We start from the raw sequence: 42,584 nt of genomic DNA, 5'->3' as shown, positions 1-42,584 counted from the left end.
CGCCCGGTCCACGGCACCCCCGCGCCCCCCACGAATAACGGCGCGGGATCCGCCGATCCGCCCTTGTTGGGGCTCCACCATCTGGTGCGCGCCCGTTTTCGCACGATTGACGCATATGTCGGGATAGCTGATCGGAACGGGGATACATCAGCCCCTGCCGGTGGCCGGGTGTTGGGGAAGCGGCTGACTTCGGATCACCAACCGCTCATTTCGTGTTGCCAAGGTCTGCCCAGCCGCGGACCACCGCGGTGTCGATCGACGGGCAGGGACTGCGGAGTGCGGGAATGTCATCGGTAACGTCCGTGCGGGTGGCGCCACCGCCACCGACCGTACCCAAGCCGGCCCCGGCGCCGCGACGCCGTTTCGGAGCCCGTGAGCGCCACGACTTCCTCGTGTTCCTCGCCCTCGCCGCCCCGAACATCCTTTTGATCGTCGCCTTCAGCTACCGCCCGCTGCTGAGCAACATCTACTACTCCACCCTCAACTGGACCCTGGGCGCGGCCACGGCCGTGCCCGTCGGCCTGGGCAACTACGTACGGTTCTTCACTTCACCGGACACCCTCGAGATCGCGCGGGTGACCGCGATCTTCACCGTCGCCACGGTCGGCGGGTCGATGCTGCTGGGCCTGCTGATCGCGCTGGCGCTGAACCGCAGCGTCCGGGGCGTCGGCTTCGCCCGCGCCGCGGTGTTCTCACCGTTCGTGCTCTCCGGGGTCGGCGTGGGGCTGATCTGGTCGTTCATGTTCGACCCCACGCTCGGCCTGATCGCCCAGGTGCTGAACACCGTGGGGCTGCCGAGCCCGCAGTGGTTCAACGACCCGTCGTTGAGCCTCGTGATGGTGATCGTCGTCTACGTCTGGAAGAACATGGGCTACGCGGCGGTGATCTACCTCGCCGGGCTCCAGTCCGTGCCGCGCGACCTGCTCGAGGCAGCGTCCATCGACGGGGCGGGCCCGCTGCGGACGTTCCGGTCGATCGTCCTGCCGATCCTCTCCCCCACCACGTTCTTCCTGCTGGTCACGAGCGTTCTCAACTCGCTGCAGGCCTTCGACATCATCCGGATCATGACCCCGCTCGGCCAGGGCACGACCACGCTGATCTACGACGCCTACCTGCAGGCCTTCGGCGGCTACAACCGCGCCGGCTACTCCGCCACCGTGTCGACGGTCCTGTTCGGCCTGCTGGTGCTGTTCACCGCCGTCCAGATGCTGGTCCTCGAGCGACGGGTGCACTACCGATGACCCTCACGGCGACGGGACCCGAGCCCGTCACCCGCGCGCACCCGCTGGCCCCGCGCAACCTCCTCTCCGCGGCGGTGGGGTCCTACCTCCCGATCGTGCTGGCCGTCGCGGTCGTCGTGCTGCCGCTGGTGTGGATGATGCTCTCGTCCTTCAAGACGCCGACCGAACTGCTGAGCCGGGACCTGTCCTCGCTCCTGCCCGGCAGCCTCGCCCCCACCAACTACGTGCAGGCCGCCCGCGACGTCCCCTTCGTGCGGCTGTTCCTCAACTCGGCGCTCGTGACCGTGGTCGGAGCCGGGCTCAAGGTGCTGCTGGCGATCTCCACGGCCTACGCGCTGGTCTTCGTGCGGTTCCCCGCCAAGAAGCTGATCTTCGCCGGGATCCTGGTGACGCTCATGGTGCCGCCGCAGGTGTCGCTGCTGCCGAACTACATCCTGGTCACCGGCCTCGGCGGCGCCGACACCTACTGGGGGATCATCCTGCCCGGCCTCGGCACCGGGTTCGGCACGTTCCTGCTCCGCCAGCACTTCATGACGCTGCCGATGTCGATCCTGGAGGCGGCCGAGATCGACGGCGCCGGCCACTGGCGCAGGCTCACCCGCATCGTCGTGCCGATCTCCGCGCCCAGCATCGTGACGGTCGCGCTGGTCAGCATCGTGTTCGAGTGGAACGACTACCTGTGGCCGCTGGTCATCGTCAGCAACCCGTCGATGATGACCCTGCCGGTCGGCCTCACGCTGCTGACCAACAACGAGAACGGCATCGCCGCGTACGGGGTGCTCATGGCCGGTTCCGTCGCCGTCATCGTGCCGGTCCTCATCGTGTTCGCCGCGCTCCAGCGCTACGTCATCTCCGGGCTCACCCAGGGCGCCGTGAAGGACTGAGCGAGCACCGCACCACCGTTTTTCTCTCCCCACCCATCAAAAGGACCTTCCATGCCCTCCGGTACCTCCCCCCGCGCTGCACTGACCCCGGCCATGGACCGGCGCGGTTTCCTGCGCCTCGCCTCGGCCGTCGGGCTCACCGCGGCCGTGGCCGCGTGCGGCGGCCCCGCGACGACCTCCGGTGCCGCCCCGGCAGCGACGACGACCGAGATCGACTACTCGGGGGTGAAGCCGGCTGCCCAGATCACCTGGTGGTCGAGCAACCCGGGCTCGTCCCAGGCGGTGTCGCAGCAGATCGTCGACGCGTTCCACGCCGCCCAGCCCGACATCAAGGTCACCCTCGTGACGGCGGGCAAGGACTACGAGGAGATCGCGCAGAAGTTCCAGACCGCCCAGACCGGCGGGACGCTCCCCGACCTCATCGTGCTGTCCGACGTCTGGTGGTTCCGGTACTACATGCTGGGGTCCATCGTCCCGCTCGACTCGCTGATCAGGACCGTCGGCATCGAGACCCCCGACTACCGCGACCAGCTGCTGGCCGACTACCAGTACGCGGGCGGGCAGTGGGCGATCCCGTGGGCCCGTTCGACGCCGCTGTTCTACTACAACAAGGCGCACTGGGCGGCGGCCGGGCTGCCCGACCGGACCCCGACGACGTGGACCGAGTTCGCGGAGTGGGCGCCCCGGCTGCAGGCCTCCGGCACCGGTGTCCAGCACGCGTTCCAGCTGCCGGCACTCGCGGGGTACGCCGGGTGGACCTTCCAGAACAACCTGTGGGGCTGGGGCGGCGGGTGGAGCAAGGACTGGGACGTCACCAGTGACTCCGCGGAGTCCGTCGCCGCGATGCAGTTCCTGCAGGACTCGGTGTACAAGAACGGGTGGGCCGGGGTGTCGAGCAAGGACTCCAGCAACGACCTGTCCGCCGGGGCCGTCAGCGCAACCGTGGCCTCCACGGGCAACCTGGTCGGCATCCTCAAGGCCGCCACGTTCGACGTCGGCGCGGGTCCCCTCCCCGGTGGTCCCGTCGTCACCTCCCCGGTGTGCCCGACCGGCGGCGCCGGCCTCGGGATCCCGAAGGACATCCCGAAGGAGAACCAGCTGGCCGCGGCCACGTTCCTGAAGTTCCTCACCTCGCCGGAGAACACCGTCGCCTTCGCCGACGCCACCGGATACCTGCCGGTGCGCAAGTCCGCCGACATCTCCGGCCTCGTGACGAAGACCCCGCAGAGCAAGGTCGCGATCGACCAGCTCGAGGTCACCCGCGTGCAGGACCGGGCGCGCGTGTTCTTCCCCGGCGGCGACCAGGAGATGGCCAAGACCTGCGCGAACATCCTGACCCAGCAGGCCGACCCCCAGGCGGAGCTGACGGCGCTGAAGAAGACCCTGACCGGCATCTACGACCAGGACGTCAAGCCGAACCTGTAGCCCGACCGCTGGTCCGCCGCCGGCAGTCCGCCGGCGGCGGCCCGGCTCACTCCGTGGTCGCCCGCTGTTCCTGACCGACACCGCCGCGGGCGTCGACCGCGCGCCGCAGGCGCAGCGCCCACACGACCAGGATCACGCCGAAGACGATGGAGAAGATCCCCACCACCCACAGGAGCGTGACGAGCCCGGCACCCGGCCAGGCGAGCAGCACGATGCCGAAGAGCACGCTGACGACGCCTCCCGCCAGCATCCAGCCCCACGTCGCCGCACCCATCTTGCGCATCGTGAACGACTCGACGAGCTGGCCCACGCCGTTCACGATGCTCCAGAAAGCGATCACGAAAAGGATCGCCAGCACCGTGACGCCGGGCCACGCGAAAGCGATGATGCCGGCGATGAGCGACACGACACCCTGGAAGACGTGCCAGCCCCAATGTGATTCTTCCTTGCGGTGCCGGATCCCGGCAATGATCGCCGTGATGCCGTCGATGATCGCGTAGGCCCCGAAGACGAACACCAGGGCGAGCAGTGCGGTACCCGGTGCGAAGAGCGCGAACAGGCCGAAGAGGATCGCCAGTATCCCGCGGATCAGCACCAGCCACCAGACTCCGCGAATTGCTGACGCCGGTTCCGACGTAGTCATGATCCGCTCCTGTCTGCAGCGCATGTCGGGCATTAATGAATGTGTCACGGTACCGTTCGAACGGCTGCCGTCGAGCCCCTGAACGGGGCAGTCGGCAATCCGCGCCCGTTACGGGAGCGTCCAGAAGTGGTCGGTCACCAGGAAGAAGACCACCGCCCAGACGACGTTGACCGCAATCGCCACGACGAACCCGATCAGGTTGGTACGCGGTTGCGGAGCATCACCGGCGGGCCGCAGCCACCAGCGCAACAACGGGTTCCCGTAGCGCGGCATCGTCAGGTACGTCATCACGAAGCTCGACAGGAGGTTGCCGATCAGCAGGGACTGCCACAGGGCCAGACCGGGCACCAGCACCGCCAGACCGAGCGTCAGCACCATCGCCGTCGGGTAGAGGCCGACCCACACGACGACCGCCGACTTCACGTTCGACGGCGGCGCCGCCTCCCGCCCACGCTCGTCGAACGCGAACCAGTTGCCGAAAGAGCTGTCGATGGTGCGTAGCTGGAAGTCATGGAACCGGTCGCCCTCGTCGAGCAGCTCCCGTCTGCGGCCCGACGTCAGCCACCGGTCGAGCGTCGCCGCGGAGTCGAACCGATACAGCGTGGTCCACTCGTCCTGCACACCCTCGATCGGCCGGAAGATCTCGGATCCCCGAAAGCCGGGGAACTCGCCCTCCGCCGCGGTGACATGGCTCTGCCACTGGAGGAACGCGGCGGTGTCCTCCGTCCTGACGCGATGCGTCACCACGACCGTGACGAGCGCATCGCCGGAATCCTCACCGCGGGTGAGCACCTGCTGTGTCGGCGGGCCGGCGAAGTACGCGGCGCCCCGGTCGAGAAAGCTCTGGCGGGTCGCGCTGTTCAACCAGCTCCGGAGATGGTCCAGGGAGTCGAACCGGTAGACCACGACCCAGTCCGGCTGCACCGGGGTGGGCGGCGTGATCGTGGCGCCGAGGAACCCGGGATACGTGCCCGCTGCAGCGTTCAGGTCGTTCTGCCACATCTCGAACGCTTCCGAACAACCGTCCCGGACCTGTTGCCCGATGATCACCGTCGCCCGTTCCTCGAGGGCCTTGTCACTGGCTGTCGCCATTCACATCACCCCCTCGGGGCAGTCATTCGCTTCCGGCGCCCCGGCCAGCGACGAGAACGCGGCGGAAAGCGCCTCGTCGAGCCGACGGGCGTACCCGTCTACTCGGAGACCTGGGCAGGCCGTTACCAGCCGCGAAAAGCACCGATCGCGGCACGGAGCACCGCTTTTCCCGAGCGGCCGCGAGGATCAGGGGGCCTCGCGGTCCTCATCGGGGTGCTCGGCGTCCTCGGCGAGCGCCTCGTCGATGAGCCGCTCCAGATCGGCGAGGTTGTGCCGGGGCCCGTCGGTGCGCAGCACGACGACGCCGTCGTCGTCCACACCTGCCTCGGCGAGCGCCTCGGTGATGTCGTGGGCGGCGAGCAGCGCCTCCTTGCCGAACCGGTCGTACGCGAGGTGCTTCGGGTGGACCTCGGGCTGCTCCGGGGTGTCGTCGTTCATTCGCGAGGCCTCCAGGTCACCCACGCCGGGTGACCCGCGCGCCGGTGTGGCGCACGGGTCGCCCGTTCTTCAGGCGGCGGCGTTCACGACGTCATCGCGCACTGCCCGCGGTCCTGCATCACGGGTCCGCTCGCCGACGGCCTCAGGTCGAAGTCGAAGATGGCGGTGGGCAGGTAGAGCGAGCAGCAGGCGTTCGGGATGTCGACGACGCCGCTGATGCGTCCCTCGATCGGCGCCGAGCCCAGCAGCAGGTAGGCCTGCTCGCCCGAGTAGCCGAACTTCGTCAGGTACTCGACCGCGTTGAGACACGCCCGCCGGTAGGCGACGGTGGCGTCGAGGTAGTAGTTCTCGTCGGTCTCGCGGTCGACCGACAGCCCGATGAAGGTCAGGAACTCCGAGTACCGCGGCTCCACGTTGCCGGGCATGAACACCGGGTTCGTCGTGACCCCGTAGGTCTCCATGCCGCCCTTGAGCAGGTCGACGTGGAAGTCGATGAAGCCGCCCATCTCGATCGCGCCGCAGAACGTGATCTCGCCGTCGCCCTGGCTGAAGTGCAGGTCGCCGCCGGAGAGCTTCGCCCCGGGGACGTGCACCGGGTAGAAGACCCGGGAGCCGCGGGTGAAGTTCTTGATGTCGTGGTTGCCGCCGTTCTCCCGGGCGGGCACGGTCCGCGCGCCGTCGCGGGCGATGGCCTGGGCCACCTCGCCGTCCGCGGTACCGCCCAGCGAGTTCTCCATGAGCGGCGGGAGCGCGAGCGGCGGAACGCGGTCCGGCTCGCGATCGATCAGTGCGCGCTCCCGGCGGTTCCACCGATCGAGCAGTTCGGCCGACGGCGCGGTGCCGAACAGGCCCGGGTGGGTGATACCGGTGTAGCGCACCCCGGGAATGTGCCGCGATGTCGCCACCTGCCCGGCGAAGTCCCAGATCGCCTTGTACGCGTCGGGGAAGTAGTCGGTCAGGAAGCCGCCACCGTTCGCCTTGGCGAAGATCCCGGTGTAGCCCCACCCCTGGCCGGGGGCGTCCCCGTACTCCTGGGGTGCCGGCACCGGGCCCAGGTCGAGGATGTCCACGATGAGCAGGTCACCGGGCTCCGCGCCCTCCACGGCGATCGGGCCGCTCAGCATGTGGCATGCGGTCAGGTCGACGTCGCGTACGTCGTTCGCCGAGTCGTTGTTGCCGATCTGGGCGTCGGTCCACTCCTTGCACTCGACGCGGATCTGCTGCCCCGGCCGGACCGTCACCGCGGCAGGCACATCCGGGTGCCAGCGGTTGTGCCCCGGGACCGCCTGGTCGTGCATGGACTTGGACTGGTCGACGGTGAACACCACATCGGGCATGGCGGATCTCCTTCCGGTGTGAACGGGTCACCCCGTCGCCGCGGGGACGGACGGGGCGGGCTTGGTCGGGACAGGCGCGCGAGGCGCGCGACGGCGGTCCCACACGAACAGCGCGCCGAACACGACGACGCCGCCGATGGCGAGACCGAGCGCAACGGCGTCCGGGTACCGCCACAGGTTCGTGAGCAGCAGGTACGCCGGGATCGCGGCCGTCACCCAGCCCTGGATGATCGTCACCCAGCCCGTGTAGCGCGTGAGGGACTCCCGTTTGAGGCCGAGCACCACGAAGAACAGTGCCCACAGGAACGCCCAGTACAGCCAGATGACGCCGAAGGGCCGGTCCCCGAGTATCTGGAAGTTCGCGTAGGAGTACCCGACCGCCGCGACGGCCACGAACAGCGAGAACCAGCCGACGCCGGTCGTGTCGAGCCCTGCCAGGAGCCCGATGCCGACGTAGAGGTAGGTGAAGCCGAAGAGGTACAGGCCCGACGCCGCCAGGATCACCTGCGGATCGCCCGCGGCGGTGAAGATCAGGTACGTCGGGGTGAGGACCTGCAGCCCACCGACGAAGAGGTTGATCGGCGCAGCCGCTCTACCGTCGACGGCCCCGATGAGGAGCAGCCCGTTGATGAACAGCACCGCTCCGACGTACAGCAGACCGACAATCGCCATCTCGTCCTCCTTGCTGCGCCCACGACCCGGCGGCGTGGCGGCCGGGCGTCTGTCAGGGCAGCGGTAGCGCGGTGGGTCGGAGGGCGGTGCCGGGGCGACGACGGGCGGCCTGCGCATTCACCACGACCACCTCGGGGACGTCCCGGCCGGCCTCCTCGCGCAGCCGGTGCCGGACGAGGCCCTGGCCGGTGAAGGTGGATGACAGCGGATGCCGGCGCCGTCGTGGCCACCGGCCGGTGGTGCGCGCCGCTCCGGCCGAGCTCATCGGTAGTGCGGCGACCCATGGGCCGCACTCCGGGCAGCGGTACTGGTACGTCGCCATCATGTCTCGCAGCTGTCCGGGGCCTCCCGAACCAGCTCAGATTAGGACGGCGCCCGCGGCTCGGGATAGCGCCGAACGGCCGTGGGGAAGGTGGCATTTGCCCTGTTGGGACGCGAGATGCTGCGTGCAGGCGGCGGAAGGGAGGACGATGATGGCCACGAGAACGTTCCGTTGTGCAGAGTCCCGCCTCCGGGACTGCCAGGAGGCAGCCGCGATGTCCACCACGCCGCCGGTCATCACCGACGCCGCCCCGTCCTTCCACGACGAGCAGGCCCGGCGCCGCCGCACCTACGTGATTCTCATGGTCGTCCACATCGTCGGCTTCGCCGCGTCGTACCCGCTGTACCTCTGGACGCCGGTTGCCGGGGTCGTGGCCGTCGTGCTCACCGGCGTCCTGCCGTGGGTCGCGGTTCTGCTGGCCAACGACGCCGGCCGCCGCGGTGGCGGACGCCGGGGTGTCGGTGGGACGAAGCGCACTCTGCCGTCGACGGCGGGCGCCACCCCGAGCGTCGTCGTGGTCCCGCGGCACGACGCCCCCTGACCCCGGCGCCGGGCACACGACGACGGCGGCACCGATACCGGCGCCGCCGTCGTGGTCGTGCGGGACCCGCGTCAGGCGGCGACGGCCGACGGTCCGCTGGCCGGTGCCGCGGGAGCCAGGGGAACCACCGGGGCGGCGACGGCCGGAGCCTCGGGCCGGCGCTCCGTGGCCGGGTTGCCGCCCCACCGGGTGAACGGCGCCGTCTCCTCGCCCTTGATGAGGAACGCGTCGGCGTCCAGCGTCGTGCCGTCGCCCATCGTGACCCCGTAGTGGACGAAGGACGCCACGCCGAGGACCACACCGGCGCCGAGGGCGGTGCGGTCGGACTTGAAGGTGCCGTCCTCCAGCGAGTGGCACTGGATCACGCTGAGGTTGTTGAGCACGGCGTCGTCCCCGATGCTGACCAGGGTCTTCTCCGGGATGCCGCAGCCGTCGTCGAAGACCCGGCGGCCGACGCGCACACCCAGCAGGCGCCACTGGAGGTTGCGGAACGGGGTGCCGGGGAAAAGGGGCGCCGCCAGCACCTTCCAGAGCCGCTCGTGGCGCCAGAAGTACGGGTCGTAGATCGACACGAACCGCGGGACGAGCGACCGGAACCCCGTGGCCGCGCGCTCCGCCACCGTCACGAAGAGGATGTTGAAGACCACGGCCGCGATGAGACCGACGGCGGTGGCGACCTCACCGAACCGGGAGTAGAAGGTCGCGGCCACGGTGGTGATCACGATCAGTGCGAAGAACTGCAGCCACCGGACCAGCAGGTACGTGGCCATGCTGGCGACGTTGTGCCGGTTCTTGGCGGCGAGGCGACGGCGCAGGACGCCCGGAGCCTTCAGGTGGTCGAACTCGCTGTCGCGGGCGACGCTGCGCGGGATCTCGAAGGGCGGCGAGCCGAGCAGGCCCACGTTCTCCCGCACCGGGCCGTCGATCGGCACCATGACCTTCGTGCCGAGCAGGACGTTCGTGCCGATCTTGGCGCCGGCCGGGTAGACGATGTTGTTGCCCATGAAGTTGCGCTCGCCGATCGCGATCCGCGACATCCGGAAGGAGCTGCTCGAGTAGTCGACGTTCCTGATCGCCAGACCGTCGGCGATCATCGTGCCGGTCCCGATGGTGGTCATCAGCGGCGAGTCCTGCTGGAGCTCGGTGCCGAAGTTCGAGCCGGTCTGCTCCACCACGGACAGGTCGTAGCCGAGGCCACGGGCGTAGCCGACCGCACCGGAGCTGTCCCCGAACATCCTCGTGAAGAACTGGGAGTTGCTCAGCCGGGTGATCACCGACGCGACGATGTGGTGGAAGCCGTAGAGCCGGTAGGTCCGGTCCGGCCGGACCAGCGGGCTGAGCAGCCGGGGGACGACGACCATCACGACGAGGAGCAGCGCCAGCACACCGAAGAACACGATCGCCGAGAGCGCCGCCATCGACAGGTAGAACGAGACGCCGGCGAGCGACGCCGTGGTGGGCTGGAAGAGGGTGTCGACCCCGGGAACCGCGGTGAGCAGGGTGATCACCGCGCCGAGGACGGCCGGCACCAGCAGCAGGGCGCCCACCATCTGAGCCGCGCCGTAGCCGAACCGGCGCAGGGTTGCGCGCGGGTGCGGCTCGACGGTCCGGTAGTTGGTGGTGGTGGGCTCGGCCGGGACGCCGTGCCACCGCTCCCCCGCGGGCACGGCCTGCCCGGAGTGCAGCGACGAGGAGTGCCCGAGCTGTGCGGCGTCGCCCATCGTCGTGCCGATCTCGAGCACGCTCGACTCGCCGACGAAGATGTCACGCCCGAGGGTGACCTTCCCGGTGCGCAGGACGCCGCTGGTGGCGTGGTAGCCGCTGAACGAGACGCCGCGACGGACCAACGTGTCCGGGCCGATGCTGATCAGGTCCGTGGCCACGGGGACGGTGCGCGACATGATGGTGGTGCCGCGGCCGATCTTCGCGCCCAGCGCCCGCAGGTACAGGTTGTAGACCGGGGACCCGGCGAACAGCACCAGCGGGTCGATCTGGATCAGGGTCTTGACGAGCCAGAAGCGAACGTGGCCGAGGCTCCACAGCCGGATCTCACGCTCTTTCCAGCGTCCCATCAACGTCCACTTGGCCAGGATCGGCAGCAGGCAGACCGCCACGAGCAGCCCTCCGGTGAAGAGGGCGGACCGGCCGAAGACGTCCAGCTGGGTGGCGCCCGACGACGACCACGAGAACCCGCGGTCCACGACGAGACCACCGAGGTAGGTGAACACCAGGAACGCCAGCAGCTGCAGCGCACCGGTCATCACGTAGCCGGCGGTGCTGGTCCGCACGACCGTACCGGTCGACGGGGCGGCAGCCGCCGGTGCCACGTCACCGAGGGTTGCGGCCAGCTTCCGGACGGTGGGGTGGCCGTAGATCTCGCGCATCGACAGCCCGGGAATCGCCGACTCCTTGCGCACCCGCGCCGAGAACTGGGCCATCAGCAGGGAGTTGGTGCCCAGGTCGTCGAAGAAGTCGTCCTCGACCGAGACCTGCTCGACGCCCAGCGTCCGCGCCAGCGCGGCGGCCAGGATCTCCTCGGCCCGGGTGGCCGGGGCCACGTGCTCGGTCCCCGTGGAGGCGGAGCGCCGCGTGGTGGGCGCGGGCAGGGCGCGGCGGTCCACCTTGTCCTGCGGCGTCATCGGGATGGCCGCGAGCTGCTCCAGGTACGCCGGCACCATGTAGGCGGGCAGGCGCTCCTTGAGGTGCGCGATGATCTCGTCCGGGTCGAGCGTGGCGGTGTCCGTGCGCAGGCTGTAGTAGCCGACCAGCTCCTTGGCGCCCGGCGTCGGTTCGAAGGTGTCCACCACGGCCGCGGCCACGCCGGGCACCTGCAGCAGCACCGACTCGATCTCGGTGAGCTCGATGCGGTAGCCGCGGATCTTGACCTGCAGGTCGATCCGGCCCATGTACTCGATCTCGCGCTCGGCGTTGACCCGGCCCAGGTCGCCGGTGCGGTAGATGCGGTGGGAGGGGTTGCCGGGGATGTCGAGGAAGTCGGGGATGAACGCCTTCGCCGTCAGGTCGTCGCGGTTGAGGTAGCCGGCGGCCAGGCCGACCCCGGCGATGCCGATCTCACCGATCTCGCCGTACGGGAGGGCGCGCGAGGGGTCGTCCCGGTCCAGGATCACGGTCGTGTAGGTGGGCAGGGGCTGCCCGATCGTGACCGGCCGGTCGGGGTGCAGCGTGGTCCAGGTGGCGGTCACGGTGGCCTCGGTCGGGCCGTAGACGTTCAGGAACCGCCGCCCCGGCTTGTGCCAGCGCGCGATCAGGTCCTGCGGGCACGCCTCCCCCGACACCAGCAGGAAACGCAGCAGCGGCAGGTCCTCCTCCAGCGTCGCCAGCAGCGTCGGCACCACACACATCGCCGTGACCCGCCGCTCGGTCAGGAACTCGTGCAGATCCAGCCCCAGCAGGCTCGAACCCGCCGGCTTGGGCACCAACGTCGCGCCCGCCACCCACGGCACCCAGATCTCCTCCACCGAGAAGTCGAACGCGATGGTCATGCCCTGGTAGACGCGGTCCTGCGTCCGGATGCCGTAGACCTCCGCGGCCACCCGCACGAAGTTGCAGATGCTCGCGTGCTCGATCGCCACGCCCTTGGGCCGGCCAGTGGTGCCCGAGGTGTAGATCAGGTAGGCCAGATCCTCCACCGGCTCACCCCGCTCACCCACCGAGAGCCGGGCCGCACTCTGCTCCGCAACGGCACCGGCCACCCGGTCGACATAGACCAGGCCGGGCGCGAAGTCCTCGAGACCCTCGACCCGGTCCCGAACGTGCGACAACGACAGCACCATCCGCACACCGGCATCGGAAAGGATGTAGGCGATGCGATCGGGCGGGAACGCCACATCCAAAGGCACGTACGCAGCATTGATCTTCAACACCGCCAGCATCCCGATATAGGAATGCACCGCCTGGTCGAACAACAACCCGATCCGGTCACCCGGCCGCGCCCCGTTCGCCAGCAGGTACCGGGCGAGGCGGTTGGCCCGCTCATCGAGCTCGGTGAAGGTCAGGGTGGTCTCACCGGCGTCGACGGCCAGGTGGCCGGCGTGCCCGGCGGCCCGCATCCCGTCGACCCGCTCCTCGAAGACCTGGTCGAGACGCTCGCCTCGATGGGTCCGGGATTCCTGCGCGTAGTCGGCAGCCACCAGCACAAGACCCGGACGCGGCCCCGGGCCGGGCATCGAACCGGGTTCCTGCAGCAGCGTGCTCACGATGTCTCCTCGACTTCCTGGCTACCGACCTGAACGGAAAAGGGCGCGCTGATACCCCACGGGTATCACCCGGCGACTCCACATGTGGAGGAGCTGAGAAAACTGGGACCGGCGATATGTGTGCCGACCCACACTGGTCGGGCCGCCGGTGAAAGTTACGCCCACTTACTACTACGCATCCAACGGCCGACCGGTTCGGCGAATTCCCGATTAAGTCGGAGCCGGCGCCGACAGGGGATTCACAAGATTCCCCGGGCGGCAGCGGGCCCGGCTGCGCCCGCGCGGGCAGGACGGCCACGCCCGGGCCCATCGGCCGGGCGTGGCCGGCACGAGCACGCGCCGCGCCGCGTCAGCGCGGTCGCGATCCGTCCGCCGCGTGCGGCGTCACCCGCGGCGGCGGCGCGCCGATCGTCATCCCGCGGTGGCGCTCTCCCGCGGCTCGGCCCCGGAGAGCACGTCGAACAGCCGCTTCACCGGACGGCTGGCCCCGGCGAGGTGCAGCGGGGGAAGCTCGTTGCGGGCGCGGCGCCGAGCGCTGGCGGCCAGCGGCTCCATCCCGTCACTGTCGGCGTAGGTGACGGCGGACAGGTCGACGTGCGAGGTGAGCGGGAAGATCTCCAGCAGCCGCAGCGCCTCGTCGAGCAGATCGGCGCTCGACATGTCGAGCTCCCCACCGACCAGCAGATGCACGCCGTCGCGGCGGTCGACCATTCGCCACCAGCTGGGCAGCATGCCCGGGTCGCTCGCGAGGTAGGCAGACGAAGAAGTTTCGATCACTGCTAGTCCTTTCCCCAGATTCGACCAGCGGGAGCACCACGGCGCAGCGGGACGGCCGCCCCCGCGACCGGCCCCGTCGGCACGCGGGTCCAGCCGCACAGCCGCACCCCCGACCGGCCCGGCCCGAATCTCGGCCCTGCCACTGCCCCCACCCCCCAAAACGGATATTGGTGACGGTTCCGTACCCGCCTGCAATACATGTTGTTTCAAGAGTACGACGATGGAACGTCGGCGCGCCCGCCGAAGATGCGAGGTGTCGCGCCGGTTACATGTGATAGCGCCGACGTTCCCCTGGTTCAGTGATCCGCTTTTCGTAAGCATTTCTAAATGCTGCGGAAAAGTTGGCAGCCACATTGCCGACAAAAGGGATGGAGCTCCTGCCGGAAGGCACCCGGACGGCGGGTGTCAGCCGGGCGGACGGAGCAGCCGACGGGTCAGCAACCCGGCCCGCTGGAGTCCGTCGCGGTCGCGCCGACCGGACCGGCCCCGATCGCTCTCGGTGCCGGCCGGGAGGGCTGCGGCGGCCCCCACGCCAGTGCGAGGACGAGCTGCGCCCGCGTGCTGGGCGAGTCGAGATCGTCCCCGAACAGCTCGTGCAGCTTCGCGAGGCGGTAGCGGACCGTCTGCGGGTGCACGTGCAGCTCCGCGGCGATGGCCCGCCGGTCGCCCATGTGCCGCAGCCAGGCGAGCAGCGTCTCGGACAGGCGCTCGCGCGACGCGGGCGAGGAGGTGGCCAGCGGGCCGAGCACGCGCGCCCGCAGCGCGTCGAGCAGGCCGGCGTCGCGGTGCACGATGATCGCGTCGAGGTGGTCGGCGGTGAACACGGGGTCGTCGACCAGCACCCCGCAGCGCTGGAGGCGGGCCGCCGTCTCGGCGATGTGCAGGCTGGCCGGGAGCCGGTCCGCGGTGACGGCCACGCCCACCACCGCCCGGGTGCCGCGCAGCACCGTCGCCAGCCGGCGCAGGTTCCGGTGTGACGGGTTGGGCACGATCGCCCCGAGCAGCGGCGGGCGGCTGAAGACGATGTTCGACGGGTCGAGGCGGGCGAGAGCCTGGTGCGCGGCCGGGCTGTCGGGCTCCACGAGGACCACGGCCAGCTCGTCGGGCAGGGGCCACTCGGCCCGCTCCGCCGCCGCCTGGACGGCGGCCCGGTCGGCACGGTCGGACAGCAGCAGCCCGACGAGCTCCTCGCGCAGCCGTTCGCGGGTGACCGCCGCCTCGGACTGCTCGAGGACGTAGCCGCGGGCCGAGGACGAGGAGAGCTTGTCGACGAAGAGGAAGACCGCCTCGGCCAGCGCCGCAACGGTGCGCGGCTCGACATCGTGCTCCACGGCCACGGTGGACACGTGGCGCCAGAACACCCGCGCCCCCATCTGGTAGGCCGACAGGAGGGTCGTCAGGTCGTTGCCCTGGCGCCACTGGATGCGGCCGATCTGTTCGAACAGCTCGCTCTCGACCCCACCGTCGGTGTTGCTGCTGGTGACCAGGGTGACCAGCCGGTTCAGCGCCGCGTCCGCCGCGACGCCGACCTCCTCCCGGTTGGCCGCGAGGAAGTGGGCATAGTCGGGCCAGTCCTCCTCCAGTGCCAGGCGCACCTCGTCCAGCAGCTCGGGCAGCCGCTCGACGAGCGCCGGCACCAGACCGGCCAACGAGGGATCTGGAACGTCCACACACATCTTCTACGCCTGTCCGGGCGTATCCAGCGCCCGAGTTGTACGAGATTGACAAAATCGCACCTAAATAATTAACCACAGATGCGCAGAGACGGCGGCAGTTCCCGGGCAACATCGGCTCATGCGCGAATCGCGGCCGGCCCAGGGTGCGTCCGCCATGCCGCTCCCCGGTGCCGAGGCGCGGCTCCGGCAGGCCGAGCAGGCCGAGAACTTCCCCGTTGCGCTCCGTGTGCTGCCCGCCCGGGTGCGCACCCGGCTGCACGCGGTCTACGACGTGGTCCGCACGATCGACGACCTCGGTGACGAGGCCGACGGCGACCGGGCCGCCGAGCTGCGCGCCTTCGCCGACGACCTCGGCACGGTCTGGTCGCCCGACGGCACCGGCCCCCGGGCGCCGGTCCTGCGCAGGCTGGTTCCCGTCGTGCGCGACGGCGGCCTGCCGCAGGAACCGTTCGACCGGCTGATCGCGGCCAACCTCCAGGACCAGCAGGTCACGCGGTACCGGACCTGGGACGAGCTGCTCGGCTACTGCGCTCTCTCGGCCGAGCCGATCGGCCGCCTCGTCCTCGCCGTGTTCGAGGTCGACGCCCCGCCGGGAGGAGCCGTCGAGCGCGCCGCCGACCAGGTCTCCACCGCGCTGCAGCTGCTGGAGCACTGGCAGGACGTCGCGGAGGACCGCGACCGGGGGCGCATCTACCTCCCGCTGGAGGACCTCGACCGCTTCGGAATCACCAATACGAGCGATGTCGCCGGCGCTGCCGTCGGCGAGGCTCGGCATGACCAGGGCGATCTGTGGTCGGCCAGCGCGTCACCCGCGCTGCGCAGACTGATCGCCCATGAGACCGCTCGCGCGGTGGCGTTGCTCGACGAGGGTGCCGCCGTCGTGAGGACCCTGCACGGCTGGGCCCGTCTCGCTGTCGCCGGCTACGTGGCCGGCGGCCGTGCTGCCGCCGACGCATTGCGTCGCGCCGAGTGGGATGTGCTGGCCGGCTCGCCGGCGGCCCGGCGGCGCGACGTCATCCGGCACCTCGTCCCCGAACTGATCCGGAGTGCTCTGTGACCCCGCCACGGACCCCCCTCGACGACGCCTACCAGGCGTGCGACGCCATCACCCGGCGGGAGGCCCGCAACTTCTACTACGGCATCCGGCTGCTGCCGCCCGCGAAGCGCGCGGCGCTCTGCGCGGTGTACGCCCTCGCCCGGCGGATCGACGACATCGGCGACGGGGACCTACCCACCGCGGAGAAGGTGAGCGCGTTGGCCGACGTCCGGCAGTCGCTGCGCAGGCCCCCGGACCCGGCCGACCCCGTGCTGGTGGCGGTGACCGACGCGGCGACGCGGTACCCGATCCCGCTGGGGGCGTTCGACGAGCTCGTCGACGGTGTGGAGGCGGACGTCGCGATGGACGCCCAGTCGGACACGGCGGCCTGCTTCTACGAGACGTTCGACGACATGGTCGGCTACTGCCGCTGCGTGGCCGGCTCGGTGGGGCGGCTGTGCCTGGGCATCTTCGGTTCCAGCCCGGACCCCGAGGCCGCCCGCTACGCCGACGTGCTGGGCATCGCGCTGCAGCAGACCAACATCCTGCGCGACATCCGCGAGGACCTGCAGCACGGCCGCATCTACCTGCCCCGCGCCGAGCTGGAGCGCTTCGGCGTCGAGCTGGTCCTCGACGAGCACGACGTGCTGGTCGACAAGACCGGCGGCCTGGCCGAGCTGATCACGTTCAGCGCGGAGCGGGCCCGCGGGTGGTACGCCGAGGGCCTGCAGCTGGTGCCGCTGCTCGACCGGCGCAGCTCCGCCTGCGTGACCGCGATGTCGGGCATCTACCGGAAGCTGCTGGAGGACATCGCGGCCGACCCGCCGTCGGTCTACCACCAGCGGCGGTCGCTCTCGGGCTGGCAGAAGGCCGCGGTGGCGGCGCGGGCGCTGTCGGGACGCGCTCCGGTGGGAGCCGGCACCTCATGAGTGCTCCTGTACGGGTCGGGGTGGTCGGCGGCGGTCTGGCGGGGATCGCGGCCGCGTTGCGCTGCGCCGACGCGGGCTGCGCCGTGACGCTGCTGGAGTCGCGGCCCCGGCTGGGCGGCCTCGCGTCCTCGTTCCGCCGCGGCGAGCTCGACGTCGACAACGGACAACACGTGTTCCTGCGGTGCTGCACCGCCTACCGCGAGCTGCTGCACCGCCTCGGTGTCACCGACCTGGTGACGCTGCAGGACCGGCTGGACATCCCCGTGCACATCCCCGGGCGGCGGCCCGGCCGGCTGCGCCGGTCCCGGCTCCCCGCGCCCCTGCATCTCGCGGGGGCGCTGCTGCGTCACCGCCCGCTCCCCGTCGTGGACCGCCTACGGCTGGTCGGGGCGGCGCTGGCGCTGCGCGGGGTCGATCCCGCCGACCCCGCCACCGACGCCGTCAGCTTCGGGCGGTGGCTCGCCGAGCACGGCCAGAGCCGCCGGGCCATCGAGGCGCTGTGGGACCTGGTCGGGGTGGCGACGCTGAACGCCGGGGCGGACACCGCCTCACTCGCGCCCGCCGCCACCGTCTTCCAGCTCGGGCTGCTCACCGACGCGGCGGCAGGTGACATCGGCTGGTCCCGGGTGCCGCTGGGCCGGTTGCACGACGACGCGGCGGGACGCGCACTGCGCGCGGCCGGGGTGCGGGTCCGCATCTCGACGAAGGTCCGCGCGCTCGAGCGGACAGCTGACGGCTGGCAGCTCAGCTCCGAACGGGAGGGCGAGAGGGTGGAGGAGACCGTGGTCGATCAGATGATCTGCGCCGTGCCGCCCGCGGCAACGGAACGGCTGGTGCCGGAGGGGGTGCTGGACCTGCCGGACGGGTGGTCCGCTGCGCTGGGCAGCTCGCCGATCGTCAACGTGCACGTCGTCTACGACCGGCGGGTGCTCGGCGTTCCCTTCCTGGCGGCTGTTGACAGCCCGCTGCAATGGGTGTTCGACCGCACGGAGCAGTCCGGGCTGCGCCGGGTGCACCCCGCGCCCGCGCAGTACGTCGCGGTGTCCCTGTCGGCGGCGGACGACCTGATCCGCACGCCGACCGCCCGGTTGCGGGAGCAGATGTTGCCTGCGCTGGCGGCGCTGCTGCCCGCCGCCCGCGACGCGCGGGTGCTGGACTTCTTCGTGACGCGGGAACCGCACGCCACGTTCCGCCCGGCGCCGGGTTCCGGTGCGTTGCGCCCGCCCCCCGCCACCAGGGCCGCCGGCCTGTTCCTCGCCGGATCGTGGACCGCCACCGGGTGGCCCGCCACGATGGAGGGCGCGGTACGCAGCGGGAACGCCGCGGCCGACGCCGTGCTCGCCGGTGCCGGCACGCCGGCCCGCGCGGAAGGGGTCGCGATATGACCGCGTCCACCGCCACCGACACCGCCACCGCCGTGCTCCGGCGGTGCCGCGAGATCGTCACCCCCGGGCTGCGGGCGGCCGTCGCCCGGCTCGATCCCGCGAGCCGCGAGCAGGCGTCCTACCACCTGGGCTGGACCGAGCTGGACGGTTCGCCCGGCAACGGCGGTGGGAAGGCCGTGCGGCCCGCGCTCGCGCTCCTGTCGGCCGAGGCGGCAGGCGCGACGGCCGCGGCGGGCCTGCCCGGTGCGGTCGCCGTCGAGCTCGTGCACAACTTCTCGCTCCTGCACGACGACCTGATGGACGGTGACACGGAGCGCAGGCACCGCCGCACGGTGTGGGCGCAGTGGGGTGCCCCCTCGGCGATCCTCACGGGCGACGCGCTGCTCGCGCTCGCCGTCGAGGTGCTGCTGGAAGCCGAGTCGCCACACGCGGCCCGCGCGGCCTGGCTGGTCACCGGCACCACCCGCGAGCTGATCCGCGGCCAGGCCGAGGACATCGCGTTCGAGCGGCGCACGGACGTCGCGGTGGACGAGTGCCTCGCGATGGCCGCGGGCAAGACCGGCGCGCTGCTCGCCGTGAGCGCGGAGGTCGGGGCGGTGCTCGCGGGCGCCGACGCTGCGCTCACCGCGGCACTGCGCACCTACGGTGCCGAGCTCGGGGCCGCGTTCCAGCTCGTCGACGACCTGCTCGGGATCTGGGGCGACCCCGCGGTGACCGGCAAGCCCGTGCTGTCGGACCTGCGCTCGCGCAAGAAGTCGCTGCCGGTGACCTACGCCGTGCACCACGGGGGGACGGCGGGGCGGGACCTGGCGCGCTGGCTCACTGGAACCGGCACGGACACCGAGCCCGAGCTGCGCCGCGCGGCCGCCCTCGTCGAGTCCGGCGGAGGCCGCGACTGGGCCGCGGCCGAGGCACGCAGGCGGATGTCGCTCGCCGAGAAGGCACTCGCGGGCGTCGAGCTTCCCGACGTCACCCGCGCCGAGCTCGTCGCACTCGGCCGTCACCTCACCGACCGGGAGTTCTGATGACCCTCACCGCGCCGGAGACCACCTCACGCAGTCTGCACTCGGCACTCGACGCCGCCGTCGGGTTCCTCCGGTCCCAGCAGGACGAGCAGGGCTGGTGGAAGGGCGAGCTCGAGACGAACGTGACGATGGACGCCGAGGACCTCCTGCTGCGGGAGTTCCTCGGCATCCGCGAGGACCAGGAGACCGAGGAGGCCGCCCGCTGGATCCGTTCCCAGCAACGGGCCGACGGCACCTGGGCGAACTTCCGTGGCGGTCCCGGCGACCTCTCGACCACCGTCGAGGCCTGGGTGGCGCTGCGGCTGGCAGGCGACCCGCCGGACGCCGAGCACATGCAGCGCGCGCAGAAGTTCGTGCTCGCGTGGGGCGGGGCGGAGAACAGCCGGGTCTTCACCAGGATCTGGCTCGCGCTGTTCGGGCTGTGGTCGTGGGACGAGCTGCCCGACATGCCGCCGGAGATGGTGTTCCTGCCGCGCTGGTTCCCGCTCAACGTCTACGACTGGGCCTGCTGGGCCCGCCAGACCGTGGTCCCGCTGACGGTCGTGGCCACCCTGCGCCCGGCACGGCCGTTGCCGTTCGGCATCGACGAGCTGCGCTGCCCGCAGGAACGGCTGACCCCGGGGCAGCGGCAGGCCGCCCGGCCGCGCCGGGCCCCGCTGTGGTCCTGGGCGGGGGCGTTCCAGCGTCTCGACACGGTGCTGCACCGTTACTCCCGCCACCCGATGCGGCCGCTGCGCAGGTTGGCGATGCGCCGCGCCGCCGAGTGGGTGCTCGCCCGTCAGGAGGCCGACGGCTCCTGGGGCGGCATCCAGCCGCCGTGGGTGTACTCGCTGCTCTGCCTGCACCTCCTCGGCTACCCGATGGATCATCCCGCGATGAAGGCCGGCATCACGGGGCTCGACCGCTTCCTGGTCCGCGAGCACACCCCCGACGGGTGGGTCCGCAGGCTGGAGGCCTGCCAGTCGCCGGTGTGGGACACCTGCCTGGCCGTCACGGCCCTGCTGGACGCCGGTGTCGCTCCCGACGACCCGGCCGTGGTGCGCGCCGCGGACTGGATGCTCGTCGAGGAGGTCCGCGTCACCGGCGACTGGGCGGTGCGCAGGCCGCAGCTGGCACCGGGCGGGTGGGCGTTCGAGTTCGACAACGACGGCTACCCGGACATCGACGACACGGCCGAGGTCGTGCTGGCGCTGCGCCGCGTCGCGCACCCCGAGCCCGCGCGGATGCGCGCGGCGATCGACCGCGGGGTGGACTGGACCGTGGGCATGCAGTCGCGGGACGGCGGCTGGGGCGCGTTCGACGCCGACAACACCCGCGAGCTCATCACGAAACTGCCCTTCTGCGACTTCGGCGCGGTGATCGACCCGCCGTCGGCCGACGTCACCGCCCACGTGGTGGAGATGCTCGTGGCCGAAGGGCTCTCGGGGTCGCAGGCCTGCCGCCGCGGCGTCGCGTGGCTGCTGGCCGCCCAGGAGCAGGACGGGTCGTGGTTCGGCCGGTGGGGGGCCAACTACGTCTACGGCACGGGCGGGGTGGTCCCGGCCCTCATCGCCGCCGGGGTGCCCGAGTCGTCGCCCGCGATCCGGGGCGCGGTGCGCTGGCTGGAGCTCCACCAGAACCCCGACGGCGGCTGGGGCGAGGACATCCGGTCCTACGCCGACCCGGCCTGGTCCGGGCGGGGAACGTCCACCGCGTCCCAGACGGCGTGGGCGCTGCTCGCGCTGCTCGCGGCCGGTGAGCGCTCGGACACCGTCGAACGCGGGGTGCGGTGGCTGGTCGACACGCAGCTCGACGACGGCTCGTGGGACGAGCCGGAGTTCACCGGCACCGGGTTCCCCGGCGCCTTCTACATCCGCTACCACCTCTACCGCATGGTGTTCCCGGTCTCGGCGCTCGGCCGGTACCTGGGCGGACAACGATGACCACCCCCGTCGTGTGCACCCCGCTGCGGGTGGAGCGGGCCGCCGTCGCCGCGCCGCTCGGCGCCACCGAGGTCCTCCGCACGGGGTTCGGCCCGCGCCGGGCGGCCACCGCGGCGGCCGCGCTCGCGGCGACCGGGCCGCGTCCCGTCCTCGTCGTGGGGGTCGCCGGCGCGCTCGACGACCGGCTGCGCCCCGGCGACCTCGTGGTCGCCGACGAGGTGCGGCGCGACGGGCACGACCCCGTCCCGGTGCCGACCGCGGCCCCGTTGGCGGCGGCACTGCGCCGGTGCGGGCTGCGCGTCCACGTCGGCCCGGTCCTCTCCAGCCCCGTCGTGGTGGACGGGGCCCGCCGCGCCGAGCTCGCCCGCAGCGGCGCGCTGACCGTCGACACCGAGTCGGCCTGGCTCGCGGCCGGAGCAGGCGGTGGACCGTTCGCGGTGGTCCGCGCCGTGGTCGACACGCCGTCGGCGGCCCTGTACCGCCCCGGCACGGTCGTGCGCGGAGTGGCCGCCCTGCGGTGCCTGCGCCGCGCGGCGCCCGCGCTGCGCGACTGGCTGGCCGCCACCGGGCCGCGGACCGTCGAGCTCGCCGAGCCGCGGTCGTTCTGCGCGGGGGTCGAGCGCGCCATCGAGGTCGTCGACCGGGCGCTGGTCCGCTTCGGGGCGCCGGTCTACGTGCGCCGCCAGATCGTGCACAACGCCCACGTGGTGCGCGGGCTGGAGAGCCGCGGCGCGGTGTTCGTCCAGGAGGTCGAGGAGATCCCGCGCGGAGCGGTCGCCGTGCTCGCCGCCCACGGGGTCGCCCCCGCGGTACGCGACCAGGCCAGGGTGCGCGACCTGTCGGTGATCGACGCGACCTGTCCGCTGGTCGCCAAGGTGCACACCGAGGTCCGCCGGTACTCCGACCGCGGCAACACCGTCTTCCTGATCGGCCACTCCGAGCACGAGGAGGTCGAGGGCACCGTCGGGGAGGCGCCGGACGACGTCGTCGTGGTCGAGGACGTCGCCGCCGCCAGGACGGTGCAGCCCCGCGACGCGGGCCGGGTGGCGTACGCGATGCAGACCACGCTCGCCGTCGACGAGGCCGAGGAGATCGCCGACGTGCTGCGCGGGCGGTTCCCCGGCCTGGCCGGGCCCCGGCGCGACGACATCTGCTACGCCACGACCAACCGCCAGCGCGCGGTGCGCGCCGTCGCCGCCACCGCGGACCTGGTGCTGGTGGTCGGCTCGCCCAACTCCTCGAACTCGCGACGGCTGGCGGAGGTCGCCGGCCGCGACGGCGTGCCTGCCCACCTCGTCGACGACGTCGGCGAGCTCGACCTGCGCTGGCTCGCCGGGGTGCACCGCGTCGGTGTCACCGCCGGTGCGTCCGCGCCCGACCACCTCGTCGACGACGTGGTGTCCTGCCTGTCCGGTCTCGGACCGGTGACCGTCACGACGGCCACCACCGGGACCGAGTCCATCACATTCACCCTGCCCAAGGAGGTGAGCTGACCATGCCCATGCCCATGCGCCAGTCCATTCGACTCGCCACGTACCTGATGAAGCAGAAGATCAAGCGGGTGGAGAAGTTCCCGCTCCTGGTCGAGCTGGAGCCGCTGTTCGCGTGCAACCTCAAGTGCGCCGGCTGCGGGAAGATCGAACAGCCCGCGTCGCTGCTGAAGCAGCGGATGTCCGTCGAGCAGGCGGTCGGCGCCATCGAGGAGAGCGGCGCGCCGATGGTCTCCATCGCCGGTGGCGAGCCGCTGATGCACAAGGAGATCGACGAGATCGTCCGTCAGCTGCTCGCCCGCGGGAAGATCGTCTTCCTCTGCACGAACGCGGTGCTGCTGCCCAAGCACCTGCACCGCTTCACCCCGCACAAGAACTTCGCGTGGATGGTGCACATCGACGGCCTGCGCGACCGCCACGACGCCTCGGTGTGCAAGGACGGGGTGTTCGACCAGGCGGTCGACGCGATCAAGCTGGCGAAGGAGAAGGGGTTCCGGGTCAACACGAACACCACCTTCTTCAACACCGACACGCCGCAGGACGTGATCGACGTCCTCGACTACCTCAACGACGAGCTCGGCATCGACAACATGCAGATCTCGCCGGCCTACGCCTACGAGAAGGCCCCCGACCAGGAGCACTGGCTGGGCGTCGAGCAGACCCGCGAGCTGTTCCGCAAGGCCTTCGACGGGGGCAGGCGCAAGAAGTGGCGGCTCAACCACTCCCCGATCTTCCTCGACTTCCTCGAGGGCAAGGTCGACCTCGCCTGCACCGCGTGGGCGATCCCGTCCTACTCGCTGCTGGGCTGGCAGCGCCCCTGCTACCTGCTCGACGACGGCTACGTGCAGACCTACAAGGAACTGGTGGAGGACACGGACTGGTCGGCCTTCGGACGGGGCAACGACCCGCGCTGCGAGAACTGCATGGCCCACTGCGGGTACGAGCCCTCGGCGGTCTTCGCAACTCTCGGCTCGCTGCGCGAGTCGCTGCGCGCCGCAGCGGGTACCTGATTGCGGGGGGCCGGTCGAATCGGACGATGAGCCCGTTATCGCCTCGTTACCGGTGTCACTACACTGCTTGCACCCCGTGGTCAGCCGGAGAGGCAGAGCATGTTGCAACACCGCATTACGGTCCACCTTCCCCCGGTCGGGTCGTTGTTACGGCATGCGGGCATCCCGCTGCTGGAGTCCACACTGATCCCGCTGGCCCTGTTCTGGGTGCTGTTCACCCAGGCCGGGTTCGACGCAGGGCTGTACGCCGCGCTGGGCTGGTCCGGGCTGGCGATCGGCCGCAGGCTGGTCATGCGCCAGCGGGTCCCGGTGGTCCTGCTCATGAGCACGATGCTGCTGGTCGTGCGCACCGTGGTGGGCCTGTGGACGGGCAGCGCCTTCCTCTACTTCCTGCAGCCCACGGTGCAGAACTTCGTGTTCGCCGTGGCGTTGCTCGTCACCCTGGGCTTCGAGCGTCCGCTGCTGGCGAAGCTGGCCGACGACTTCTGCCCGTTCCCGGAGGCACTGACCGGGCACCCGCGCATCAAGCGCTTCTTCAAGCGCGTGTCGCTGCTGTGGGCGTGCGTGTTCCTGGTGAACGGCGCCACCACGCTCGCCGTGCTCGCCACCCAGACCGTCGGCAACTACCTCGTGGTCTCCACCGCCGGGTCGTACTCGATGGTGGCGCTGGGCATCGGGCTGTCGCTCTGGTGGTTCCGCCGGTCGCTGGCGGGCGAGGGCATCCGGCTGCGGATCGGCGCACCCGCCGCGGCCTGACGCCGCTCCGGCCGCGCACCGCCCAGCGGTCAGACCCGCAGGGCGAGCGCGGCCAGCTCGTCGTCGAGATCGGCGCGGCCGAACTCGGCCGCGCGGGCGGCCAGTGCCGCCCGCGCGCCGGGGTCCTCCCGGAGCCTGCGCACCGCGGCGGTCACCTCGGCGGGGGTCCGGCAGACCACCGCGAGCCCGGCCGCCGCCGTCATCGCCGCTCCGGCCCGCCCATGGCCGGGGATGGGGGCGGCGAACAGCACGGCACGCCCGACGGCCAGGGCCTCGGTCGCGATCACCCCGCCCGCCGTGGTGACCACGAGGTCCGCCGCGGTGATCTCCTCGGCCACCCGGTCGGTCCAGCCGCGGGCGACCAGCCGGTCGGACGGCAGCCCGCGCGCGAGCAGCCGGGCCCGCAGCCGCTCGTTGCGGGCGCACAGGACCACCGCCTGCACGTCCTCCCCACCGGCCAGTACCGCATCCACCACCCGCTCGAGGCCTCCGAAGCCCAGCGACCCCCCGGTGACCAGCACGACGAACGCGTCCGTGCGCAGGCCGGTGGCGGCCCGGGCCGCGCTCGGGTCACCCGGCCGGAAGCGCCGGTCGACCGCCGCGGGCACCACCCGCACCTCCGCCAGCGGAGCGACGGCCCGCGCCTGCTCCCGGGAGGCGGGCAGCAGCGTCCAGGTCTCGTCGAGGTCGGGCCACACCCAGAACGGGTGCACGGCCACGTCGGTCACCACCGCGACCGCGCGGCCCGGCAGCCGGCCCCGCCGCCGCAGCCAGGCCAGCCCTCCGGAGATCATCGGGTAGGTCGAGATGACCAGGTCGGGCGACGCCGCCGCGATGACCGGTTCGAGCGACCGGCCGATGCCGCCTGCGGACATCGCCTTGAACACCTCGGCGGCCTTCGGGAACCGGACCAGCAGGTCGTAGCCGATCCCGTAGAGCCGCGGGACGAACCGCAGGGTCAGCCGGTAGGAGACCCGCAGCAGAGCGTCCCGCGACCCGCGGCCGGTGCTCTCGACCTCGAGCACCTCGGCGTCCGGCCAGAGCACGCGCATCCGCGCCGCCAGTGCCCGCGCGGCGGCGACGTGCCCCTCGCCGACCGGCGCGGAGAGCAGCAGCACCCGCGCCGGGCCGCCCGACCCACCCGCTCCTCCTGCATCGTCCACAAGCGCACGCTAGCGGCGCATCGACTCCCCGGTGGGGTGGCATGAACACGGACACCCCCACGACCACGGCGACGAGCACCCGGACCGGACCCGCCCCGGCGCCCGGCCCGGCACACCCGCGACGGGTCCTGCTGGTCACCGGCGGCATCGGCGAGGGCCACCACGCCGCCGCCCGGGCCGTCGAGGAACGGGCCCGGCGCGCGTGGCCGGGCGTCGAGGTCGTGTGGACCGACACCCTCGACGGGATGGGCCGGGGCACCGGGCCCGTCTTCCGGGCGATCTACGCCGGCTGCATGCGGCGGTTCTCCTGGCTCTACGAGCTGTACTTCTGGCTGCTCTGGCACGTGCGCCCGTTCCGCGCAGGCACCCGAGCCGTGATCGGGGCGTGGAGCGGCCGCGGCCTCGCGCGGCAGCTGGCCCGCCACTCCCCCGACCTCGTCGTGGCCACCTTCCCCGAGGGCATCACGGGACTCGGCGCGCTGCGCCGCCGCGGCAGGCTGCCGATGCCCGCCGTCGCCGTGATGGCCGACCCGGCGCCGCACCCGCTCTGGGTGGACCCCGGCCTGGACCTGCACCTGGTGTCCACCGGCGCGGCGGCGGCACTGGTGCGCCGCGCCGCCCCGGACGCCCGGGTCCGGGTGGCGGCCCTGCCCGTCTCGAGCCGGTTCACCCCACCACCCGTCGAGGCTGCCCGAGCGCGCCCGCAGGTGTACGTGTCCTGCGGCTCGATGGCGTTCGGCGACGTCGCGGCGGCGTGCGCCGCCGTCCTCGACGCCGGTGCGGACGTACTCGTGAGCAGCGGCCGCAACGCCGCTGTGCGGCGCAGGCTGTGCGCCGTCGGCCGCGCCCACCCGCGCGGGGCGGCGATGCGGGTGGTCGACTGGGTCGACGACCCCGCTGCGGCCACCCGGGACTGCGACGTCGTCGTGGCCAACGCCGGCGGCGCCACCACGCTCGAGGCGCTCGCGTGCGCACGCCCGCTCCTGCTGTTCGCACCGATCGCCGGGCACGGGCGCGCGACCGCCGCGCTGCTCGCCGACGCCGGGCTCGCCCGCGTGTGCCCGGCACCCGCCGACCTCACGGCGGCGCTCGCCGACCTCGCCCGCGACGGCCACCGCGAGGCCCTCGTCGCGTCACTGCTCGCCCGCCTCGACGGCACCGACCTCACCGCCGACGTCGCGGCGCTCGCCGACCTCGCCCGGCTCCGGGCGCAGCCCCGGGCCACGCCGGGCCCACGGCACCCGCGGGTGCGCTCGCAGGACGCGTTGTTCCTGCACGCCGCAACGCCCGAAGTACCCCAGCAGGTGGGCGCGCGCATCCTCATCGAGGACCCCGACGGCCGCGACGACTGGCCCGGGGCACTGGCCGGACTCATCCGCGACCGGGTCCCTGACATCCCGCTGCTGCGCCGGCGCCTGCTGCGCCCCCGGCCCGGACGGCCGTTGCGCTGGCTCGACGACGACACGCCCGACCCCGGCCGGCACGTGCGGCCCGGCATCGTCGAGATCGGGGCCGACGGCACCGCCCCCACCTGGGACGACGCCCTCACGGCGTTCTTCGCCACGGTGGTCGACCCGGTGGCGACCGGGTGGGAGCTGCAGGTGGCCCGCGACCGGGCGGCCGGCGAGATCGCCGTGCTGGCCAAGGTGCACCACGCGCTGGGTGACGGCCTCGCCGTCACCGACGCGCTGATCCGGCTGCTGAGCGACGAGATCACCCCGGCCACCCCCGACCGGCCCCGGGGCACCCCGGACGAGCCGGCGGGCGTGGCCCACCGGCTCCGCCGCGCCGCCGTGGTCGTCCGGGGGGTCGCGAGCCTCGCCCTCGCCGGTGGCGCCGGGGCGTCACCGCTGGCAGGGCGCGTCGCCGGCACGGCCCACCGGCGCGCCGGCGTGTGCCTGGACGGCGCGCAGGTGCGTGCGGCGGCGCGGGCGCACGGCGTCGGCACCACCGTCCTGTTGCTGGCCGTCGTGGCCGAGACCCTGCACACGCTGCTCACCGAGCGCGACCCGCAGGCCGTGCCCGTGGCGGTGCGCACCATGGTGCCGATGACCACCCGCACCAGCGCCACGGTGGGCAGCCGCGCGCTGGGCAACCGCACCGCAGCCGTCTCGATCGACCTGCCGACCGGCCCGATGTCCCCGGCCGAACGCGTCGCGCGGGTGGAGAAAGCGCTGGCAGCGGGCTCGTCGGCCGGGCAGCCCGATGGTGCGGCCGCAGTGCTGCGCGTGCTCGGACTGCTACCGTGGCGGCTGCAGGCCCAGCTGGTGCGCCTCGCCTACGGGCGGCGGTTCTTCCACGCACTGGCCTCGGTCATGCCGGGCTCGCGGCGCCCGTTGCACTCGCGCGGCGGCCTGATCCGCGAGGTGTACCCGGTGCTGCCGCTGGCCGACGGGGTGGGGCTGGCCGTCGGCGCGCTCCACTGGGGCCGCACCACAGCGATCGGGATCACCGCTGATCCAGGGCTGATACCCGAGATCGGGGGAATTCCCGACCGGGTCAGGGCGTCGTTAAGCGCTGTGCAGGGTCGTGTGGACCGAGTTGACTGAGGGGGCTGGGGGCTGGAGGTGGTGATGGACTCGGGAACAGCGTTGGTGATCGCCGTGCCGGCCGCAGTGCTGGGCGCTGCCGGGTTCGGGCTGGCCAGCGCCGCGCAGCAACGGGCGACGCACGAGGTGGCGGTCGCTCCGACCCTCAGCCCGCGGCTGATCGTCGAGCTGCTTGCCCGTCCGATGTGGCTGCTCGGCCTGGTGGCCACGATCGTCGCCCTCGCCCTGCAGATCGTCGCGCTGGCCTTCGGGCCGCTCGCGGTGGTGCAGCCGCTGCTCGTCACCGGGGTCGCCTTCGCCTCCGTGTTCGCCGCGCTGATGAACGGGCGGCGGCCCGACGCGCTGATCCTGCTCGGTGCGCTGCTCTGCGCGGCCGGGCTCTCGGCGTTCCTGCTGCTCGCCCGGCCCACCGAAGGCAGCACCGACGGCGAGTTCAACCTCATGGCCGGCCTGCCGTTGGCGATAGCACTGGCCGTACTGGTGCTCGGCTGCGTGTTCTACGCGGCCACCGTGGAGCACTCGTCGCGGGTGCTGGCACTGGCGCTGGCCACCGGCGTCCTCTACGGCGTCACCGCCGGGCTGATGAAGGTCATCACCGGGCAGCTGCGGGTCGGGCTGGACGAACCGTTCCGCCACCCGGTGCTGTACGTGGTCTGCATCATCGGCCCGATGGGCTTCCTGCTGAGCCAGAACACCTTCCAGGCCGGGCAGCTCGTGGCACCGGCCGTGGCCGTGATCACGAGTGTCGACCCGGTGATCGGGGTCCTCATCGGCGTGAGCTGGCTCGGCGAGCGGCTGGACAGCTCCCCGTCGCTGCTCATGGGCCAGTACCTCGCCGCAGCCGTGGTCATCGGCTCGATCGCGCTGATCGCCGTGCGCGGCCACCACCTGCTGCAGCGCCGGGAGATCCTGGCCGACCGCCCGCTCGTGATGCGCCGCGGCGCGGGACCCGTCGCCCGATGACGTCCCTCTGCTGCGGATGACCTCGCTGCCCCGCAACGCCGTGGTAACCGGTGCCTCGTCCGGAATCGGGGCCGCGGTGGCGGAGCGCCTCGCCCACCACGGCTGCCGGCTGTTGCTCGTGGGCCGGGACCGGGCCCGGCTCGACGCCGTCGCCCTCCGCTGCGGGGGCCGCGCGCTGGTGGCGGACCTGCGGGACCCCGCCGGGGTCGCGGCCGTGTCCGACGCCGCGGACGGCTGGGCGCAGCTGCTGGTCCACGGCGCCGGGGTCGGCGCTGCCGGCCCGCTGGCCGACACCCCCGCCGAGGTCGTCGACGAGCTGCTGACCGTCAACCTCGTCGCTCCCGTGCAGCTCACCCGGGCCCTGGTGCCGACGCTGCGCACCGCCCGCGGCCACGTGGTGTTCGTCGCCTCCGTCGCGGCGATCGGGGTGGCGTACGAGGCCGCGTACTCGGCCACCAAGGCAGGCCTGCGCGGGTTCGCCGACGCACTGCGCGTGGAGTCGGACATCGGCGTCACCACCGTCCTGCCCGGCGCCGTCACGACCCCGTACTACGAGCGGCGCGGGCAGCCCTACCACCGGCGCTTCCCGCGTCCGGTCAGTCCGGAGCGGGTGGCCGGCGCGCTGGTCGACGCGGTGCGTCGCGACCGGGCCGAGGTGTTCGTGCCGCGCTGGCTCACCGTCGGCGCGCGCGTGCACGGCGTCGCGCCTGCCGCTTTCGCGCACCTGTCACGGCGGATGGACCGGCGACCGGACGCGGGTCACGGCTGACCCTCGGCCGCCTCACCCACGGCGTCCCCGTAGGTCAGCCACACCCTGTCGCGGGTGAACGGGAGCCGGGTGAAGCGGACGCCGGTCGCGTCCCGCAGCGCGTTGGCCAGCGCCGGTGCGACGGGGATGAAGGGGCTCTCGCTCATCGACTTCGCCCCGAGCGGGCCCATCGCGTCGGCGGTGCGGGAGAAGTGGACCTCCGTGCGCGGCACGTCGGCGAAGGCGGGCAGGTGGTAGCGGCGGAAGTCCGGGGTGCTGACCTGCCCGTTCTCCTCGATCCGGACCTGCTCGTACAGGGCGGCGCCGAGGGCCTGGGCGACCCCGCCCTCCACCTGGCCGCGCAGCTGGAGCGGGTTCATGACGACGCCGGCGTCGGCGGCGTGGACGCTGCGCAGGATCCGGATCTCCCCGGTGTCCGGGTCGACCGCGACGCGGAACCACTGCGCGTTGAAGGCCACCGAGCGCGGGGTGCCGTCCGAGTGGCCGTCCGCGGCCGGTTCGTGCCCGGTGTCGCGCATCGCCGCCCACAGCTTCGTCAACGGCAGCCGCTGGCCCCCGCAGTTCACGGCGTCCGGCTCCAGGTGGCACCGGCCCGGGTCGGTTCCGGTGCAGGCGGCCGCACCGGCGAGCAGCGCCGCCCGCAGGGCCTCGGCCGCGCGCAGCACCGCCTTGCCCCCGACGACGATGCCCGCGGAGGCGAAGACACCCGTGTCGTGGCCGACGACGTCGGTGTCGGCCTGCCGGACGCCGATGTGGTCCACCGTGGTGCCCAGGGTGGCGGCCGCGATCTGGCTGTGCACGGTGGCGAGGCCGTTGCCGAACTCGACGCTGCCGACGGCCAGGTCGTAACGGCCGTCCTCCAGCAGCGTGAGTCGGGCGTCGGCGAAGTGGCCACCGGGGGGCCCGGTGGCGATCATGGACAGCGCCATGCCGTGCCCGACCAGCCAGCCATCGGGTGCCGGCGCGCCTGCCGTGTCGTCGGCGGCGGCGTCCCGGACGACCGAGAGGCACTGGTCGAGCCCGTAGCTGCCCATCTCCAGGTCCTGTTTCGGGCCGCCGGGATCGACCACGGGATCACCCGGGGCGATGATGTTGCGTTCGCGGAACGCGGCCGGCTCGATGCCCAGCCGCCGCGCCAGCTCGTCCAGCGCCGACTCCACGGCGAACGTCACCTGGCTGAGCCCGTAGCCGCGGAACGCACCGGAGGGGACGGTGGTGGTGTAGACGGCGAAGCCGTCCACCCTGCGGTTCGGGCAGCGGTAGAGCGCCAGTGGCTCCGAACAGCTGTGGAACAGCACCGACGGCGAGTGGTTGCCGTGGGCGCCCGCGTCCGCGACGACCCGCAGCGCCATGCCGGTGAGCGTGCCGTCGCGGCGCCCGCCCACCGTCATGCGGACGGAGAAGGGGTGGCGGGTGGTGGACGCGGTGAACTGCTCGTCGCGGGTGTACTCGAGCTTCACCGGACCGCCGGTGTGCAGCGCGGCGAGCACCACGACGTCCTCCACCAGCATCTCCTGCTTCCCGCCGAAGCCGCCGCCGACGCGCCCGGCGACCACGCGCAGCCGGTCCTCCGGCAGGTCGAACAGGTCGCACAGGACCCGGCGGGTCAGGAACGGCGTCTGCGTGCTGCTGCGAACGGTGAGCCTGCCGTCCTCCTCGAACCAGGCGACGGCTCCGTGGGTCTCCAGGTGCGCCGGCTGCACCCGCTGCGAGCCGAAGGTCCCCTCGTAGACCACGTCGGCCTGCGCGAACGCCTGCTCGACGTCGCCGATCTCCTCGTGCATCTCGCCGACGACGTTGTCCTGCGGCCGGGCGATCCGGGTCTCCGGGCCCTTCCCCGGGTGGATGACGGGCGCGCCCGGCGACATGGCCCGCTCCGGGTCGGTCACGGCGGGCAGCACCTCGTAGTCCACGCGGACCCGGCGGCAGCCCTCAGCGGCCGCGGCTTCGGTCTCGGCCACCACCACGGCGACGCGCTGCCCGATGTGGCGAACCACGTCGTCCACCACCCGGGTGTCGGCGGGGTCCTCCTCCGGGTGCTCGTGGCGAGCCGAGGAGAACAGGCCGGTCGGGGCGTCATGGCGGGTGAGGACGGCGACCACCCCCGGCACCGCCATGGCCGGCCCCGTGTCGATGCCGGCGATCCGCGCGTGGGCGTGCGGGGAGCGCAGGAGCTTGATGTGGCGCAGCCCAGGAACCTCGACGTCGAACGTGTAGCGGGCGGTCCCGGTGACGATCTGTGGCCCGGCTGGGGCGGCCACGCTGCAGCCCACGGCCTGCCCCGGGGCGGGCTCGTCGACACGCCGGACCCCACGCACGGCGTCCTCGATCGCGCGGTAGCCGGTGCAGCGGCACAGGTTGCCCTTGAACGCGCGCGGCAGGTCGTCCAGCTGTTCCTCGTCCAGGGCCGCGGTGGTCATGATGAACCCGGCCGTGCAGAACCCGCACTGGAAGCCCTGCGCGTCCAGGAACCGTTGCTGCACCGGGTGCAGCTCGCCGCCGGCTGCCAGCCCCTCGATCGTGGTGACCTCGCGTCCCTGCGCGCGGTGTGCCGGGTAGACGCAGCTGTGCACCGGCTCCCCGTCGACGTGCACGGTGCAGGCGCCGCAGTCCCCCGCGTCGCAGCCCTTCTTCACCCCGAACCAGCCGCGCTCCCGCAGGTAGGTTCGCAGGCACTGGCCCGGCCGGGGCCGCTCCGCGAACTCGTGCCCGTTCACCACTACGGCCATCAGCGGGTCCCCTCCTCCAGCTCGCGGCGGATCTCCTCGGCCAGCCGCCGCGTCATGTGCCGCCGCCAGGCCGGTAGCCCGTGGACGTCGTCGACGTAGGCCTGCGCCGGGATCGCCTCCGCCACGGCGGCGGCGAGGGTGCCCGCGTCCGGAACCCGGCCGAAGCGCAGCTGCACCGGCCGGACCGTCGACGCGGTGACGGTGAGGGTGAGCGAGCCCTCGAGCGGGTCGAGCCGCCCGATGAGCAGGGCCCCGGACCGCCCGACGGGATACAGCGAGGCCTGGCGGAACGCCGTCGTGCTCCGCAGCGCGGAGGTCGGCAGGGTCACCGACCGGAGGAGCTCTCCGTCCGACAGCACCGTGGTGCCCACCCCGGTGACGACGTCGGCGACCGGCACGAACCGCCGGGCACCGTCGGGTGCGACCAGGGTGGCGGTGCCCTCCAGCGCCGCGGTCAGGGAGATCATCGGGCCCGCGGGCAGCGCGTTGCAGATGTTGCCGCCCACCGTGGCCATCGTCCAGATCTTGAACGAGGCGACGAACGAGTGGCAGCACTGCTCGACCAGGGACGGGCCCGTCGCCGGCCGGACCGCGGTCCACCCGGCGGGCGGGACGAACCGCGCCAGCTCGGCGACGGTGCACGTCGCCGCGATCTCCAGGCCACGGTCCGTCACCTCCAGCGGAGCCCACCCCATGTCGCTCAGGTCCAGCAGCCGGGTGAGGTGCGGCTGCGGCTCGGAGAACAGGAACGTCCCGCCCGCCAGCCACGCATCACCCGGTCGCCACCCGTCGAGCTCCCGGGCGCTCCGGATCTCCGTCACCGTGTCCAGGTCCACACCCACCACCATCCACCTGCCGGTCGATGCCGGCGCTGACGGCACACACCGGGGACGAGCCCGACGGCGGTGTGGAGGCAGGTCGCAGTGCGTGTTCCGACGATCTGAGCAGGTCGGCCTCCGCGGGTCGCCGACCCGTGATGCGCATCTCACATCCGGTGACCCCGGGTGAGAGGTCAGCGCTCCCGGGTCACGGCTTGGTGCGGAAGGCGAAGCCGTTCTTGTCGCAACCGATCGACCCGCTGCCGTACGCGCCGGTGTCGGCCAGGCAGTTCCACCCCTGCACGTTGAGGACGTGCGCCGTGCCCTGCGACTTCGTCGGGGCCTCCTGGTAGTACTCGGTGATGACGTCGATCGCCTCGGTGCACCCGACGATGCCGGCCGAGGTCTCCTCGGCGATCAGGTCCACCTGCTTGCCGCCCTTGGGGCCGACCTTGCCGCAGTTCACCGCGTCGCCGCTGGACCCGGAGTAGGACTTCGTCCCGCTGTCGTAGCCACTCGGCGCGGGAGCCGCAGCGGCCTTGGGGGCCTTCGCGGTGGAGTGGTGGGTGGCCGGCGCGCCCTGCTCCACCACGGTCACCGGCGGCGCCAGCGGCACCAGCCCGGACGTGTCCTGGGCCGCCGGGACCTGCGCGGCCGGGACCTGGGCGGACGGCACGTTGGCGGCGGCCGGGGTGACGGAGACTCCGGGCACCGAACAGGCCGAGACCAGGCCGATCGCGGCGAACATCAGGCCGACGGTGAACCGCCGAGCAGCGTGCGGACCCATGGGAACTCCTCGTGATCAGGTCGAGAACACGGGCCTCCGCGGGATCGCGGCCGGTCGCCGTGCACCGACGGGCGCGCCTTGTCGCAGCGCCCGGTGGTGATCACGTGAGGGTGGTTCCGGCGGTTCACAGGATTCTCAGGGTTTCCCGGAACGCCTGATCCAGGTCGATCAGGTGACGTCGAGCGTGCCGGCGAGCGGGACACCGGGCCGATATGCCAGATACCGGTAGGACGGCGCGTCGAGCACGGCCAGGTCGGCGCGGGCACCGACACCCAGGTGGCCGACGTCGTCGCGGCGCAGCGCCGCCGCGCCACCGGCGGTGGCCGCCAGTACGGCCTCCGCCGGGGTCATCGCCATCTCCCGGACCGCCAGCGCCACGCACAGCGCCATGGACGAGGAGAAGCACGTGCCGGGGTTGCAGTCGGTGGCCAGCGCGACGGTGACACCGGCGTCGAGCAGGCGGCGGGCGTCGGGGTAGGGCTGGCGGGTCGAGAACTCGACGCCGGGGAGCAGCGTCGCGACCGTGATGCCCGACGCGAGGGCCGCGACGTCGGCCCCGGTCAGGTGGGTGCAGTGGTCGACGCTGGCGGCGCCCAGCTCCACCGCGAGCTGCACGCCCGGCCCCGGGCCCAGCTGGTTGCCGTGCACCCGCAGGCCGAGCCCGGCGTCCCGGCCGGCCGTCAGCACCGCGCGGGAGGCCGCGCCGTCGAAGGCGTGCGGTGACGCGGGTTCGCAGAACACGTCGATCCAGCGCGCGTGCGGGGCACAGGCCGCCAGCATCGGACCGGTGACCAGCGCGACGTACTCGTCGACCCGGCCCGCGTACTCCGCGGGCACGACGTGCGCGCCGAGGAAGGTCGTCTCGTCGGTGACCTCCCGGGCGAGCCGCAGGGCGCGCTCCTCGTCGGCCACGGTCAGCCCGTACCCGCTCTTGATCTCGACGGTGGTCGTGCCCTGGGCGCGCATCTCCGCGACGAGCCCCCGCAGGCGCGCGCGCAGCTGATCCTCGTCCGCCTCGCGGGTGGCCCGGACGGTCGAGGCGATCCCACCGCCGTCGTACGGGACACCGGACATCCGGGCCTCGAACTCCGCGGAGCGCTCCCCGCCGAACACGAGGTGGGCATGGCTGTCGACGAACCCGGGCAGCACGGCCCGGCTGCCGACGTCGACGCGCTCGTCCGCGGCGGGAGCCGCGACGGCCGGGCCGACCCAGGCCACCGCACCGCCCTGCACCACGAGAGCGGCATCGGGCACGAGCCCGAGTGGACCGGCTCCGAGCGACGGATCGTTGGTGACGAGCTCACCCACGCCGGTGATCAACGTTGCGCCATGGGCCACCGCGCCGGTGTTCATCCCGTACTCCAGAGGGGCTCGATCGCTTTGCGGAGAAGTGCGCCGACGTCGCCGAGGCGGTGGACGCCACCCGTCACGACCGGCACGCCGTCGACCACCACGGTGTCGACGTCCCCAGCGCCGGCCACCAGCACCACCTGCTCGGGAGCGGCTCCCGCGGTGCGGGGACCGTCGAGGCGCACGGCGACCAGGTCGGCCAGCTGCCCCGGGGCGATCCGGCCGGCGTCCGGCCGGCCGAGGCAGGCGTGACCCGCCGCGGTGAGGGCGTCGACCAGCTCGGCGGGCGGGAACCGGCCCCGCTCCCCGCGCGCGAGCCGCTCGTGCGACTCCACCAGCCGGGCCTCGGCCAGCAGATCGGTGCTGACGTGCTGGTCGCTGCCCACCGCCAGCGGCGAGCCGGCGTCGCGGAGCGCCCGGAACGAGCCGATCCCGTCGGCGAGGTCCGCCTCGGTGCTCGGGCACGCGCAGACGGTGGTGCGCGAGCCGCCGAGCAGCGCGATGTCCCGCCCGGTCAGGTGGGTGGCGTGGACGGCCGTCGTGGCGGCACCGAGCACGCCGTGCCCGGCGAGCAGCTGCGTGGGCGTGGCGCCGTAGAACGCCTGGCACGCCGCGTTCTCCCCGGGCTGCTCGGACAGGTGCACGTGCAGCGGGCGGTCGGCGGCGGCCGCCACGACGAGCGGCAGCTGCGCCGCGGGGACCGCGCGGACCGAGTGGATCGCGGCGCCGATGCGCACCGCGCCGTCGGCGAGCGGGGCGCCGTCGGCGAGCCCGGCGAGCCGGGCGGCCCAGCCGGCCGCGTCCCCGTCGGAGAACCGGGCCTGCACCTCGTCAGGCGCGGTGTGGCCGGCGTCGTCCAGCCCCCCGGACAGGTAGCAGGTGTCGAGCAGCGTGAGCCGCACACCGGCCTCGGCGGCCGCCCGGATCAGCGCGTGCCCCATCTCGTTCGGATCGGCGTACGGCACACCGCCCGGGCCGTGGTGCAGGTAGTGGAACTCGCCGACGGCGGTGACGCCGGCCAGCGCCATCTCCGCGTACGCCGCCCGGGCCAGCGCGAGGTAGGAGTCCGGGTCCAGCCGGGCCGCGACGGCGTACATCCGCCTGCGCCACGTCCAGAACGTGCCGCCCCGGTCGTGGGTGCGGCCGCGCAGGGCCCGGTGGAAGGCGTGGCTGTGGGCGTTGGCGAACCCGGGCAGCACGAGACCGGGCAGCCGCCCGTCGCCCGGTTCGGGCGCCACCCCGGTCTCGACCGCGGCGATCCGGCCGTCGGCGACGGCGATGCGGACCCGGGGCACCGGACCCGGTGCGAGCCAGGCCAGCTCGCACCAGAACGACCGCCCCAGCGGGGGCCGGGTCGACGGTGGGGTCACCCCAGCTCCTCCACGACCCGGGCGAGGGCCGCGACGCCGCGGTGGCAGTCATCGGTCTCGGCGTGCTCGTGCGGCGAGTGGGACACGCCCGTCGGGTTGCGCACGAACAGCATCGCCGTGGGCACACCGGCGGCGGAGAGGATCCCGGCGTCGTGGCCCGCCCCGGTCGGCAGCACTGGCGCGGGCCGCCCGGCGTCGCCGAACAGGACCTCACCGAGCAGGACGGCGAGCCGGTCACGCAGGACCACGTCGAAGTCCGTCGCCGGGGTGAAGGACTCCTCCAGCGGGTCGGCTCCGGCCGCCGCGCCGACCGCTGCGACCACCGACCGCACGCCGCGCTCCGCAGGCCCGCGCGCGTCCAGCCACGCCGTGACGGCCGACGGGATGGCGTTCACCCCGTTCGGTTCCACCCGCAGCTTGCCGATCGTGGCCAGGGCCTCGTGCCGTTCCGCCGCACTCCGTGCGGTGGCCACCGCCGCGGCCAGCGCGAGCATCGGGTCGTCGCGGTCGGCCAGCCGGGTGGTGCCGGCGTGGTCGGCGCGGCCGCGCAGGTCGAGCCGCCACCGCCCGTGCGGCCAGATCGCGCTCGCCACGCCGACGGCGGCACCCTCGCCGTGCTCCGCGTCGACCAGGCCCTTGCCCTGCTCGACGTGCAGCTCGACGAAGGTCCCGATGCGGCGCAGCGTCTCGGCGTCGGGGCCGACCTGGTGCGGGTCGTGGCCGCCGGCGGCCATCGCCTCGGCCATGGTGGTGCCGTCCGCGTCGGTGAGCGAGCGGGCGCGGTCGGGCGGGAGCGCCCCGGTGATGATCCGGCTCCCGGCGCACGCCACCCCGAACCGCGCGCCCTCCTCGTCGGAGAAGACGGCGACGCCCAGCGGCCGCCGCGGTCGCCGGCCCGCGGCGCGCAGCACGTCCAGAGCCGCCAGCGCCGACACCACCCCGAGCGGACCGTCGAACGCCCCGCCGTCGGGCACCGAGTCGAGGTGGCTGCCGACCACCAGCCCGGGCCCGTCGGCGTCGGGATCGCCCCACCACGCCCAGAGGTTCCCCGCCCGGTCGGAGGTGACGTCGAGCCCGCGCCGCTGCGCCGCACCCACGAACCACTCCCGCAGCGCCGCGTCCGCCGCTGTCCACGCGAAGCGCCGGTACCCGCCGGTCCGCGCGTGGCGCCCGACCGGCGCGAGCTCGCCCCAGAGGGCGTCGAAGGCGGCCGCCCCCGTTGCAGCAAAGCCACTTTCATGCCATCTCGTTGCCGCAACGTGGCTTTGCTGCAACCCGGGTGGGGGCTGGGCGGTCATGCGTGTTCCTGCATCGGGACGCGCAGGTGGTGGGTCTGGGCCACCTCGGCGGCCGTCTCGTACCCGGCGTCGACGTGGCGCAGCACCCCGCTGGCCGGGTCGTTGGTGAGAACGCGCTCGATCTTGCGGGCGGCGAGCTCGGTGCCGTCGGCCACGGTGACCTGCCCGGCGTGCAGCGACCGCCCGATCCCGACGCCACCGCCGTGGTGGATCGACACCCAGCTCGCCCCGGACGCGGTGGTGACCAGCGCGTTGAGCAGTGGCCAGTCGGCGATCGCGTCGGAGCCGTCGGCCATCGCCTCGGTCTCCCGGTAGGGCGAGGCCACGGAGCCCGTGTCCAGGTGGTCGCGGCCGATCACGACGGGCGCCGACAGCGCGCCCGAGGCGACCATGTCGTTGAACCGCAGCCCGGCGCGGTCGCGCTCCCCCTGCCCGAGCCAGCAGATCCGGGCCGGCAGCCCCTGGAACGCCACCCGCTCGCGTGCCGCCCGGATCCAGCGGTGCAGCCGGTCGTCGTCGGGGAACAGCTCCAGCACGGCCTCGTCGGTGGCGTGGATGTCGGCCGGGTCGCCCGACAGCGCGGCCCACCGGAACGGCCCCTTCCCCTCGCAGAACAGGGGCCGGATGTAGGCCGGGACGAACCCGGGGAACGCGAACGCGCGCTCGTAGCCGCCCTGGCGGGCCTCGTCACGCAACGAGTTGCCGTAGTCGAACACCTCGGCACCCGCGTCCAGGAACCCCACCATCGCCTCGACGTGGCGGGCCATCGACTCGCGCGCCCGCTCGGTGAACTCCTCCGGCTTCGCGGCCGCGTACTCCGGCCAGTCCTCGAGGTCGACACCGTCGGGCAGGTAGGACAGCGGGTCGTGGGCCGAGGTCTGGTCGGTGACGACGTCCACCTCGACGCCGCGGCGCAGCAGTTCCGGCAGCACCGCGGCGCAGTTGCCGACCAACCCGACCGACCACGCCCTGCGTTCCCGGCGGGCCGCCTCGCAGCGGGCCACCGCGTCGTCGAGGCCGGTGGCCAGCTCGTCGAGGTAGCGGTGCTCCACCCGCCTGCGCAGCCGGGCCGCGTCGACGTCGACGACCAGGCAGACCCCGCCGTTGAGGGTGACGGCCAGCGGCTGCGCACCACCCATGCCCCCGCAGCCCCCGGTGACGGTGAGCGTGCCGGCCAACGTGCCGCCGAACCGCTTGGCGGCCACGGCGGCGAACGTCTCGTAGGTGCCCTGCAGGATGCCCTGGGTGCCGATGTAGATCCACGACCCCGCCGTCATCTGCCCGTACATGGTGAGGCCGAGCCGTTCCAGCCGCCGGAACTCCGGCCAGGTGGCCCAGTCGCCGACGAGGTTCGAGTTGGCGATCAGCACCCGCGGCGCCCACTCGTGGGTGCGCAGCACCCCGACCGGACGGCCGGACTGCACCAGCATCGTCTCGTCGTCGGCCAGCGTCGTGAGCGTGCGCACCATGGCGTCGAAGGACGCCCAGTCCCGCGCCGCGCGGCCGGTGCCGCCGTAGACGACGAGATCGTCGGGCCGCTCGGCCACCTCCGGGTCGAGGTTGTTGCAGAGCATCCGCAGCGGCGCCTCGGTCTGCCAGGAGCGTGCGGTCAGGGTCGTGCCGCGGGCGGCTCGGACGGGACGGGTGCCTTCCATGGCGGGCCTCCTTCGGGCCTCGGACGAGCTTCGGTCAGTGCAGGGGTCCGGTGACCGTCTCCGCTGCCGCCACGGCGGCACCGGACGCGACCAGCTCCACCGCCGCCTCGATCTCCGGGGCCAGGTAGCGGTCGGGGCCCGGCCCGGGAACCTGCTCACGCACCAGGTCACGCACCGCCCCGGTCGCCGCCGCGGGCACCAGCGGAGCCCGCAGATCCAGCGCCCGCGCCGCCGTCAGCAGCTCGACCCCCAGCACCCGGGCCAACCCGTCGATCCCCCGACGCAGCTTCCGTGCCGCCGCCCATCCCATCGAGACGTGGTCCTCCTGCATCGCACTCGTCGGAATCGAGTCCACCGACGCGGGAACCGCCAGCCGCTTCAGCTCCGCCACCACCGAAGCCTGCATGTACTGCGCGATCATGTGTCCCGAGTCCACGCCGGGATCATCGGCGAGGAACGCCGGCAACCCCTGACTGCGCGCCACATCCAGGAACCGGTCCGTCCGCCGCTCACTCATCGACGCCAGATCCGCCACCGCGATCGCCAGGAAATCCAGCACGTAACCCAGCGGCGCGCCATGGAAGTTGCCGTTGCTCTCCAGCCGCCCGTCCACCGTGACCACCGGGTTGTCGACCGCGGCGGACAGCTCACGACCGGCCACCGACTCCGCGTGGGCCACGGTGTCGCGGGCGGCACCGTGCACCTGCGGTGCACATCGCAACGAGTACGCATCCTGCACGCGCGTGCATTCCGGCGTCCGGTGGCTCGCCATGACCGCGGAACCCGCCAGCAGCACCCGCATGTTCGACGCCGACGCCGCCTGCCCGGGATGGGGACGCAGCGCCTGCAGATCCGCAGCGAACACCGCATCCGTGCCCAGCAGGGCCTCCACGCTCATCGCCGCCGCGAGGTCGGCGCTGCGCAACAGCCGTCGCAGGTCATGGCAGGCCAGCACCAGCATCCCCAGCATGCCGTCGGTGCCGTTGATCAGCGCCAGACCTTCCTTCTCCTCCAGGACGACCGGCGTGATCCCCGCCGCGGCCAACGCCTGCGCGGCGGGCACCAGCTCACCCGACCCGTCGCGGACCGTGCCCTCGCCCATGGCGGCCAGCGCGCAGTGCGCGAGCGGCGCGAGGTCACCCGAACACCCCAGCGACCCGTACTCGTGCACGACGGGCGTGATCCCGGCGGACAGCATCGCGGCGTACACGCGCGCGGTCTCCACCCGCACGCCCGTGCGGCCCGTCGCCAGCGTGGAGAGCCGCAGCACCATCAGGGCCCGCACGACCTCGCGCTCCACCTCCGGCCCCGACCCCGCCGCGTGCGACCGCACCAGGCTGCGCTGCAGCGCAGCCCGCCGATCCAGCGGAATGTGCCGCGTGGCCAACGCCCCGAACCCCGTCGACACCCCGTAGTGCGGCCGGACGTCCTCCGCCAGCGACTCGACGATCTTGCGGCTGGCGGCGATCTCGTTCTCCGCGTCGGCGGAGAGGACGACCCCCGCCCCCTCCCGGGCCACGGCGAGGACGTCTTCGGGCGATAACGGAGCGATTCCGACGGTGACTGCATGCATCACTGCATGGGACACCCGCCCCCGGTCCGGCCACCACAGGCCGTCGGCGAACTCTGTCCGGGATGCCGGACAGTTGCTAGCGTCCTCGGGTGCCCGGCCATCCACTGAAGGTGCCCGCGGCGCACCAGGTGCTGGCCGTTCTGGGCTACCTCGCCCGGCAGGCCGGTCCCGTGCCCGCGGCGGCGATCACCCGCGACCTGGAGCTCCCCCGGTCCACCACGTACCAGCTGCTCACCACGCTGGCCGAGAGCGGGTACGTCGTGCACCTGGCGGACGAACGGCGCTACAGCCTCGGGGTGGCCGCCTACGAGCTCGGCACCGGCTACGTGCGCCAGGCGCCGCTGCAGCGCATCGCGCGGGTGCCGCTCGGCCGGCTCGTGGACCGGACGGGCGACACCGCGCACCTGGCCGTCCTGCACGGCCGGGAGGTCGTCTACGTCATCGAGGAGCGCGCCCCCGGCCGGCCACCCCTGGTCACCGACGTCGGGGTGCGGCTGCCCGCCCACCTCACCGCCAGCGGCCGGGCGATGCTCGCCGCGCTGCCCGCAGCGCAGATCCGGGCGCTCTTCCCGCAGCCCGACGCGTTCGTCACGCGCAACGACAGCGGTCCCCGGTCGCTCTCCGCGCTCCGCAGGCTGCTCGTGGAGACCCGCCGCCGCGGCTATGCCGTCGAGGACGGCGAGGTGACGCCCGGCTTCGTCTCCGTGGCCGTGGCCGTGCTCGACCACGCCCGCTACCCGAT

The 42,584-nt window shown here is 72.9% G+C and carries 34 protein-coding genes; 16 read left to right on the top strand and 18 right to left on the bottom strand.

Going from position 1 to position 42,584, the window contains the following annotated elements; all coding sequences use genetic code 11:
- The first annotated feature begins 284 nt into the window (after positions 1-284).
- From HF577_RS17875 to HF577_RS17865, 3 genes are read left to right on the top strand one after another with little or no spacing between them, the layout of a single operon-like run.
- On the top strand, positions 285-1,241 hold the full coding sequence (locus HF577_RS17875) for a carbohydrate ABC transporter permease (protein ID WP_169397015.1): 957 nt from the start codon (positions 285-287) through the stop codon (positions 1,239-1,241).
- A complete protein-coding gene (locus tag HF577_RS17870) occupies positions 1,238-2,125 on the top strand; it encodes a carbohydrate ABC transporter permease (RefSeq protein WP_169397014.1) in 888 nt (295 codons plus the stop codon). Before HF577_RS17875 ends, HF577_RS17870 begins: the two co-directional genes overlap by 4 nt.
- Positions 2,126-2,176: 51 nt before the next feature.
- Positions 2,177-3,550 carry an ABC transporter substrate-binding protein gene (locus HF577_RS17865; RefSeq protein WP_211174443.1) on the top strand — a complete coding sequence of 458 codons (1,374 nt, stop codon included), beginning with the start codon at positions 2,177-2,179 and terminating at the stop codon, positions 3,548-3,550.
- 46 nt (positions 3,551-3,596) lie between these two features.
- On the opposite strand, the gene HF577_RS17860 is transcribed toward HF577_RS17865, so the two are convergent.
- The 6 genes from HF577_RS17860 to HF577_RS17835 all read right to left on the bottom strand — a co-directional run bounded on the left by HF577_RS17860 (position 3,597) and on the right by HF577_RS17835 (position 8,057).
- Complete coding sequence (locus HF577_RS17860) at positions 3,597-4,193, bottom strand: HdeD family acid-resistance protein (protein WP_169397013.1); 597 nt, start codon at positions 4,191-4,193, stop codon at positions 3,597-3,599.
- Between the two features lie 108 nt (positions 4,194-4,301).
- Positions 4,302-5,285 carry an antibiotic biosynthesis monooxygenase gene (locus tag HF577_RS17855; RefSeq protein ID WP_169397012.1) on the bottom strand — a complete coding sequence of 328 codons (984 nt, stop codon included), beginning with the start codon at positions 5,283-5,285 and terminating at the stop codon, positions 4,302-4,304.
- 186 nt (positions 5,286-5,471) lie between these two features.
- The gene (locus HF577_RS17850) at positions 5,472-5,723 is read right to left on the bottom strand and encodes a hypothetical protein (RefSeq protein WP_169397011.1); all 252 of its coding nucleotides are present in this window, start codon (positions 5,721-5,723) and stop codon (positions 5,472-5,474) included.
- A gap of 83 nt (positions 5,724-5,806) precedes the next feature.
- Positions 5,807-7,060, bottom strand: coding sequence for a formamidase (fmdA, locus tag HF577_RS17845; protein ID WP_169397010.1), 1,254 nt, complete (start codon positions 7,058-7,060; stop codon positions 5,807-5,809).
- Positions 7,061-7,087: 27 nt separating this feature from the next.
- Positions 7,088-7,732 carry an AmiS/UreI family transporter gene (locus HF577_RS17840; RefSeq protein ID WP_169397009.1) on the bottom strand — a complete coding sequence of 215 codons (645 nt, stop codon included), beginning with the start codon at positions 7,730-7,732 and terminating at the stop codon, positions 7,088-7,090.
- A 52-nt stretch (positions 7,733-7,784) separates the two neighbouring features.
- On the bottom strand, positions 7,785-8,057 hold the full coding sequence (locus HF577_RS17835; protein WP_169397008.1) for a hypothetical protein: 273 nt from the start codon (positions 8,055-8,057) through the stop codon (positions 7,785-7,787).
- Positions 8,058-8,268: 211 nt separating this feature from the next.
- On the opposite strand from HF577_RS17835, the gene HF577_RS17830 reads away from it, so the two are divergent.
- Positions 8,269-8,595, top strand: coding sequence for a DUF3099 domain-containing protein (locus tag HF577_RS17830; protein WP_169397007.1), 327 nt, complete (start codon positions 8,269-8,271; stop codon positions 8,593-8,595).
- Positions 8,596-8,666: 71 nt separating this feature from the next.
- Here HF577_RS17830 and HF577_RS17825 read toward each other — a convergent pair whose 3' ends face one another.
- The 3 genes from HF577_RS17825 to HF577_RS17815 all read right to left on the bottom strand — a co-directional run bounded on the left by HF577_RS17825 (position 8,667) and on the right by HF577_RS17815 (position 15,265).
- Positions 8,667-12,812, bottom strand: coding sequence for a Pls/PosA family non-ribosomal peptide synthetase (locus tag HF577_RS17825; RefSeq protein WP_211174442.1), 4,146 nt, complete (start codon positions 12,810-12,812; stop codon positions 8,667-8,669).
- 411 nt (positions 12,813-13,223) lie between these two features.
- Positions 13,224-13,589 carry an STAS domain-containing protein gene (locus HF577_RS17820; RefSeq protein WP_169397006.1) on the bottom strand — a complete coding sequence of 122 codons (366 nt, stop codon included), beginning with the start codon at positions 13,587-13,589 and terminating at the stop codon, positions 13,224-13,226.
- A gap of 434 nt (positions 13,590-14,023) precedes the next feature.
- The gene (locus HF577_RS17815; protein ID WP_169397005.1) at positions 14,024-15,265 is read right to left on the bottom strand and encodes a PucR family transcriptional regulator; all 1,242 of its coding nucleotides are present in this window, start codon (positions 15,263-15,265) and stop codon (positions 14,024-14,026) included.
- Between the two features lie 118 nt (positions 15,266-15,383).
- Between HF577_RS17815 and HF577_RS17810 the strand changes: the two genes are divergently transcribed.
- The 8 genes from HF577_RS17810 (at position 15,384) to HF577_RS17775 (ending at position 24,818) form a co-directional block, all read left to right on the top strand.
- Positions 15,384-16,322 (top strand): squalene/phytoene synthase family protein, encoded by a 939-nt coding sequence (locus tag HF577_RS17810; RefSeq protein WP_169397004.1) that lies wholly within the window; start codon positions 15,384-15,386, stop codon positions 16,320-16,322.
- Positions 16,319-17,230, top strand: coding sequence for a presqualene diphosphate synthase HpnD (hpnD, locus tag HF577_RS17805; protein ID WP_169397003.1), 912 nt, complete (start codon positions 16,319-16,321; stop codon positions 17,228-17,230). The genes HF577_RS17810 and hpnD overlap by 4 nt, the downstream gene beginning before the upstream one ends.
- Entirely contained in the window at positions 17,227-18,615 is a 1,389-nt protein-coding gene (hpnE, locus tag HF577_RS17800; RefSeq protein WP_169397002.1) for a hydroxysqualene dehydroxylase HpnE, read from the top strand. The genes hpnD and hpnE overlap by 4 nt, the downstream gene beginning before the upstream one ends.
- Entirely contained in the window at positions 18,612-19,640 is a 1,029-nt protein-coding gene (locus tag HF577_RS17795) for a polyprenyl synthetase family protein (protein ID WP_169397001.1), read from the top strand. Before hpnE ends, HF577_RS17795 begins: the two co-directional genes overlap by 4 nt.
- On the top strand, positions 19,640-21,562 hold the full coding sequence (gene shc, locus HF577_RS17790; RefSeq protein WP_169397000.1) for a squalene--hopene cyclase: 1,923 nt from the start codon (positions 19,640-19,642) through the stop codon (positions 21,560-21,562). The genes HF577_RS17795 and shc overlap by 1 nt, the downstream gene beginning before the upstream one ends.
- Entirely contained in the window at positions 21,559-23,055 is a 1,497-nt protein-coding gene (ispH, locus tag HF577_RS17785; protein ID WP_169396999.1) for a 4-hydroxy-3-methylbut-2-enyl diphosphate reductase, read from the top strand. Before shc ends, ispH begins: the two co-directional genes overlap by 4 nt.
- Before the next feature lie 2 nt (positions 23,056-23,057).
- A complete protein-coding gene (gene hpnH / locus HF577_RS17780) occupies positions 23,058-24,062 on the top strand; it encodes an adenosyl-hopene transferase HpnH (protein WP_169396998.1) in 1,005 nt (334 codons plus the stop codon).
- 99 nt (positions 24,063-24,161) lie between these two features.
- Positions 24,162-24,818 carry a VC0807 family protein gene (locus tag HF577_RS17775; protein WP_169396997.1) on the top strand — a complete coding sequence of 219 codons (657 nt, stop codon included), beginning with the start codon at positions 24,162-24,164 and terminating at the stop codon, positions 24,816-24,818.
- 29 nt (positions 24,819-24,847) lie between these two features.
- On the opposite strand, the gene HF577_RS17770 is transcribed toward HF577_RS17775, so the two are convergent.
- A complete protein-coding gene (locus tag HF577_RS17770) occupies positions 24,848-25,981 on the bottom strand; it encodes an MGDG synthase family glycosyltransferase (RefSeq protein ID WP_312859207.1) in 1,134 nt (377 codons plus the stop codon).
- A gap of 41 nt (positions 25,982-26,022) precedes the next feature.
- Between HF577_RS17770 and HF577_RS17765 the strand changes: the two genes are divergently transcribed.
- Genes HF577_RS17765 through HF577_RS17755 form a run of 3 tightly spaced genes read left to right on the top strand, consistent with a single transcriptional unit; the run spans position 26,023 to position 30,262 of the window.
- Positions 26,023-28,530: a wax ester/triacylglycerol synthase domain-containing protein gene (locus HF577_RS17765; RefSeq protein WP_169396996.1), complete on the top strand. Its 2,508-nt coding sequence runs from the start codon at positions 26,023-26,025 to the stop codon at positions 28,528-28,530.
- 24 nt (positions 28,531-28,554) lie between these two features.
- On the top strand, positions 28,555-29,493 hold the full coding sequence (locus tag HF577_RS17760; protein ID WP_169396995.1) for a DMT family transporter: 939 nt from the start codon (positions 28,555-28,557) through the stop codon (positions 29,491-29,493).
- A gap of 16 nt (positions 29,494-29,509) precedes the next feature.
- Positions 29,510-30,262 (top strand): SDR family NAD(P)-dependent oxidoreductase, encoded by a 753-nt coding sequence (locus HF577_RS17755; protein ID WP_169396994.1) that lies wholly within the window; start codon positions 29,510-29,512, stop codon positions 30,260-30,262.
- On the opposite strand, the gene HF577_RS17750 is transcribed toward HF577_RS17755, so the two are convergent.
- From HF577_RS17750 to hutH, 8 genes are all read right to left on the bottom strand, one after another.
- Positions 30,253-32,991, bottom strand: coding sequence for a molybdopterin-dependent oxidoreductase (locus HF577_RS17750; RefSeq protein ID WP_169396993.1), 2,739 nt, complete (start codon positions 32,989-32,991; stop codon positions 30,253-30,255). The two genes, HF577_RS17755 and HF577_RS17750, sit on opposite strands and share 10 nt — an antisense overlap.
- The gene (locus HF577_RS17745; RefSeq protein ID WP_312859206.1) at positions 32,991-33,833 is read right to left on the bottom strand and encodes an FAD binding domain-containing protein; all 843 of its coding nucleotides are present in this window, start codon (positions 33,831-33,833) and stop codon (positions 32,991-32,993) included. The genes HF577_RS17750 and HF577_RS17745 overlap by 1 nt, the downstream gene beginning before the upstream one ends.
- Before the next feature lie 184 nt (positions 33,834-34,017).
- The gene (locus tag HF577_RS17740) at positions 34,018-34,596 is read right to left on the bottom strand and encodes a hypothetical protein (protein ID WP_169396991.1); all 579 of its coding nucleotides are present in this window, start codon (positions 34,594-34,596) and stop codon (positions 34,018-34,020) included.
- 168 nt (positions 34,597-34,764) lie between these two features.
- Complete coding sequence (gene hutI / locus HF577_RS17735) at positions 34,765-35,949, bottom strand: imidazolonepropionase (RefSeq protein WP_169396990.1); 1,185 nt, start codon at positions 35,947-35,949, stop codon at positions 34,765-34,767.
- Positions 35,946-37,316 (bottom strand): formimidoylglutamate deiminase, encoded by a 1,371-nt coding sequence (locus HF577_RS17730; RefSeq protein ID WP_312859205.1) that lies wholly within the window; start codon positions 37,314-37,316, stop codon positions 35,946-35,948. The genes hutI and HF577_RS17730 overlap by 4 nt, the downstream gene beginning before the upstream one ends.
- Positions 37,313-38,614 carry an allantoate amidohydrolase gene (locus tag HF577_RS17725; protein ID WP_169396989.1) on the bottom strand — a complete coding sequence of 434 codons (1,302 nt, stop codon included), beginning with the start codon at positions 38,612-38,614 and terminating at the stop codon, positions 37,313-37,315. The genes HF577_RS17730 and HF577_RS17725 overlap by 4 nt, the downstream gene beginning before the upstream one ends.
- Positions 38,611-40,269 (bottom strand): urocanate hydratase, encoded by a 1,659-nt coding sequence (gene hutU / locus HF577_RS17720; RefSeq protein WP_169396988.1) that lies wholly within the window; start codon positions 40,267-40,269, stop codon positions 38,611-38,613. Before hutU ends, HF577_RS17725 begins: the two co-directional genes overlap by 4 nt.
- A 34-nt stretch (positions 40,270-40,303) precedes the next feature.
- A complete protein-coding gene (gene hutH, locus HF577_RS17715) occupies positions 40,304-41,842 on the bottom strand; it encodes a histidine ammonia-lyase (RefSeq protein WP_169396987.1) in 1,539 nt (512 codons plus the stop codon).
- A gap of 89 nt (positions 41,843-41,931) precedes the next feature.
- Between hutH and HF577_RS17710 the strand changes: the two genes are divergently transcribed.
- On the top strand, positions 41,932-42,584 hold a 653-nt coding region (locus HF577_RS17710; RefSeq protein ID WP_312859204.1), incomplete at its 3' end, for an IclR family transcriptional regulator.

Source organism: Pseudonocardia xinjiangensis, assembly GCF_012911925.1.
GTDB lineage: Bacteria > Actinomycetota > Actinomycetes > Mycobacteriales > Pseudonocardiaceae > Pseudonocardia > Pseudonocardia xinjiangensis.
Note: the sequence above shows the minus strand (reverse complement) of the source record. Positions and strands in the feature narration are given on the sequence as shown.

What these genes read in the sequence shown, in the direction of transcription:
- HF577_RS17875 (WP_169397015.1), top strand. Translation starts at nt 285, where the DNA reads ATGTCATCGGTAACGTCCGTGCGGGTGGCGCCACCGCCACCGACCGTA.
- HF577_RS17870 (WP_169397014.1), top strand. Translation starts at nt 1,238, where the DNA reads ATGACCCTCACGGCGACGGGACCCGAGCCCGTCACCCGCGCGCACCCG.
- HF577_RS17865 (WP_211174443.1), top strand. Translation starts at nt 2,177, where the DNA reads ATGCCCTCCGGTACCTCCCCCCGCGCTGCACTGACCCCGGCCATGGAC.
- HF577_RS17860 (WP_169397013.1), bottom strand. Translation starts at nt 4,193, where the DNA reads ATGACTACGTCGGAACCGGCGTCAGCAATTCGCGGAGTCTGGTGGCTG.
- HF577_RS17855 (WP_169397012.1), bottom strand. Translation starts at nt 5,285, where the DNA reads ATGGCGACAGCCAGTGACAAGGCCCTCGAGGAACGGGCGACGGTGATC.
- HF577_RS17850 (WP_169397011.1), bottom strand. Translation starts at nt 5,723, where the DNA reads ATGAACGACGACACCCCGGAGCAGCCCGAGGTCCACCCGAAGCACCTC.
- fmdA (WP_169397010.1), bottom strand. Translation starts at nt 7,060, where the DNA reads ATGCCCGATGTGGTGTTCACCGTCGACCAGTCCAAGTCCATGCACGAC.
- HF577_RS17840 (WP_169397009.1), bottom strand. Translation starts at nt 7,732, where the DNA reads ATGGCGATTGTCGGTCTGCTGTACGTCGGAGCGGTGCTGTTCATCAAC.
- HF577_RS17835 (WP_169397008.1), bottom strand. Translation starts at nt 8,057, where the DNA reads ATGATGGCGACGTACCAGTACCGCTGCCCGGAGTGCGGCCCATGGGTC.
- HF577_RS17830 (WP_169397007.1), top strand. Translation starts at nt 8,269, where the DNA reads ATGTCCACCACGCCGCCGGTCATCACCGACGCCGCCCCGTCCTTCCAC.
- HF577_RS17815 (WP_169397005.1), bottom strand. Translation starts at nt 15,265, where the DNA reads ATGTGTGTGGACGTTCCAGATCCCTCGTTGGCCGGTCTGGTGCCGGCG.
- HF577_RS17810 (WP_169397004.1), top strand. Translation starts at nt 15,384, where the DNA reads ATGCGCGAATCGCGGCCGGCCCAGGGTGCGTCCGCCATGCCGCTCCCC.
- hpnE (WP_169397002.1), top strand. Translation starts at nt 17,227, where the DNA reads ATGAGTGCTCCTGTACGGGTCGGGGTGGTCGGCGGCGGTCTGGCGGGG.
- HF577_RS17795 (WP_169397001.1), top strand. Translation starts at nt 18,612, where the DNA reads ATGACCGCGTCCACCGCCACCGACACCGCCACCGCCGTGCTCCGGCGG.
- shc (WP_169397000.1), top strand. Translation starts at nt 19,640, where the DNA reads ATGACCCTCACCGCGCCGGAGACCACCTCACGCAGTCTGCACTCGGCA.
- ispH (WP_169396999.1), top strand. Translation starts at nt 21,559, where the DNA reads ATGACCACCCCCGTCGTGTGCACCCCGCTGCGGGTGGAGCGGGCCGCC.
- hpnH (WP_169396998.1), top strand. Translation starts at nt 23,058, where the DNA reads ATGCCCATGCCCATGCGCCAGTCCATTCGACTCGCCACGTACCTGATG.
- HF577_RS17775 (WP_169396997.1), top strand. Translation starts at nt 24,162, where the DNA reads ATGTTGCAACACCGCATTACGGTCCACCTTCCCCCGGTCGGGTCGTTG.
- HF577_RS17765 (WP_169396996.1), top strand. Translation starts at nt 26,023, where the DNA reads ATGAACACGGACACCCCCACGACCACGGCGACGAGCACCCGGACCGGA.
- HF577_RS17760 (WP_169396995.1), top strand. Translation starts at nt 28,555, where the DNA reads ATGGACTCGGGAACAGCGTTGGTGATCGCCGTGCCGGCCGCAGTGCTG.
- HF577_RS17755 (WP_169396994.1), top strand. Translation starts at nt 29,510, where the DNA reads ATGACCTCGCTGCCCCGCAACGCCGTGGTAACCGGTGCCTCGTCCGGA.
- HF577_RS17750 (WP_169396993.1), bottom strand. Translation starts at nt 32,991, where the DNA reads ATGGCCGTAGTGGTGAACGGGCACGAGTTCGCGGAGCGGCCCCGGCCG.
- HF577_RS17740 (WP_169396991.1), bottom strand. Translation starts at nt 34,596, where the DNA reads ATGGGTCCGCACGCTGCTCGGCGGTTCACCGTCGGCCTGATGTTCGCC.
- hutI (WP_169396990.1), bottom strand. Translation starts at nt 35,949, where the DNA reads ATGAACACCGGCGCGGTGGCCCATGGCGCAACGTTGATCACCGGCGTG.
- HF577_RS17725 (WP_169396989.1), bottom strand. Translation starts at nt 38,614, where the DNA reads ATGACCGCCCAGCCCCCACCCGGGTTGCAGCAAAGCCACGTTGCGGCA.
- hutU (WP_169396988.1), bottom strand. Translation starts at nt 40,269, where the DNA reads ATGGAAGGCACCCGTCCCGTCCGAGCCGCCCGCGGCACGACCCTGACC.
- hutH (WP_169396987.1), bottom strand. Translation starts at nt 41,842, where the DNA reads ATGCATGCAGTCACCGTCGGAATCGCTCCGTTATCGCCCGAAGACGTC.